49 protein-coding genes and 1 pseudogene (1 of these 50 cut by a window edge) are annotated in these 56,977 nt (G+C 74.1%); 23 read left to right on the forward strand and 27 right to left on the reverse strand.

All coding sequences use genetic code 11. The features are described from left to right. From AB0I16_RS04320 to AB0I16_RS04340, 5 genes are all read right to left on the reverse strand, one after another. The coding region (locus AB0I16_RS04320; protein ID WP_363247789.1) for a hypothetical protein at positions 1-251 on the reverse strand (251 nt) is incomplete at its 3' end. 90 nt (positions 252-341) lie between these two features. Continuing rightward, a complete protein-coding gene (locus tag AB0I16_RS04325; protein WP_363247790.1) occupies positions 342-1,709 on the reverse strand; it encodes a PAS domain-containing protein in 1,368 nt (455 codons plus the stop codon). A 468-nt stretch (positions 1,710-2,177) separates the two neighbouring features. After that, positions 2,178-3,815: a transporter gene (locus AB0I16_RS04330; protein WP_363247791.1), complete on the reverse strand. Its 1,638-nt coding sequence runs from the start codon at positions 3,813-3,815 to the stop codon at positions 2,178-2,180. Then, on the reverse strand, positions 3,812-4,591 hold the full coding sequence (locus AB0I16_RS04335) for an ABC transporter ATP-binding protein (protein ID WP_363247792.1): 780 nt from the start codon (positions 4,589-4,591) through the stop codon (positions 3,812-3,814). Before AB0I16_RS04335 ends, AB0I16_RS04330 begins: the two co-directional genes overlap by 4 nt. 110 nt (positions 4,592-4,701) lie before the next feature. Next, positions 4,702-5,361 (reverse strand): bifunctional DNA primase/polymerase, encoded by a 660-nt coding sequence (locus AB0I16_RS04340; RefSeq protein WP_363247793.1) that lies wholly within the window; start codon positions 5,359-5,361, stop codon positions 4,702-4,704. A 327-nt stretch (positions 5,362-5,688) separates the two neighbouring features. Between AB0I16_RS04340 and AB0I16_RS04345 the strand changes: the two genes are divergently transcribed. Continuing rightward, positions 5,689-7,077, forward strand: a complete 1,389-nt coding sequence (locus tag AB0I16_RS04345) for a transcriptional regulator (RefSeq protein ID WP_363247794.1) — start codon at positions 5,689-5,691, stop codon at positions 7,075-7,077. A gap of 182 nt (positions 7,078-7,259) precedes the next feature. Next, a complete protein-coding gene (locus tag AB0I16_RS04350; RefSeq protein WP_363247795.1) occupies positions 7,260-9,431 on the forward strand; it encodes a hypothetical protein in 2,172 nt (723 codons plus the stop codon). 33 nt (positions 9,432-9,464) lie between these two features. Here the strand turns inward: AB0I16_RS04350 and AB0I16_RS04355 are convergent, their stop codons facing one another. Then, positions 9,465-10,739 carry an ABC transporter substrate-binding protein gene (locus AB0I16_RS04355; RefSeq protein WP_363247796.1) on the reverse strand — a complete coding sequence of 425 codons (1,275 nt, stop codon included), beginning with the start codon at positions 10,737-10,739 and terminating at the stop codon, positions 9,465-9,467. Between the two features lie 118 nt (positions 10,740-10,857). Here AB0I16_RS04355 and AB0I16_RS04360 point away from each other — a divergent pair, with 118 nt between their 5' ends. Together AB0I16_RS04360 and purU are read left to right on the forward strand one after the other, a co-directional pair. Next, on the forward strand, positions 10,858-11,358 hold the full coding sequence (locus AB0I16_RS04360; protein WP_363247797.1) for a hypothetical protein: 501 nt from the start codon (positions 10,858-10,860) through the stop codon (positions 11,356-11,358). A 99-nt stretch (positions 11,359-11,457) separates the two neighbouring features. Further along, positions 11,458-12,339, forward strand: a complete 882-nt coding sequence (gene purU / locus AB0I16_RS04365; RefSeq protein ID WP_363247798.1) for a formyltetrahydrofolate deformylase — start codon at positions 11,458-11,460, stop codon at positions 12,337-12,339. 200 nt (positions 12,340-12,539) lie between these two features. Here purU and AB0I16_RS04370 read toward each other — a convergent pair whose 3' ends face one another. Further along, a complete protein-coding gene (locus AB0I16_RS04370; protein WP_363247799.1) occupies positions 12,540-13,730 on the reverse strand; it encodes a zf-HC2 domain-containing protein in 1,191 nt (396 codons plus the stop codon). Next, positions 13,727-14,317 carry a sigma-70 family RNA polymerase sigma factor gene (locus tag AB0I16_RS04375; protein ID WP_363247800.1) on the reverse strand — a complete coding sequence of 197 codons (591 nt, stop codon included), beginning with the start codon at positions 14,315-14,317 and terminating at the stop codon, positions 13,727-13,729. Before AB0I16_RS04375 ends, AB0I16_RS04370 begins: the two co-directional genes overlap by 4 nt. A 240-nt stretch (positions 14,318-14,557) precedes the next feature. Here AB0I16_RS04375 and AB0I16_RS04380 point away from each other — a divergent pair, with 240 nt between their 5' ends. Continuing rightward, positions 14,558-14,932 carry an STAS domain-containing protein gene (locus AB0I16_RS04380; RefSeq protein WP_363247801.1) on the forward strand — a complete coding sequence of 125 codons (375 nt, stop codon included), beginning with the start codon at positions 14,558-14,560 and terminating at the stop codon, positions 14,930-14,932. 6 nt (positions 14,933-14,938) lie between these two features. On the opposite strand, the gene AB0I16_RS04385 is transcribed toward AB0I16_RS04380, so the two are convergent. Next, positions 14,939-15,106 carry a hypothetical protein gene (locus AB0I16_RS04385; protein WP_363247802.1) on the reverse strand — a complete coding sequence of 56 codons (168 nt, stop codon included), beginning with the start codon at positions 15,104-15,106 and terminating at the stop codon, positions 14,939-14,941. A 348-nt stretch (positions 15,107-15,454) separates the two neighbouring features. Here AB0I16_RS04385 and AB0I16_RS04390 point away from each other — a divergent pair, with 348 nt between their 5' ends. After that, on the forward strand, positions 15,455-15,967 hold the full coding sequence (locus AB0I16_RS04390; RefSeq protein ID WP_363247803.1) for an EF-hand domain-containing protein: 513 nt from the start codon (positions 15,455-15,457) through the stop codon (positions 15,965-15,967). 9 nt (positions 15,968-15,976) lie between these two features. Here AB0I16_RS04390 and AB0I16_RS04395 read toward each other — a convergent pair whose 3' ends face one another. After that, on the reverse strand, positions 15,977-17,584 hold the full coding sequence (locus AB0I16_RS04395; RefSeq protein WP_363247804.1) for an AMP-binding protein: 1,608 nt from the start codon (positions 17,582-17,584) through the stop codon (positions 15,977-15,979). A 159-nt stretch (positions 17,585-17,743) separates the two neighbouring features. Here AB0I16_RS04395 and AB0I16_RS04400 point away from each other — a divergent pair, with 159 nt between their 5' ends. The 4 genes from AB0I16_RS04400 to AB0I16_RS04415 all read left to right on the forward strand — a co-directional run bounded on the left by AB0I16_RS04400 (position 17,744) and on the right by AB0I16_RS04415 (position 21,851). After that, positions 17,744-18,943 (forward strand): amidohydrolase family protein, encoded by a 1,200-nt coding sequence (locus tag AB0I16_RS04400; protein WP_363247805.1) that lies wholly within the window; start codon positions 17,744-17,746, stop codon positions 18,941-18,943. Positions 18,944-18,951: 8 nt separating this feature from the next. Next, the gene (locus AB0I16_RS04405) at positions 18,952-20,112 is read left to right on the forward strand and encodes an acyl-CoA dehydrogenase family protein (protein WP_363247806.1); all 1,161 of its coding nucleotides are present in this window, start codon (positions 18,952-18,954) and stop codon (positions 20,110-20,112) included. A gap of 7 nt (positions 20,113-20,119) precedes the next feature. Beyond that, positions 20,120-20,974, forward strand: coding sequence for an acyl-CoA dehydrogenase family protein (locus tag AB0I16_RS04410; protein WP_363247807.1), 855 nt, complete (start codon positions 20,120-20,122; stop codon positions 20,972-20,974). A 388-nt stretch (positions 20,975-21,362) separates the two neighbouring features. Continuing rightward, a complete protein-coding gene (locus AB0I16_RS04415; protein WP_363247808.1) occupies positions 21,363-21,851 on the forward strand; it encodes an ATP-binding protein in 489 nt (162 codons plus the stop codon). Positions 21,852-22,240: 389 nt separating this feature from the next. Here the strand turns inward: AB0I16_RS04415 and AB0I16_RS04420 are convergent, their stop codons facing one another. Further along, entirely contained in the window at positions 22,241-23,233 is a 993-nt protein-coding gene (locus AB0I16_RS04420; RefSeq protein ID WP_363247809.1) for a cyclase family protein, read from the reverse strand. Between the two features lie 84 nt (positions 23,234-23,317). Between AB0I16_RS04420 and AB0I16_RS04425 the strand changes: the two genes are divergently transcribed. From AB0I16_RS04425 to AB0I16_RS04435, 3 genes are read left to right on the forward strand one after another with little or no spacing between them, the layout of a single operon-like run. Continuing rightward, entirely contained in the window at positions 23,318-24,229 is a 912-nt protein-coding gene (locus AB0I16_RS04425) for an SDR family oxidoreductase (protein ID WP_363247810.1), read from the forward strand. A gap of 8 nt (positions 24,230-24,237) precedes the next feature. Continuing rightward, positions 24,238-25,512 (forward strand): acyl-CoA dehydrogenase family protein, encoded by a 1,275-nt coding sequence (locus AB0I16_RS04430; RefSeq protein ID WP_363247811.1) that lies wholly within the window; start codon positions 24,238-24,240, stop codon positions 25,510-25,512. A 10-nt stretch (positions 25,513-25,522) separates the two neighbouring features. After that, positions 25,523-26,572: an alcohol dehydrogenase catalytic domain-containing protein gene (locus AB0I16_RS04435; protein ID WP_363247812.1), complete on the forward strand. Its 1,050-nt coding sequence runs from the start codon at positions 25,523-25,525 to the stop codon at positions 26,570-26,572. Between the two features lie 477 nt (positions 26,573-27,049). Here AB0I16_RS04435 and AB0I16_RS04440 read toward each other — a convergent pair whose 3' ends face one another. Then, the gene (locus tag AB0I16_RS04440; protein ID WP_363247813.1) at positions 27,050-28,060 is read right to left on the reverse strand and encodes a helix-turn-helix domain-containing protein; all 1,011 of its coding nucleotides are present in this window, start codon (positions 28,058-28,060) and stop codon (positions 27,050-27,052) included. A gap of 71 nt (positions 28,061-28,131) precedes the next feature. Here AB0I16_RS04440 and AB0I16_RS04445 point away from each other — a divergent pair, with 71 nt between their 5' ends. Beyond that, on the forward strand, positions 28,132-29,460 hold the full coding sequence (locus AB0I16_RS04445; RefSeq protein ID WP_363247814.1) for an MFS transporter: 1,329 nt from the start codon (positions 28,132-28,134) through the stop codon (positions 29,458-29,460). Here the strand turns inward: AB0I16_RS04445 and AB0I16_RS04450 are convergent. The 4 genes and pseudogenes from AB0I16_RS04450 to AB0I16_RS04465 form a co-directional block, all read right to left on the reverse strand. Continuing rightward, positions 29,450-30,061: a flavin reductase family protein gene (locus tag AB0I16_RS04450; RefSeq protein ID WP_363247883.1), complete on the reverse strand. Its 612-nt coding sequence runs from the start codon at positions 30,059-30,061 to the stop codon at positions 29,450-29,452. The genes AB0I16_RS04445 and AB0I16_RS04450 overlap by 11 nt on opposite strands. A gap of 64 nt (positions 30,062-30,125) precedes the next feature. Next, complete coding sequence (locus AB0I16_RS04455; RefSeq protein ID WP_363247884.1) at positions 30,126-30,944, reverse strand: enoyl-CoA hydratase-related protein; 819 nt, start codon at positions 30,942-30,944, stop codon at positions 30,126-30,128. A gap of 154 nt (positions 30,945-31,098) precedes the next feature. Continuing rightward, the gene (locus AB0I16_RS04460; protein WP_363247815.1) at positions 31,099-33,324 is read right to left on the reverse strand and encodes an acetate--CoA ligase family protein; all 2,226 of its coding nucleotides are present in this window, start codon (positions 33,322-33,324) and stop codon (positions 31,099-31,101) included. A gap of 874 nt (positions 33,325-34,198) precedes the next feature. Continuing rightward, positions 34,199-35,353, reverse strand: a pseudogene (locus AB0I16_RS04465) (NAD(P)-binding domain-containing protein); the annotation flags it as partial. A 172-nt stretch (positions 35,354-35,525) separates the two neighbouring features. Here AB0I16_RS04465 and AB0I16_RS04470 point away from each other — a divergent pair. The 3 genes from AB0I16_RS04470 (at position 35,526) to AB0I16_RS04480 (ending at position 37,660) form a co-directional block, all read left to right on the forward strand. Next, the gene (locus tag AB0I16_RS04470) at positions 35,526-35,975 is read left to right on the forward strand and encodes a DoxX family protein (RefSeq protein ID WP_363247816.1); all 450 of its coding nucleotides are present in this window, start codon (positions 35,526-35,528) and stop codon (positions 35,973-35,975) included. Then, the gene (locus AB0I16_RS04475; RefSeq protein ID WP_363247817.1) at positions 35,975-36,403 is read left to right on the forward strand and encodes a Zn-ribbon domain-containing OB-fold protein; all 429 of its coding nucleotides are present in this window, start codon (positions 35,975-35,977) and stop codon (positions 36,401-36,403) included. Before AB0I16_RS04470 ends, AB0I16_RS04475 begins: the two co-directional genes overlap by 1 nt. Positions 36,404-36,763: 360 nt before the next feature. Further along, positions 36,764-37,660 carry a GNAT family N-acetyltransferase gene (locus tag AB0I16_RS04480; RefSeq protein WP_363247818.1) on the forward strand — a complete coding sequence of 299 codons (897 nt, stop codon included), beginning with the start codon at positions 36,764-36,766 and terminating at the stop codon, positions 37,658-37,660. 61 nt (positions 37,661-37,721) lie between these two features. Here AB0I16_RS04480 and AB0I16_RS04485 read toward each other — a convergent pair whose 3' ends face one another. Together AB0I16_RS04485 and AB0I16_RS04490 are read right to left on the reverse strand one after the other, a co-directional pair. Next, positions 37,722-38,411, reverse strand: coding sequence for a pyridoxal 5'-phosphate synthase (locus AB0I16_RS04485; RefSeq protein WP_363247819.1), 690 nt, complete (start codon positions 38,409-38,411; stop codon positions 37,722-37,724). Positions 38,412-38,570: 159 nt separating this feature from the next. After that, the gene (locus AB0I16_RS04490) at positions 38,571-39,752 is read right to left on the reverse strand and encodes an acetyl-CoA acetyltransferase (protein WP_363247820.1); all 1,182 of its coding nucleotides are present in this window, start codon (positions 39,750-39,752) and stop codon (positions 38,571-38,573) included. A 141-nt stretch (positions 39,753-39,893) separates the two neighbouring features. Here AB0I16_RS04490 and AB0I16_RS04495 point away from each other — a divergent pair, with 141 nt between their 5' ends. Beyond that, positions 39,894-41,162: an acyl-CoA dehydrogenase family protein gene (locus tag AB0I16_RS04495; RefSeq protein WP_363247821.1), complete on the forward strand. Its 1,269-nt coding sequence runs from the start codon at positions 39,894-39,896 to the stop codon at positions 41,160-41,162. Further along, entirely contained in the window at positions 41,162-41,641 is a 480-nt protein-coding gene (locus AB0I16_RS04500; RefSeq protein WP_363247822.1) for a nitroreductase family deazaflavin-dependent oxidoreductase, read from the forward strand. The genes AB0I16_RS04495 and AB0I16_RS04500 overlap by 1 nt, the downstream gene beginning before the upstream one ends. 174 nt (positions 41,642-41,815) lie before the next feature. Here AB0I16_RS04500 and AB0I16_RS04505 read toward each other — a convergent pair whose 3' ends face one another. After that, positions 41,816-42,463, reverse strand: coding sequence for a TetR family transcriptional regulator (locus AB0I16_RS04505; protein ID WP_363247823.1), 648 nt, complete (start codon positions 42,461-42,463; stop codon positions 41,816-41,818). Positions 42,464-42,620: 157 nt separating this feature from the next. On the opposite strand from AB0I16_RS04505, the gene AB0I16_RS04510 reads away from it, so the two are divergent. Then, the gene (locus AB0I16_RS04510) at positions 42,621-43,451 is read left to right on the forward strand and encodes a VOC family protein (RefSeq protein ID WP_363247824.1); all 831 of its coding nucleotides are present in this window, start codon (positions 42,621-42,623) and stop codon (positions 43,449-43,451) included. A 183-nt stretch (positions 43,452-43,634) separates the two neighbouring features. After that, entirely contained in the window at positions 43,635-46,004 is a 2,370-nt protein-coding gene (locus AB0I16_RS04515) for a serine/threonine-protein kinase (RefSeq protein WP_363247825.1), read from the forward strand. Positions 46,005-46,025: 21 nt separating this feature from the next. Here AB0I16_RS04515 and AB0I16_RS04520 read toward each other — a convergent pair whose 3' ends face one another. From AB0I16_RS04520 to AB0I16_RS04530, 3 genes are read right to left on the reverse strand one after another with little or no spacing between them, the layout of a single operon-like run. Continuing rightward, the gene (locus AB0I16_RS04520; RefSeq protein ID WP_363247826.1) at positions 46,026-46,811 is read right to left on the reverse strand and encodes an enoyl-CoA hydratase/isomerase family protein; all 786 of its coding nucleotides are present in this window, start codon (positions 46,809-46,811) and stop codon (positions 46,026-46,028) included. Then, complete coding sequence (locus AB0I16_RS04525; RefSeq protein WP_363247827.1) at positions 46,808-47,263, reverse strand: OB-fold domain-containing protein; 456 nt, start codon at positions 47,261-47,263, stop codon at positions 46,808-46,810. The genes AB0I16_RS04520 and AB0I16_RS04525 overlap by 4 nt, the downstream gene beginning before the upstream one ends. Before the next feature lie 59 nt (positions 47,264-47,322). Continuing rightward, complete coding sequence (locus AB0I16_RS04530; RefSeq protein WP_363247828.1) at positions 47,323-48,474, reverse strand: lipid-transfer protein; 1,152 nt, start codon at positions 48,472-48,474, stop codon at positions 47,323-47,325. Positions 48,475-48,619: 145 nt separating this feature from the next. Between AB0I16_RS04530 and AB0I16_RS04535 the strand changes: the two genes are divergently transcribed. Continuing rightward, a complete protein-coding gene (locus tag AB0I16_RS04535) occupies positions 48,620-50,221 on the forward strand; it encodes a FadD3 family acyl-CoA ligase (RefSeq protein WP_363247829.1) in 1,602 nt (533 codons plus the stop codon). Between the two features lie 4 nt (positions 50,222-50,225). Here the strand turns inward: AB0I16_RS04535 and AB0I16_RS04540 are convergent, their stop codons facing one another. The 5 genes from AB0I16_RS04540 to AB0I16_RS04560 all read right to left on the reverse strand — a co-directional run bounded on the left by AB0I16_RS04540 (position 50,226) and on the right by AB0I16_RS04560 (position 55,508). Next, positions 50,226-50,621, reverse strand: coding sequence for a VOC family protein (locus tag AB0I16_RS04540; protein ID WP_363247830.1), 396 nt, complete (start codon positions 50,619-50,621; stop codon positions 50,226-50,228). 96 nt (positions 50,622-50,717) lie between these two features. Further along, positions 50,718-51,377, reverse strand: a complete 660-nt coding sequence (locus tag AB0I16_RS04545) for a hypothetical protein (protein ID WP_363247831.1) — start codon at positions 51,375-51,377, stop codon at positions 50,718-50,720. Between the two features lie 349 nt (positions 51,378-51,726). Continuing rightward, positions 51,727-51,960, reverse strand: a complete 234-nt coding sequence (locus AB0I16_RS04550; protein WP_363247832.1) for a hypothetical protein — start codon at positions 51,958-51,960, stop codon at positions 51,727-51,729. 187 nt (positions 51,961-52,147) lie between these two features. Then, complete coding sequence (locus AB0I16_RS04555; protein ID WP_363247834.1) at positions 52,148-52,327, reverse strand: sigma-like protein; 180 nt, start codon at positions 52,325-52,327, stop codon at positions 52,148-52,150. Positions 52,328-52,532: 205 nt separating this feature from the next. Next, entirely contained in the window at positions 52,533-55,508 is a 2,976-nt protein-coding gene (locus tag AB0I16_RS04560) for a BTAD domain-containing putative transcriptional regulator (protein ID WP_363247835.1), read from the reverse strand. A 363-nt stretch (positions 55,509-55,871) separates the two neighbouring features. Between AB0I16_RS04560 and AB0I16_RS04565 the strand changes: the two genes are divergently transcribed. Then, positions 55,872-56,977, forward strand: the 5' portion of a protein-coding gene (locus AB0I16_RS04565) for an amidohydrolase family protein (RefSeq protein ID WP_363247885.1). 133 nt of this gene lie beyond the right edge of the window; the window shows 1,106 of its 1,239 coding nt (coding positions 1-1,106); its start codon is at positions 55,872-55,874; its stop codon lies off the right edge, out of view.

Below are 56,977 nucleotides of genomic sequence, written 5' to 3' on the forward strand. Positions count from 1 at the left end.
GCGGCAGCGAGGCTGATCGTGGCGGTGAGGCGCATCGCGACCGCGGGGCTCATCGCGGCGGCGAGGCGGCCCGCGGCAGCGGGGCCCATCGCGACGGCGAGACGACCCGCGGCGGCGAGGCCCATCGCGGCAGCGAGGCCCATCGCGACGGCGAGGCGGAAGGCGACGGCGAGGCCCATCGCGGCGGCGAGGCCCATCGAGGCGGCGAGGCGCATCGCGGCGGCGAGGCGGAAGGCGATGGTGAGGCCCATCGCGGCAGTGAGGCGCGCCGTGGCGGAGGATTCCGCGCCGACAGTGAAGCGGCCCGCGGCGAGGTGCCCCGTGCGGGCCCAGGGAGACAGCTACGGCGAGGTCGAGCTCGCCAGGTCCAGGGACGCCGCCACCCTGCCCGCCACACTCTCCGCGTACGCCGCGTCGGACAGCCCGAACGCCCCCCGCCCCGCCCCCCGAAGAAACGTCACGACCCCCAGAGTCCGCCCCCGGCTCCGCAGCACCGCACACAACGCGTGCACGGCATCCTCCGGCCACTGCCGGGCAACGGCCCACGCCCGCGCCCGCTCGGCCGAAGCCGCCCCCGCGCTGGCCCGCACCGACCCCTCCCGCTCCACGCACTGCGGCGCGGGATGCCCCTCGGGATACCGCACGGGAATCCCGGCCGTGGCCACGGGAAGACAGGGCCCGGGCGCCCCGCCGGGCGTAGCCGCGACGCGGACGAGACGGACCGGCTCCGCACCGGCCACCAGATCCACCAGCGCGTGATCCGCGAACCCGGCGAGCGCGAAGTCCAGCTGAACGGTCGCCGCCTCCGTGGGGTCCTCGCACTCCCCGGCGGCCCGAGCGGCCCGGTGCAGCTGCTGCGAGCGGAACCGCAGCTGCGACGCCTCCTGAGCGGTCTGCCTGGCCTCCGTGACGTCCAGGAAGAGCCAGCCGACCCCGAGCGGCACGGGCTCCTCGGTCAGCGGCGAGGCGAGCCGCACGAAGCCGCTGCGCCAGCACCGCCGCTCGAAGTCTCCGTCGTCACCGGTCCGCACCGACACCCACAGCTCGGCGGGCGAGGGCGGTGCCCCCTCGGCGAGCACGTGGGTCAGCGCGCTCTCCAGCTCCTCGACGCCCTGCCCGAGGAGGTCCGCGAGGGGCCGCCCCAGGACCGCCGTACGCCCCATTCCCAGCGCACGGGCCGCGTGTTCGTTCACGACGGCGGGCCGCAGGTCCGCGTCGACGATGACGACGCCCCAGGAGGCCGTTTCGAGGAGCGCCTCGCTCAGGGCGATGGAGCGCTCCAGGTCGATCTGGGCGTGGACCTCGCTGAAGGCGCAGTAGACGCCCGCGGCCTTCCCGTCCCCGCCCCGCACGGCGGCGGACTGCATCCGCACGAGGACCCGCCCGCCGTCCTTGGTCACGAGGGCGAACTCGTGCACGTGCCGCCCCGGCGCGTCCATCACGGACAGCAGCCGCCCCTCGACCTCCGCGGCGTCCGCGGCCCGCACGGCCCACCCGGAGAGGCCCCGCTGCCCCACGGCCTCCGCCGCCGACCAGCCGAGGATGCGCTCGGCCTCGCGGTTCCAGTGCGTCACCACGCCGTCCGCGTCGAACGCGCAGAGCGCCGCGTCCATCCCGTCGAGCAGCGCCGCGAGCAGCTCGGAACCGCCCGGCTCCGGCCCTTCGGGACCCAGTTCGTCAGTAGTTCCGCTCCGCCGCGAAGCACTCACCCGGAACCCCCTGCAGGCCGTGTCCTCGTCCTCATGAGCTGCCAGTACCGCACGTCAGATCATTCAACTCGAACGTGACGCACCCCACAGCAGGTTCGCGGAAGTCGTACGGAAAAGCTCCGCCGGAAGACCTCAGGACCGTACCCCGGAAAAACCACTTGAGGTCGCCGGACCCGATTCCTAGGGTGTGGAGCACTCGAGGAAGGAGGTGTTGCTGCAGTGATTTCATTGCGGACGCGAGAGGTGGCTGCGGGCTAGCGGCCCGTCACCACACCCAGTGCGGTGCCGGACCAGCGCGTGAGTCGAGCGTGCGGCCGGCCCAATTCAGAGCAGTCACCCGACCCGCGGGCCGCCGGTACGTCCGGCCGGCTTCCGCCACCCGGCTCCGTCCGGCGCGGCGGGACCATGGCCCGCGGGTCGCCTGCGTGTGTGGGCCCGGGGAAGCGCCGGGCAGGCGCACCCGCACCGTCACCCCTTGCTGACGGCCGACAGGATCTCCGGCAGCCGCCGGGCGACCCGGGGCGCGGCCATCCGGATGCCCAGTTCGGCCACCCCGTATCCGTAGGCCGTCCCCACCGGCAGCAGCACCCAGCTCCAGGCGGCGGTGTCCGCGGCGTGCAGCCAGACCGTGAGGGCGAGGACGGGGGCGCAGACCAGGGCCCCGGCGACCATGCCGCCGAAGATCGAGATCCAGGCGAGGCCCGCCTGCCCGGGGGCCACGTTCTTGTAGCCCTCCTGGGGGATCGAGTAGGGGAAGCGGGCCGACGTCCACGCGCCCGTGGCCAGCATCGCGCCGAGCAGCGCGAAGGAGAGCCCCACGACCTCCGCGAGGACGGGCCAGTCGCCGAGCATCGCCGTGGTGAGGACGCAGACGAGGACGGCGTACGGCACCGTCACGAGCAGGAGGGCGAGGGCCCGGCCGCGCAGTTCCACGTAGGCGTCGCGGGTGGTGGAGATGGTCATCGCCACCATCCAGAACGCGGAGGTGTCCTGCCCGAACTGGTTGTACATCAGGACGCCCAGCATCCCCGCCGCGAAGCACGCCAAGTAGACGGAGCCCGTGCCCTGCAGCGCGTTGAAGACCGGCACGATGAGGCCGATGGCCAGCGAGGTCACCCAGGCGGCCTTGGTCTTCGGATCACGCCGGACGTACCGCAGGCCGCGCTCCATGACGGTGCCGGTGCGCCCGGCGGGCAGGAGCGCGCCGAGGGCGCCGGAGGCGCGGGAGGCGCCCCTCTCCGGTTCCGCGGCCCCGAGGGTCGAGCCGTCCGGTGCCGTCATGAGCCGGGTCAGGCTGCGCCGCCAGAGCGCGAGGAGGCCCACCAGGGCCGCGGCGGACAGGGCGAGCTGGGCCGCCCCGGTCCCGTAAGCGCCCTCGCTCACGGAGTCCACCGCGCCGAGCGCCGCGGCGGGCGGCAGCCAGCGCACCACGTCGGCCGCGGGGTCGAGGGTGCCCAGGCCGGACGAGCCGAGCCGCTGCGCCCCGAAGTTGACGGCCTGCGCCCCGACGGCGATGACGAGGCCGCTGAGGACCGCGAGGTCACGGCCCTTGCGGCTGGTGAGGAGGCGGATGTTGGCGGCGGCGAAGGCCCGCGCGACGGCCACGCAGAGCAGCAGGGTGAGGGCGGTCGCGAGCACGCCCGTCACGGCCCCCGCCACGCCGTGCGCGAGCGCGATCGCCGCGCCCGCGGCCAGGCAGAGCGTGAACAGCGGGCCGATGCCCACGAGTGACGCGACGAGCAGCGCCCGTACGAGCGGGCGTGGCCGCAGCGGCAGCATCACCAGGCGGGTCGGGTCGAGCGTCTCGTCGCCGCTGGGGAAGAACAGCGGCATGACGGCCCAGCCGAGGGCGAGCACGCCGACGAGGAGGACGCAGACGGTCGCGGCGTGGCGGTCGCCGCGCAGCAGGACCAGGCCGAGGAGCTGGAGCGCGGCGAAGAGCAGGGCGACGGCCACCGAGGCGATGTAGGCGGCCCGGCGCCCGGCCGACTGGCGCAGGCCGTTGCGGAGCAGGGACAGCTTCAGCCGTACGAGGACGGGGGTGATCGCGGTGGTGCCGGCGCTGGTGCCGGCGTCACCACTGGCGTCGGAGGGGGCGGCGGTCATCGGCGGGGCCCGCCGCCCAGCCAGTCCAGGTCGGAGCCGGCGTCGCGGCTCCCCGCGCCGACGAGTTCGAGGAACGCCCGCTGCAGCGAGGGCTCCGTGCCGCGCACCTCCGCGAGGGTGCCCTGCGCGCGGATGCGGCCCGCGGCCATGACGGCGACCCAGTCGCAGAGCGACTCGACGAGCTCCATGACGTGCGAGGAGAAGACGACGGTGGCGCCGGAGGCGGTGTAGCGCTCCAGGACGCCGCGGATCGTCTGGGCCGAGACGGGGTCGACGCCCTCGAACGGCTCGTCGAGGAAGAGCACTTCGGGGTTGTGGAGCAGCGCCGCCGCGAGGCCGATCTTCTTGCGCATGCCGGTGGAGTAGTCGACGACGAGCTTGTGCTGGGCGCCCGCGAGGTCGAGCACGTCGAGGAGCTGGGTGGCGCGCTTGTCGACCTCGGCGCCGGGGAGCCCGCGCAACCTGCCGGTGTACGCGAGCAGTTCGCGCCCCGAGAGCCGCTCGAAGAGGCGCAGGCCCTCGGGGAGTACGCCGATGCGGGCCTTGACCCGTACCGGGTCGCGCCAGACGTCGTGGCCGACCACCTCGACGGTGCCCTGGTCCGGTCTGAGCAGGCCGGTGGCCATGGAGAGCGTGGTGGTCTTGCCCGCGCCGTTCGGCCCGACGAGGCCGATGAACCTGCCCGCCGGCAGGACCAGGTCGATCCCTGCCACGGCCACCTGCTCGCCGAAGCGCTTCCAGAGCCCGCTCACGCGTACCGCCGCCGCCTCGGTCACCGTGCCGCCCTTCGCCGATGTCGCCGTTCCAGCACGATACGTCGGCACGCGGTCCCGGCGAGGTCACGGTCGCAGCGAGGCGGCCGTGGTTTCGGCGAGGCGGCCCGGTCTCAGCGGCGCGCCTCGCTGCCGCACGCGTACGCCAGCGGGGAGATGATCTCCTCGCAGTCGGGCAGCCAGCGGTTGGCGGCGGTCGGGCGGCAGGCCCACTGGACCGCGCCGGACGCGCCGCAGCGGGTGGGGGGAGCGGCCACGTAGGAGCCCTCGCCGCGTGTGACCAGGTCGATGGCGGTGGGCATCCAGCCGAGCTTGCGGACGAGGCCGGGGCCCTTGGCCGCGGCGCCGGGGAGCACGAAGAACTGCATGCGCCGGTCGGGCGTGCGGGTCACGGGGCCGAGCGTGAGCCGCATCCGCTCCATACGGGCGAGCGCGAGGAACCCGGCGGTCTCCGGCACGTCGATCGCGTCGAACGTCCGTCCGGTGGGCAGCAGGATCGACGCCTTGGGCTGCTTCTGCCAGAGGCGCCGCGCCACGGTGGCGCTGCCCGTGGCCTGGCTCGCCCAGTCCTCGCGCGCGGGGTGTGCGCCGGGTGCGTCGCAGCCCGCGTCGCCGCACGAGCACCGCTCGACGCCCCCGGCGTACTCCAGCCAGGTGCCGGCGACGACGTCCCAGTGCCGCTCCTCCGCGTACCGCACGGCCGTGTCCTGCAAGGCTTCTCCGCGCTGCTTCGGGATCTGGGCGGCTGAGGTCACTCCGATGGTCTCTTCCACGCAGACCTCAACTCCCCGCACAGGGCCGGGTTACGGGCGCACGCGAGGGCGGGGGAGGAGCATCGATCCTGCGATCGGGCGCATGGGGGCACGGGCGGGGGCGCGCGGGGGAAATGGCTTCCATGCGCGGGTAGTCAGCTGTGGGGAAGTCGGAGAACGCCTCGGAGCGAGCCGGCGATCGACAGATCCATACTTACGGTTCGTATGTCTTCTTATGCCTCTTTCGTGGCGCATCTTCGCCTGGTCCCCAGGGCATTGATCAGCGTGGGTCGGCCGCCCCGGCCGCTCCGTTTCCGCTGGTCCACGGTGCACGTCAGGGGGTACGCCATGGCCGCCAGGCCACTCGTCGCGCGTCAGCCCAACGAAAGGCTGCAGGCGCTCATCCAGGAAGCCGGGTGCTCCAACGCCGGACTCGCCCGCCGGGTCAACATGTGCGGTGCGGAGCACGGCCTCGATCTGCGCTACGACAAGACGTCCGTGGCCCGCTGGCTGCGCGGGCAGCAGCCGCGCGGACGGGCGCCCGGCATCATCGCGGAGGCGCTCGGCCGCAAGCTGGGCCGTACCGTCACCATCGACGAGATCGGCATGGCGAACGGCAAGAACCTCGCCTCCGGCGTCGGCCTGCAGTTCTCGCCCACCGTGCTCGGCGCCATCGAGCAGGTCTGCGAACTGTGGCGCAGCGACGTCGGCCGCAGGGACTTCCTGTCCGGCTCGACCGTGGCCGCCTCCGCGCTCGTGGAGCCGAGCCGCGACTGGCTGATCTCCTCGGCGGACTCCCAGGTCGGCAGGACCGCGGGGCCGCGCGTCGGGATGCCGGACGTGGCCGCGGTCCAGGCGATGACGCAGGCGCTGACCGAGCTGGACCACCGGTTCGGCAGCGGACACGTGCGCCCGGTCGTCGTGCACTACCTCAACTCCGTGGTCTCCGGGCTGCTCGCGGGCTCCTACCGCGAGGCGGTCGGGCGCGAACTGTTCGCCGCCGTCGCGCGGTTGACGGAGCTGGCGGGCTACATGGCCGTCGACACGGGCCAGCCCGGCCTCGCCCAGCGCTACTACATCCAGGCGCTGCGCCTCGCCCAGGCGGCCGGTGACCGGGGGTACGGCGGGTACGTCCTCGCCGCCTCCATGAGCCACCTCGCCGCCCAGCTCGGGAACCCGCGCGAGATCGCGCAGTTGGCGCGGGCCGCACAGGAGGGGACGCGCGGACGGGTCACACCCCGCGCGGAGGCGATGTTCTACGCCGCCGAGGCGCGCGGCCACGCCCTGCTCGGGGACGCGCGCGCGACGCAGTCCGTGGCGGGCCGCGCCGTCGAGGCGATGGACCGGGCGGCGGGCGAGGAGGAGTCCGGTGACGACCCGGTCTGGATCAGCCACTTCGACCACGCGTATCTGGCCGATGAATTGGCGCATTGTCACCGTGACCTCGGCCAGGCGGACGCGGCGGCGCGCAGCGCGCAGGAGTCCCTCGACGGGCACCCGGAGGCGCGGGCCAGGCGGCGCGCGATCGGCCTGGTCCTGCTGGCCACGGCCCAGGTGCAGCGCCGCGAGGTCGAACAGGCATGCCACACGGGACTCAAGGCCGTGGAGCTCCTCGGCACCCTGCGCTCGAACCGCGGCGCCGAGTACCTGGAGGACTTCCAGCAGCGCCTTGAGCCGTACCGCGACGAGCCCGTGGTCAGGGAGTTCGGGTCCCGGGTCGACCTCCAGGCGGCGTGAGTCACGCGCGCGTGGGCGCGGAGAGAACGGCCTCGTGGGCCCCGTAACAGCGCCTGGGCGGGAGGTTTTGTTACTGCCGGCGCCGAGCGGACGGCTCCGCCCTGAGCTGCGTGGCTAAGGGCTGTGGGGACCCGGTAGCGTGAGCCGACGGTTCCGTAGGTCCCCCATACGTAGGAGTCCCGGTGACGCAGCAGAGCGGTCAGGGCGCTGCTTCCTCCGATCCGCGGCAGCCCGCGGCCCGGCAAGCCCACGAGGGCGTCGTGCTGCCCGCGGACGGCAGTGAGCCGCTGCTTCCCGGCACCGCCGGCCGGCACACCACCCCGGCGGGCGGCACCCCGTGGGGCAGCCCCTGGGGGCCCGACGCGCCGGGCGCGCCGCAGCCGCAGCCCGGCCGGGGCGAGGCATGGGGCACCCCGCAGCAGCCCGCTCAGGCCATGCCGCTGCCCCCCGAGGGCGCGACCCCGCCGCCCGGCCAGGGCTACGGCTACCCGCAGCAGTACGCGGCCCAGGACCCGTACGCCGCCCAGCAGGGCCAGGACCAGGGCGGCGGGACGTACGGCGGCGGCCGGCACGGGCGCGGAGCACACGCGGGACCCCCCGCCCAGGGCGCACACGCGGCGCAGCAGGGCCACGGAGCGCACGCCGCCCCGCCCGCCCAGGGCGCACACGCGAGACCCGGCCAGGGCGACGCCGCGTACGGCGACGCCTCGTACGGCGGCCCGCAGGGGTACGGCGGCCCGCAGGGGTACGGGGAGCAGCAGGGCCAGGGCGGACACCTGGGCCAGGGCGCCCACTCGGGCCAGAGCGCCTACCAGGGCCAGGGCGGCCACTCGGGCCAGGACGCGCACCTGGGCCAGAGCGGACACCCGGGTCAGGGCGCCCACCCGGGCCAGAGCGGACACCCGGGCCAGGACGTTCACTCGGGCCAGGGCGGCCACTCGGGCCAGAGCGGACACCCGGGTCAAGGCGCCCACCAGGGCCAGAGCGGATACCCGGGGTACGGCGGGCAGTCGAGCCACGGTGGGCAGAGCATGCCGCTGCCGCCGCTCGACCAGGGCGGCGCGCCCCTGCCCCCGGCCGCCACCGGGCCGGACGCCGACGCCACGCAGTACCTGGCGCCCATACCGGGCGGCGGCCCCATGCCGCCCGCCGGCCTCGCCCCCGGTGGCTCCGCGCCCGGCGGGGCGGGCCCCGTCGACGAGGGCGCCACGCAGTACCTGGCGCCCATACCGGGTGGCGGCCCCATGCCGCCCGCCGGCCTCGCCCCCGGTGGCTCCGCGCCCGGTGGGGCGGGCTCCGTCGACGAGGGCGCCACGCAGTACATCCCCCCGGTGGCCCCCGGCGCCCTGCCGCCCGAGGCGCCCGCCGCCGAGGCCACGCAGTTCCTCGGGCGCACCGCCCCGGCCGCGCCCGCCGCCGCGTCCGACAGCGAGCCCACGCAGTTCATCGCCCCCGTCCCCGGCACCAGCGGCCCCGTCGGGCACGCCGCGCCCCCCGAGCCGGCCGCCGCGCCCTACGGCATCCGCCCCGGCGCCCCCGGCGACCGGCAGCCGCCCGCCGAGTTCGACAGCCTCTTCCGCACCGAGCCGGAGGCCGAGGGCCCCGCGTCCACCCAGCAGATGCCCCGCTTCGACGCGGCGGCGCCCGCGGCCCCCGCGCCGGCCGCCGCGCCCGCCCCCGCACCGCAGCCCGCGCCGGGCGACGGCGGCCGCGGCGGCCGGCGCGGCCGTACCGGCTCGAAGGTCCCGCTCATCGCCGCCGTCGGCGTCGGCATCGCCCTGCTCGGCGTCGGCGCGGGCGCGCTCCTGAGCAACGGCGGCGGCGATGACGACACGGCGGACGAGGGCAAGCCCGTCTCCGCCTCCGCACCCGCCGACGAGCCGTCGCCCACCGCCGACCCCGCCAAGGAGCAGGCCGTCGCCCTGGACAAGCTCCTGGCCGACAGCAACGACAGCCGCGCGACGGTGATCGCCTCCGTACGCGACGTGGGCAAGTGCCGCAACCTCGGCCAGTCGGCGAAGGACCTGCGCGGCGCCGCCAAGCAGCGCAACGACCTGGTCGCCCGGCTCGCCGAGCTGGACGTCGACGAGCTCCCGGCCAACGCCCAGCTCACCTCGTCCCTCAACCGGGCCTGGAAGGCGTCGGCGTCCGCCGACAACCACTACGCCGCGTGGGCGGACCAGGTGGCGGGCAAGCGCGGCTGCCGCAAGGGCCACGCGCGCAGCACCTCGCACCAGGCGGCGGGCAACCGCGCGAGCGGCGAGGCGACCACAGCCAAGGAGCAGGCGGCCAAGTACTGGAACGCGATCGCCGGCAAGTACGGCCTGACCACACGCGAGAAGACCCAGCTCTGAGCCCCGCGGGAGCGGACCGCGCGCCCCTGGGGGTTACGCGGTCTGCTCCAGCGTCCTCTTGACGTCCACGAAGCCCTTGCGCGCGGGCACGAGCCTGCCGTCCCGCACCGTCTGGAACGTGACGCCCGAGTTGATCAGCCGCGGGTACTCGCTGGCCGCGATCAGGTCCTCGAAGCGCCAGCGCAGCGTCGGCGTGAGGCCGCCCGTCTCGACCCGCAGGCCGCCGTCGAGGGCGCGCCGCAGCGAGTGGGCGGTGACCTCGCCGCCGTCGAGGGACTCCACGGCCCGCTTCAGGACGGTGTACGCGATCCACGTGGTCTGCACGCCCGCGTCCGCCGGGTCGACCCGGTTGTCGCCGAACGCCTGCTCGCGGATGACACCGCGCATCTCCGCCCACCTGGCGTCGCCGGACGCCGGGTACCAGCCGGTGACGTAGGCGCCTTCGTAGGGGCCGCTCGCGCCGCCCGTGCGGTCGACCAGCGACTGGTCGACGCTGCCGAGCACCGAGGAGATCCGTACCTTCGGGTACTCCTCCCTGGTGCGCCGGAAGGAGTCGTAGAAGGTGTCGGTGCGCGCCCCGAGCGCGGCGGTCACACAGCCGTCCCCGGCGCCCGCGTGCCGCAGCGCCTGCTCGGCCTGCGGGGTGAGGTCGGTGCCGTCCTCGGGGGCGCGGATGTCGGCGACCGGCTTGTGGTCGCCGTCGGCGAGCCCGGCGTTCAGGAGCTTGGGCAGCTCGTCGCCCGCCAGGGTGTCGGGGCGGACGAGGGAGACGCGGTCGCAGCGGTCGGCGAGCTGCCGGCCGTTGCCCGCGAGGAGGGCCGGTTCGCCGCCGTTGACCGGGTAGGACAGCGGGCTGGAGAACTCGTCGTCGGTGATGCCGTAGCCGCCGATGTACGGGATGCCGGCGACCTCCAGGGGGGCGAGGAAGGAGCGGCCGTGCTGGCTGTACGCGCCGACGACCGCCACCACGTCCTCGTCGACCGCCCTGCGCGCGCACGCGGCGGCGCCGGCCGGATCGTTGTGGTCGTTGCAGGTCAGGACCTTCAGCTCGTGGCCGTCGATGCCGCCGTGGGCGTTGACCCAGCGGGCGTACGCCTCGGCCATGGCGGGGACGCCCGGCTTGTTGGTGGCCTTGGTGTTCTCGGGGGCCCAGGTCATGACGGTGATGGGGTCATCCCCGGAACCCCCCGTGGTGCCAGGGATGACCCCGCATCCGGCGGTCAGGGCGACGCACGCCGCCGCGGCGGCCACGGTGTGCGCGGCGTGTCGGTGGGGGCGGAGGAGGAAGGAGCGTCGCCGACCGGTCATGGCACCGCACACTTCCGGTCACGGGCCAACCGGGGAGTGACTCTCTCTCAACGGACGGTGACATCACCATGAACGGGCGGGGGCCGATTCGGGAGCGTCACGTGGGAACGTACGATCGATGACCGTGCAAGGTTCGGAGAACTCTTCCCGTCGCGGCCGTCGCTCCAGCACCATGGGTGGCATGCCGACCAACGACATGCCGTGGTGGCGCTGGCGCAGCAACGTGCGCTCGGCGCTGCACATGCTCTCCGACCCCGCCTTCCAGCAGGAGTGCTGGCTCGCGGGGCGCGACGAGTACGGGGACGTGACCGACGCCGTGTACCGGCTGGTCGAGGACACGTGGCTGGACAACTGGTCCGCCGAGAAGTACGTCGGCACGATCTTCCGCGACTCCCAGGAGGCGGCGCTCGTCGACACGGCCGTGCTGCGCGTCCTGCGGATCATGCACGAGGTCGGGCCCGACGCGATGGTCTCCGTCTACCTCCAGCACCCGGGCTGGCCCGAGGCCGTGCGGGCGGCGCGCGACGCGCACGTACGCCTCGCCACGAGTGACGGGGAGGACCCCGACGAGCCGCCGCGGACCCTCGAAGTCCTGCGGATACTGACGCGGACCGGCTGAGCCGGCCGAGTCGAAGGAGGCTGGAGTTCCGCTGGTGCGCCCGTCCCGGCTCCCGGGATGATTGCCCGCCGCGCGGCACCCTGTGGGAACCTTGCCTGCATGAACGAGCAGTCCGTGGCCCCCGCCGTCCCCGCCGAGCAGTACGTCCTCACCCTCTCCTGCCCCGACAAGCAGGGCATCGTGCACGCCGTGTCGAGCTACCTCTTCATGACCGGCTGCAACATCGAGGACAGCCAGCAGTTCGGCGACCACGACACCGGTCTGTTCTTCATGCGCGTCCACTTCTCCGCCGAGTCCCCGGTGACCGTCGACAAGCTGCGGGCGAGCTTCGCCGCGGTCGGCGACTCCTTCCACATGGAGTGGCAGATCCACCGGGCCGAGGAGAAGATGCGGGTCGTCCTGCTGGTCTCGAAGTTCGGGCACTGCCTGAACGACCTGCTGTTCCGCTCGCGGATCGGCGCGCTGCCGGTGGAGATCGCCGCCGTCGTCTCCAACCACACGGACTTCGCCGAGCTCGTCGCCTCGTACGACATCCCCTTCCACCACATTCCGGTGACGCGGGAGAACAAGCCGGAGGCCGAGGCGCGGCTCCTCGAACTCGTGCGCTCGCTCGACGTGGAGCTCGTCGTCCTCGCCCGCTACATGCAGGTGCTCTCCGACGACCTCTGCAAGGAGCTGAGCGGGCGGATCATCAACATCCACCACTCGTTCCTGCCGAGCTTCAAGGGCGCCAAGCCCTACCACCAGGCGCACGCGCGCGGCGTGAAGCTGATCGGCGCGACCGCGCACTACGTGACGGCCGACCTCGACGAGGGGCCGATCATCGAGCAGGAGGTCGAGCGGGTCGGCCACGGCGTGACCCCCGACCAGCTCGTGGCGATCGGCCGCGACGTGGAGTGCCAGGCGCTGGCGCGGGCCGTGAAGTGGCACGCGGAGCGCAGAATCCTGCTGAACGGCAGCCGCACGGTCGTCTTCGCCTGACCCGCTCCCCCGCGGGGAGCCCGGCGCGCCTCACGCCCGGGACTGCCTCACGTACGGGCCCGGCTCGCGTCTGGGACCGCCTCGCGTCCGGGCCCGGCTCGCGTCTGGGACCGCCTCGCGTCCGGGCCCGGCTCGCGTCTGGGACCGCCTCGCGTCCGGGCCCGGCTCGCGTCCGGGACCGCCTCACGTCCCGGCCCGGCTCACATCCGGCTCAGCGACGCCGCCGAGGACAGGACGTCGCGGATCGCCTCCCGGTCCCCGTCCTGACCGGCGGCGGCCTCCTCGGGCGGGATGTGCCCCGCGGCCAGGCGGCAGAACTCCACGCCGTCCAGCGCCACGTGCGCCACCTCGCGCTCGGCCGACGCGGCGGCGCCCGGTGAGTCCAGCGGGACGAACCACTCGCCGCCGCCGAGCCCCTCGATCTCCAGGCGCAGGCTCCGGCCGGGCGCGCCCGCCGCGACCAGGTCACGCGGGGGCGCCGCGTGACCGGAGCGGCGGCGGGCCGCCAGGGTGCCGGGGAGCATCCGCGCGGCAAGGTCGATCATGCGGTGGAGGTGCCGGGGCGACGGCGGGTCGTACGGATACGCGACGGCGTCGGCGATGTCGCCCGCGTGAATCCAGCACTCGAAGGCGCGGTCCACCAGCGCGTCCCGCAGCGGCAGCTCGATCCGCCGCCCGGCCCCTTCGGCGCCCTCGGGCACCGTCCCGTACGGCACGGGCATCCGCCCCGAGCCGTCGCCCGCGAAGGAGACCGTGCGCACCAGCTCGTGCGTCTGGTCCCGCCAGGGTCCGCGCACCGCGCGGGTGGGCGGGAAGTACGACGCCTGCCAGTACGCCTCGGTGCGCTCGGCGGGGAGCAGGGGGTCCTTGGCCGTCGGGCCGAGCGGGTCGCCGAGGCCGAGGGCGACCGCGACCAGGCCGTCCACGGCGATGAGGTGCCCGATGACCCCGGCCACGGTGGTCCTGCGGCTGACCTGGCCGCCCTCCTCGAACCAGCGCAGCCGCACCGGGGCATGCCAATCCGCGTCGCCGATGTCCCGGAGCAGGGCGTCGAGGCGGGCGCTCTCCGCGTCGTACGGCACGGCCCACCCGGGGACCGGGATGCGCGGCGGGCGGCGGCCCAGGCAGCTCTCCAGGACGCGGGTGCGCAGGCCGGGATCGAGGTCGAGGCTCTCCTCGGCGTGGAGCAGGCCGACGGCGTCCCGCAGCCGCAGCGCCTCCTCCGCGCACGGACCGCACTCGCCCAGGTGCTCCTCGACGGCGGCGGCCTCCGCCGGGGAGCACGCGGCGAGCGCCCAGGCGCCGAGCAGGGACTTCAGGACGGGGTGGTCGAGGACGAGCGGGGCGGGCGCCCGGCCGGGCTGCGGCTCGGGGAGGCCGGAGCCGGTCACGGTGCCGTCCCGCCGGGTGAGGCGCCGGGGGCGCGGCCGGCGGACGGGCCGCCCGTGTCGTTGGCCGTCGACAGGAGCTGGAGGCCGAGGCGGAGCCTGCGCCGGGCCTCGTCCTCGGTGACGCCGAGGTCGGCGGCCGCCTGGCGGTAGTCACGCCGCTGGAAGTACGCCAGTTCGAGCGCGGCCCGCAGCGGTGTGGGCATGGCCGTCACGATGTAGTCCGCGCGGGCCGCGGCGGAGGCCCTGCGGACCTTGCGCTCCAGCTCCTCCGGCGTGCCCTCGCCCTCGGCGAGCGCGGCCGACTCGGTCCGGCGGAGCCTGCGCACGGCCCGCTCGTGCGTCAGCGTGGCGAGCCAGGAGCGCAGGGGACCCTGCTTCGGGTCGTACGCGTCGGGGTTCTCCCATACGTGGGCGAAGACCTCGCGGGTGATGCGGTCGGCGCCGCTCTCGTCGTCGAGGACGCGGTGTGCGAGGCCGTGCACCAGCGAGGCGAAGCGGTCGTACAGCTCGCCGAGCGCGGCTGCCTCCCCGTGCGCGAGCCGCTGCTGCATCCTGCGGTCCCAGCGCCGCGGCGCGTCCTTCGGCATGCGGCCCCCTCTTGCGCTCGCCGTGTCCGGACTCTCCCCCGAATGTAGTCGGCGCCACTGACGGCGCACCTCTCTTTGCGGCAAAGCGCGTTCCCCGCGAAGGACCGGATGATATTGCCCCGGCGATGCTGGTGTTTCATGGGAGGTGCGGTTGGGCAGCCGAGGCTGAACGAAGCGTAGGGACCGCTTCCGGATCACTTCGGGCCGGAGGGAAGAGCAGGCGAGCGAGAGGCGTGGCGCGTGACGCTCAAGGTGACGGTGGGCGAGCAGAGCGGCTGGGCCGTGCTGCGTGTCTCCGGTGAGATGGACCTGCTGACCTCGCCCGTCCTGCGCCAGCGCGTGCACCAAGCCGTGGCCGACGGCCGTCGCAGCGTCGTACTCGACCTCTCCGACGTGCTGTTCTGCGACTCCAGCGGGGTCGGCGTGCTGATCGCCACCCGCCGCCTGATCCGCTCCTGCCGGGGCCGCCTCCGCCTGATACTCCCGGCCCAGGGCGCCGTCGACGGCTCCCACGTCAACCGGGTCCTGGCGGCCCTCGGCGTCCGCAGGCTCTTCGAGGTCTTCCCCGACGTGGACGAGGCCCTCGACGAGGAGGCGACACCGCTCTCCGCGTGAGCGGGCCTACACGTGCCGCTTGGCCCTCGCCACGAAGTGGTCGACGGCGTCACGCGACACGCGGCGCCGCTCGGCGAGTTCCCCGCGGTCGGCGGACGTGTGCACGGTGGCGACCTGCTCCGGCGTCTCCTCGGCCAGCCGCACCAGCTCCTCGTCGCCGGAGAGCAACTGCACGCGGAAAGCGCCTCCTGCGCCGCGGAGCGCATCTCGTGGGAACGGAAGCGGACTTCCTCCTGCTCCTCGCGCCCCTCCACCCTGCTGAACCAGCGGTCCACCAGAATCCGCCGGTAGTTGACCAGCGCGCCCGCGTACGCGCAGTACGCGTCGATCCGCTCCTGGCGCAGTCTCTCGGAGCGGGCAGCACATCGCCCCTGGGGCACACCCGTCCCGGAATTCAGGCGGTCCTGCCACAAGCCACGCTTTCCCGCCTCCGCGGGCCCCGGGACGACGTACGCTCGCTGCTGCCGGGGTACCCACCCCCTGAACTGCACCCAACCGCGGAAAAGAGGCGGCCCGAAGACCATGGACAGTGCCGAGTACGAGCGTAAGATCGCGGCCCGGTTCGCCACCTTCGACCAGGACGGCAACAACTACATCTCCCGTGAGGACTTCAGCACGGCGGCCGCCGCCCTGTGCAAGGAGTTCGGGACGACGGCGCGGTCCGACAAGGGGCAGGCCCTGTACCTGGGCGCCGAGGCGTTCTGGCAGGGCATGGCCGGGATCGCGGACCGCGACGGGGACCAGCGGATCACGCGGGACGAGTTCGTGGGCGGCGCGGTGAAGCGGCTGCGGGACAACCCGGAGCGGTTCGCCGAGATCGCGCGGCCCTTCCTGCACGCCGTGATCGGCATCGCCGACGGCGACGGCGACGGGGCGGTGGCCCCGGGCGAGATCGAGCGCGCGCTCAAGGCGCTCGGCGTCCCCGAGGACGTCGCGGGCACCGTGGCGGCCGGCCTCGACGCGGACGGCGACGGCCGCGTGGCGGAGCAGGAGATCGTGACGGGCTTCGCCCAGTACTTCACGGTCCCCGAGTGAGCCGGTGGTTCACGGGTCCGCAGTGGGCGGCACGCGCGCGTAGCGCTCTCTCAGCTTGTACTTGAGCACTTTGCGCAGCGTCTCGTTGCGGGGAAGCGCCTCGACGACCTCCAGCTGCTCCGGCAGCTTGTAGGGCGCGAGGCCCTCCCCGCGCAGATACGCGGTCACGGCGGCCAGTGTCAGTCCGCCGCCGCCCGGCCGCCGCTCCACCACCGCGCAGACCCGTTCCCCGCGTTCGGGGTCGGGCAGGCCGACGACCGCCGCGTCGCCGACGGCGGGGTGGCCGTGCAGCAGGTCCTCGATCTCCTTGGCGGAGATGTTCTCCCCCTTGCGGATGATGATGTCCTTCGCGCGTCCGGTGAGCACCAGGTGGCCGCTCTCCGTGAGGTGGCCGAGGTCCCCGGTGACGAGGAACCCGTCGGCGTCGAAGGCGGCCGCGTCCTGCGCCGGGTCCAGATACCCCTGGCAGACGGCCTCGCCGCGCAGCCGCACCTCGCCGTCGACGCCGGGACCGAGCCTCCGGCCGTCGGCGCCGGTGATGCGGATCTCCATGCCGGGCGGCGGACGCCCCTCCGTGGTCGCCAGGTTCTCCGCGGTGTCGCCGGGGGCGCCCATAGTGATCATCGGAACCTCGGTCATGCCGTACCCGTGGGTCAGCGCGCACCCCAATTCGCGTACGACGGCGTGGTAGATCTCCGGCGGCTTCGGCGCCCCGCCGCCCGCCAGGAGCCGCAGCGTGGGGATGACCTTCTCGCCCGGCGGCAACCTGCGCTGCTCGGCGAGGAACATCGAGTAGAAGGCCGTCGACCCGCCCGCCACGGTCACGCCGTGCCGCCGGTAGCCCGCGAGCGCGTCCGGCAGCGCGAAGTGCTCGAACATCACCGCGGGGAAGCCGTAGAGCAGCAGCATCACCGTGTAGTCGGGGCCCGCGATGTGCGCGAAGGGGAACGCCATCGAGCCCACGTCGGTCGCCCTCGGGCGCAGCGCGTGGGCCAGGCAGGAGCCGCCGGCGATGAGGGAGCGGTCGGTGTGCAGGACGCCCTTGGGGTCGGACGTCGTGCCCGAGGTCCAGTAGATCCAGCGCACCCGCGTGCCGTCCGCGGGCGGGGCGGGCAGCACGGACGGATCGGCGTCGGGCAGCTCCTCGTACGCCTCGAAGACGCCCCGCGCGCCGAGCCCGCGCGCCATCTCCGTGTGGTCGAAGCCGCGCCACACGCCGGGCACCGCGAAGTGCTCCGCCTCGGACTCCCGGAGCGCGAAGCCGACTTCCCGGTCGCGGAGGAAGGGGATGAGCGGGGACTGGACGGCTCCCAGGCGGGCGAGCGCGAAGGAGAGCAGGGCCGTCTCGATGCGGGTGGGCAGCTGCCAGGCGACGACCGTGCCGGGGCGCACGCCCCTGGCGTACAGCCCGGCGGCGACGCGCTCGGCGCGGTCCCGCAGCGCGCCGAAGGTGAGCGTGCGGTCGTCGGCCGGGTCGTCGGCGGCCTGGATCAGGACCGGTGCGTCGGGGGTGAGCGCGGCGCGGCGCTCCACCAGCTCCCAGAGCGTGCGGGAGGAGCCCAGCTCGTACGCGGTCTCGTTCCGCTCGTGCGCGGTCCCGTGCTGCGCGGTGCTCATGCCGTCGACCTCCCGGGCGGCTGGGCTGACGGGGCGTCAGATGGTGCCGGAAGCGTAGGGCTGTGCGCCTTGTCGGTCCAGGGGTGCGGGGCTAGCCTGGTTTCTGACGGGCCATCAGATTGCCCCGGAGTGCCCGGACGGATGACCGGAGGAGACACCATGGCCGAGCTTCCTCGGATCGTCAGCGTCGACGACCACGTGATCGAGCCCGCGCACCTCTTCGAGACCTGGCTGCCCGCCCGGTACCGCGACCGCGGCCCCAAGCCACTGACGGCCGGCATCGGGGAGCTGGCCTACGTGGGGGGCAAGTACCAGATCACCATGGACCCGGACGGGCCGCCGACCGACTGGTGGATCTACGAGGACCTCAGGTTCCCGTACAAGCGCAACATCGCCGCCGTGGGCTTCGACCGCGACGACATGACCCTTGAGGGCATCACCCGCGCGGAGATGCGGCGCGGCTGCTGGGACCCGGCCGCCCGCCTGAAGGACATGGACCTCAACCACGTGGAGGCATCCCTGTGCTTCCCGACCTTCCCCCGCTTCTGCGGCCAGACCTTCGCCGAGGCCGACGACAAGGAGGTCGCCCTCGCCTGCGTGCGCGCCTACAACGACTGGATGGTCGAGGAGTGGTGCGGCGACAGCGGCGGCCGCCTCGTCCCGCTCTGCCTCATCCCGCTGTGGGACATCGACCTCGCCGTCGCCGAGGTCGCGCGCAACGCCGCCCGCGGCGTCCGGGCCGTCACCTTCTCCGAGATCCCGACGCACCTGGGCCTTCCGTCCATCCACAGCGGCCACTGGGACCCGTTCTTCGCCGTCTGCCAGGACACCGGCACGGTCGTCAACATGCACATCGGCTCGTCGTCGCAGATGCCCGCCGCGTCCCCCGACGCCCCGCCCGCCGTCCAGGCCGCGCTGTCCTTCAACAACGCCATGGCGTCGATGATGGACTTCCTTTTCAGCGGCGTCCTCGTGCGGTTCCCGCGGCTCACGCTCGCCTACTCCGAGGGGCAGATGGGCTGGATTCCGTACGCCCTGGAGCGCGCCGACGACGTGTGGGAGGAGCACCGCGCGTGGGGCGGCGTGAAGGACCTCGTCCCCGAGCCCCCCTCGACGTACTACTACCGGCAGATGTTCTGCTGCTTCTTCCGCGACAAGCACGGGGTGGCCTCGCTCGACGTCGTCGGGCGCGACAACGCGACCTTCGAGACCGACTACCCGCACGTGGACTCGACCTTCCCGCACACCAAGGAGGTCGCCCTCGACCACGTCAAGGGCCTCGACGACGAGACGGTCCACAAGCTCATGCGCGGCAACGCGATCCGGATGCTGGGGCTCGACCTGGACCGGGACAGGTAGGCGGGCCCGTGGACCTCACGTACACCGACGAGGAGGAGTTCCGCGCGCACCTGGCGGAGTGGCTCGCGCGCACCCTCCCGGGCCTGCCGCCGCGCCCCGACCCGCTCGACTGGCCCGGCAGGCGGGCGTACGACACGGGGTGGCAGCGCAGGCTGTACGACGCCGGGTACGCGGGCCTGCACTGGCCCGTCGACGCGGGCGGCCGGGGCGCCACGCCCACCCAGCACCTGATCTACCTGGAGGAGACCGAGAAGGCCGGCGCCCCCTACGTGGGGGCCAACTTCGTCGGCCTCCTGCACGCGGGCCCCACCATCGCCTCCGAGGGCACGCCCGAACAGCGGGCGCGCTGGCTGCCGCCCGTCCTGCGGGGCGATGAGGTGTGGTGCCAGGGCTTCAGCGAACCCGGCGCGGGCAGCGACCTCGCGTCGCTGCGCACGCGCGCGTGGCGCGACGGCGACCACTACGTGGTGAGCGGGTCCAAGGTCTGGACCTCGCACGCCGAGGTCGCCGACTGGTGCGAGCTGCTCGTGCGCACGCGGCCGGTGAGCGAGGCCGTGCCCAAGCACCGTGGCATCACCTGGCTCGCCATGCCGATGGACGCCCCCGGGGTCACCGTGCGTCCGCTGCGCACCCTCGCCGGGTCCACGGAGTTCGCCGAGGTGTTCCTCGACGAGGTCCGGGTGCCGGTACCGAACCGCGTCGGCGCGGAGGACGACGGCTGGCGCGTGACCATGGTGACCCTCTCCCACGAGCGCGGCGCCGCCTTCGCCGGCGAGGTCGTGGCCTGCCGCCGCGTCCTCGGCGATCTCGCCCGCGAGGCGCGCGCGAACGGCCGCTGGGACGACCCGGTGCTGCGGCGCAGGATCGGCCGCCTGAGCGCGGAGTTCACGGCCCTGTGGCGGCTCACGCAGTGGAACGTGAGCGAGGCCCGGCGCTCGGGCGGGGTGCCGGGAGCGGGCGGCTCGGTCTTCAAGCTGCGGTACTCCCACGCACGCCAGGAGCTGTACGACGCCGCCGCGGACGTCCTCGGCGCGGGCGCGCTCGACCTGGGGCACGAGTGGACCACGGACCGGCTCTCCTCGCTGTCGTACACGATCGCCGCGGGCACCTCGCAGATCCAGCGGAACATCGTGGCCGAGCGCGTCCTCGGCCTCCCGAAGGGCGGGTGAGGCAGCCGTGGACTTCCGGCTCACGGATGACCAGGAGGCGCTGCGGAAGGGAACGCGGGCCATCCTCGCGGGGCGGTTCTCCCCGCGGGACGCCGTGGCCGCCCCCGGCCGCCTCGACAGGGGCCTGTGGCGCGCGCTCGGCGAGGCGGGGTTCTTCGCCCTGGCGCTCGGCGAGGCCGCGGGCGGCGTCGGCCTCGGCCTCCCGGAGGCCGCCCTCGCCTTCGAGGAGGCGGGGCGGGCCCTGCTGCCGGGCCCGGCCGTGGCGACGTTCCTCGCGGCGGGGGAGGTGCCGGGCGCCGCGGAGGGGACGGTGGCGGTGACCGCGGTCGACGGGGTGCTCGTCCCGTGGCTGGAGGAGGCCGACACCGTACGGGGGGACGTCACCGGAGCCGTGCCGCTGCGGTCCGTCGACCCGCTCACGCCCCTGCACCGGGTGCCCGGCACGGGGACGCGGGCGCCCGTGCCGGCGGTGCTCCTGACCGCCGCCGAACAGCTGGGCAGTGCCGGACGGACCTGCGAGATGGCGGTCGAGCATGCCCGCGGACGCGAACAGTTCGGGCGTCCCATCGGATCGTTCCAGGCCGTGAAACACCTCTGCGCGCAGATGTTCGTACGCACCGAGACCGCCCGCGCCGCCGTGTACGCGGCGGCCGTGACCGGCGACGAGACCGAGATTGTGGGCGCCAAGCTCCTCGCCGACGACGCGGCCACGCGCAACGCGAGGGACTGCCTCCAGGTGCACGGCGGCATGGGCTTCACCTGGGAGGCGGAGGTGCATCTGCACCTCAAGAGGGCCTGGGTGCGCGCGGAACTCGGACGCGCCGCGGCCGACATCGAGGAAGCGCTTGCGGAAGCTCTCTGACCACGCACGGTGACGCTACGGAGCGTTGATACCGGGTTGTGTCCTACGTGTGACTCGTCACGGCATGGAGTCGGTGTCCGGCTCGGGTACCTTGTGTCAGATGCGAGTGGTTCTGAGTCTGAGCCATCCCGGTGCTGCCCCTGTGGCGGCTCCGGACCCGGCGATGCGCGCCGCTCGCCGCACGGGGCGGGGTTTTCTGCCCGCCTGTTCGACCCCCCGGGGCGCGCGTCGCACAGTATGCAGCACGCGTACTCCTTCGCGCTGGAATATGCCTGAAGCGCTTGTTGGGGTGACAGAACGTCAATCATGCTGTCTCCGATGGGGATCACGTTCCGTGACCCCGTGGAGTCGCGAGGCGATGTGTCCGCCGGTTCGGATGGTGTGAGCGGTGCAGGTGCTTCATGTTCAGCTGGAGGTCGGGGCTGACCCCGCGGAGGTGGGACGGGCCAGGCGCTGGGCCCGCTCACGGCTCGCGGGTTCGGGGATAGAAGCCGACGAGCCGGTGGCCGAGACGCTGATCCTGCTGATCTCGGAGCTGGTCACCAACGCGGTCGTGCACACGGGCTGCCCGGCGGTCCTGCGCATGCTGCTCCCCGGCGTCCCCGAGGACGCGCCGCGGACGGTCCGCGTCGAGGTGGCCGACACCAGCGCCAGACCTCCCAGACAGCGGCACGCCGACGGCGACGACACCAACGGCCGCGGCCTTGAGCTGGTGAGCGGCCTCGCCGACCGCTGGGGCTGGCAGCCCGAGGGCGCGGGCAAGAGCATCTGGTGCGAGGTGGACCGCTGCGATCCCGACGCGCGGGCCGTCGCCTTCGACGGGGTGTCCTACGGGGACGCCGACGCCGACGTGGACACGGCGTACGAGGCCGTCTGAACCCTGCGTCATCGCATGCGCGCGGCGTCCCGGAGGCCAGAAGTCCGGAAGTCCGGGGAGTCCGGAGCGGTGCGGGTCCTGCGCCGTGTGCGCCGTCGCGTGACGCGGTGCGCGCGCCCGTGCGCGGGTGGGGCAAACCGGGCATAATTCCCGTCTCGCCCGGCGGGTATTGACGCATCGTGTCCGATTGATCACGCTTGTGGGCAGCGATTCGCCGCGAGGGGACGACGAGGGCGCCGGGCACGGCAGTCCTCGCCGAGACGCGGGTCGCGCAGTCGGCGTCGGCCCCCTCGCGCACGCGGGGGTGAGTGCCAAGCGCCGAGCCGGAAGGCGGCGTGCGGCACCGCACTCGGGGGGCGGAGTCCGCGCGCCGCCGTTCCCCGGCGTCCCTACAGCACGGCCACCGGGGCGACGGGCGTGCCCGTGCCGCCGACGAACGGTTCGGGCATCGCGGAGAGCAGGAACGCGTACCGTGAAAGTTCTGCACAGGCTGTGGACAACTTTTCGAGATCCCAGTTCTGGCCCTGGATCATCCCCATCTCCACCAGGTCGAGCGCGTGCACGGGCAGCCACAGGTCCTCGATCTCGGGCGGGAAGATCTCGAACGTGAGGGTGTCGTTGGCGACCGCCGCCACGTCGCGCGCGTGGAACCACTCGGGCGTGCGCACCGAGAGGCCGGGCGACGGATGGCCGTACGCGTGCTTGTCGCCCGCGAGGCAGACCTGGATCTGCCCCGTCCGTACGAGGACGATGTCCCCCGCGCGGACCTCGACACGCCCGAACTCCGATGCCTCGTCGAGGTCTTGGGGCGTCACCGCGTGGCCGCCGGGCAGCCGGTCGAGGCCCTTGGCGCGCGCCACGTCCAGCAGGACGCCGCGCGAGACGACGTGCGGGATCTTCTCTATGCCGCTGAACCGGGCGCGGGTGTGTGCCGTGATGGTGTCCGCGGGGCGGCCGTTGTAGATCTTCCCGGAGTGCGAGGCGTGGGTGAGCGCGTCCCAGTGGGTGGCCGCCTGGAGCCCCATCGTCACCGCGTCGTCGCTGGTGGCGACCGTGCCGGGACCGAAGAGCTCCTGGTTGATCTGCACCATCGTGTGGAGGGGGTTCACGCGGCCCGGGATCAGGCCCGTCTGGACGCCGTCCGCCGCGAGGGGCAGGGCGAGCGGGACGCGGCGGCCCGTGCGGACCTCGGCGGCGGCCGCGCGGACGACCTCGTCGGTGATGAGGTTGAGCGTGCCGATCTCGTCGCCGCGCCCCCAGCGCCCCCAGTTGTTCACGCGTTCGGCCAGGTCGTGGAATTCGGCGGGCAGGGCGGACGGGGCGAGTGGGGTCTTGGGGGTGGTGGAGGCCGAGACGGGAAGGGTGGCGTCCGTGTCTGACATGGGTACTCCCCGGGGCTTGTCTTTCCGTGTCCGACGGGCCATAAAATCTAACGGTCCGTCAGAAACCGCGGGAAGGGGCCGGGCGTGGGGAACTTCTTGGCAGGCAAGGTGGTCGCCGTGACCGGCGCGGGGCGCGGCATCGGCAGGGCCGTCGCGCTCGCCGCCGCGGCCGAGGGCGCCCGGGTGGTCGTCAACGACTACGGCGTCTCCATGGCGGGCGGTGATCCGGCGAGCGAGGTGGCCGACGCCGTGGTCAAGGAGGTCAGGGCCGCGGGCGGCGAGGCCGTCGCCGTCGCCGACGACATCTCGTCCATGGCGGGCGGACAGCGCGTCGTCGACGTGGCGCTCGCCGAGTACGGACGGGTCGACGGCGTGGTGTGCGTGGCCGGCATCCTGCGCGAGCGGATGCTGTTCAACATGTCCGAGGAGGAGTGGGACCCGGTGGTCGCCACCCATCTGAAGGGCACGTTCACGGTCTTCAGGGCGGCCTCCGCGGTCATGCGGAAGCAGGGCTCGGGAACACTGATCGGCTTCACCAGCGGCAACCACCAGGGCTCCGTCGCCCAGGCCAACTACAGCGCGGCCAAAGGGGGGATCATCTCCCTGGTCCGCAGCGCGGCACTGGGGCTCAGCAAGTACGGGGTGACCGCCAACGCCGTGGCCCCCGTGGCCCGTACGCGCATGTCGGCGAACGTACCCATGGAGCTCAAGGAGATCGGCGAGCCGGAGGACGTCGCCGCGCTCGTCACCTATCTGCTCAGCGACCGGGCCCGCGCCGAGAGGATCACCGGTCAGGTCTACACGGTCGCCGGACCCAAGATCGCCGTATGGGCGCAGCCGCGTGAGCTGCGCGCCGCGTACGCGGACGGCCCCTGGACCCCGGAGAAGATCGCGGACTTCCTGCCGGGGACGGTCGGCACCGATCCGATGCCGCTGCTGGCCCGGGTGGAGGCCATGGCCGAGGCGGCAGCCGCCCAGCGGCGGCCCAACGCCTAGGCCCGGCCGTGGACTTCGGGTTCGGCCCCGAGGACGAGCGGTTCCGGGCGGAGGCGCGGGCCTGGCTCGCCGAGCACCTCACCGGTGACCGCGCCCGGGCGCTCGGCAGCGGTGGCCCCGGCCGCGAGGACGAGGCCGGTGCGGTGCGGCGGGCCTGGGAGCGGGAGGTGGGCCGGGGCGGGTGGATCGGCCTCGGCTGGGACACCGGCGCGTACGGCAACCGGCGGGCCACGCTGACCCAGCAGGTCGTCTGGGCCGAGGAGTACGCACGCGCGCGTGCGCCGGGGCGGTGCGGGCACATCGGCGAGAACCTGCTCGCGCCGACGCTGCTGGCCCACGGCGGCCAGGAGCTGTGCGACGAGTTCCTGCCCGGGATCGCCCGGGGCGAGGTGCTGTGGTGCCAGGGATACAGCGAGCCCGAGGCCGGGTCCGACCTGGCGGGGGTGCGGACCCGTGCCGTACGGGAGCCCGGCGGGGGCGGCTACGCCGTCACGGGGCAGAAGATCTGGACCTCGCTCGCGCGGGAGGCCGACTGGTGTTTCGTGCTCGCGCGTACGGAGGCGGGGTCGTCGGGGCACCGGGGCCTCTCGCTGCTCCTGGTGCCGATGGACCAGCCGGGGCGGATCGAGGTGCGGCCCATCCGGCAGCTGACCGGGTCCAGCGAGTTCAACGAGGTCTTCTTCGACGGTGCGCGGGCGCGGGCCTCGCACGTCGTGGGCGGGGAGGGCCGGGGGTGGCCCGTCGCCATGGGGCTCCTCGGCTTCGAACGCGGGGTCTCCACGCTGGCCCAGCAGATCGGCTTCGCGGAGGAACTGGCGGGGGTGGTGCGCGACGCCGTGGCCTCGGGGGCGGTGGGGGATGCCGTGGTGCGGGAGCGGTTGGTGCGGCAGTGGGCGGAGCTGCGGGTGATGCGGTGGAACGCGTTGCGGACGTTGGGGGGCGGTGGGGGCGGATCTGGTGGGGGTGGCGGATCTGGTGGGGGTGACGGGTCCGGTGGGGGGGTTGGGGCGGGTTCCGTGGGTGGGGCGCCGAGTGTCGCCAAGCTGTTGTGGGGGCGGTGGCACCGGCGGTTGGGGGAGCTGGCCGTGGAGGTGCGGGGGGCCGTGGGGGCGGTCGGGCCCCGTGACTGGTCCGAAGGCTCTCCGTACGGGCTCGACGCCGCGCAGCGGCTCTTCCTGTTCTCCCGCGCCGACACCATCTACGGCGGCTCCGACGAGGTCCAGCGCAACATCATCGCCGAGCGGGTGCTCGGTCTGCCGAGAGAGGCCAGGGGGCCTCGGTGAGGGGTGCGTGGTGAGGGGTGTCCTCTTTGACGGTCAGCGCGTCGAGGTCGTGGACGACCTGGAGGTACGGGGTCCCGGGCCGGGCGAGGTCCAGGTCGCCGTGGCCGCGGCGGGGCTCTGCCACAGCGACCTCTCCGTGATCGACGGGACCATTCCGTTTCCGTCGCCGGTGGTGCTCGGGCACGAGGGGGCCGGGGTGGTCTCGGCGGTGGGCGCGGGGGTCACGCATGTCGCCCCCGGTGACCATGTGGCGCTCTCCACCATCGCGAACTGCGGCACCTGCGGTGAGTGCGGGCGGGGGCGGCCGACCATGTGCCGTGCGGCGATCGGGCGGCCCGGTCGGCCGTTCTCGCGGGGCGGGCGGGCGGTGTACCAGTTCGCGGCCAACTCCGCCTTCGCCGAGCGCACAGTCGTCAGGGCCGTGCAGGCGGTGCGGGTTCCCGACGACATTCCGCTGACGTCGGCGGCGCTGATCGGGTGTGCGGTGGTCACGGGGGTGGGGGCCGTGTTGAACCGGGCGCGGGTCGGGCGGGGGGACTCGGTGGTCGTCATCGGGGCCGGGGGGATCGGGCTGAACGTGGTGCAGGGGGCGCGGATCGCGGGGGCGTCGACGATCGTGGCGGTGGACACCGATGCCGGGAAGGAGCCGGTGGCGCGGCGGTTCGGGGCCACGGACTTCTGTTCCTCGACGGCGTCGGTCCGGGAGGTGCTGCCCGGTGGGGCGGACCACGTCTTCGAGTGTGTGGGGCGGGTTTCGCTGGTGCGGGAGGCGGTCGAACTCCTTGACCGGCATGGGCAGGCGGTCCTTCTCGGCATGCCGGCGGCCACGGCGGAGGCGTCCTTCGTGGTCTCGTCGCTGTTCCTGGACAAGTCGATCCTGGGCTGCCGTTACGGGAGTGCGCGACCGCAGCGGGACTTCGCGCTGTACGCGTCGCTGTATCGGGAGGGGCGGCTGCTGCTCGACGAGCTGGTTTCGTCGACGTATCCGGTGGAGGACTTCGCGAAGGCGGCGGAGGACGCGGGGGCGGGGCGGGTGGCTCGGGCGGTTCTCACGTTCTGAGCGGCACGACCTGAGTGGCACGTTCTGAGCGGCGGCCGGGGTCCGGTTGGTTCTTCGCCGGTGTGGATCGGCACGTCGGGTTCTTGGGGCGGGGCCGCGCCGGTATGTCCGTCCTCGCTATCGCCTGCGTGGCCGCCGGGGCGCTTCGGGTCTCCGCAGCCGTGCGTACCGTGCTCCGGGCGGACATACCGGCACGTCCCCTCCGGTCGCGGTCCGGCTGCGGGCCGTCGCCGGAACGGGCAACGCCTTCGCCGCCGGGGGAGGGGCGCTGCGGACCCAGAGCATGGTGCTGATGTTCGCCGTGTCGGTGTGCCTGGCCGCCGTCGCCGTGCTGCCGGGGGCCTGCTGAGCGGCGTCCCGCCGTCCACGGCCATCCTGGCGGGGGTGGGCCTGGGGGTGGCCCTCACCGTGGTCGGCGTGCTGGGCGAGGCCAGGCCCTGCGCGCGGGACGTGGAGGGCGCGGGCGGCAGAGACGCCTTACCCCGCGGTGACGTCGCGGAACGTGCGGCGGTATGCCGTGGGGGTGACGCCGAGCGCGGCCTGTAGGTGCTGGCGCATCGACTGCGCCGTGCCGAAGCCGGCGTCCCGCGCCACCTGGTCCACGGAGAGGTCGCTGGATTCGAGCAGGTGCCGTGCCCGCTCCACCCGCTGCTGCGTCAGCCACTGCCCCGGGCTCATCCCGACCTCCTCGCGGAACCGGCGCGTGAACGTGCGCACCGACATCGCCTCCCGCTCGGCCAGGTCCCGCAGTTGCAGCGGCTGGTCGAGGCGGCCCAGCGCCCAGGCGCGCGCCGCCCGGGTGGTCGCGAGCTGCGGCTCCGGCACCGGACGCCGGATGTACTGGGCCTGGCCGCCGTCCCGGTGGGGCGGCACGACCGTGCGGCGGGCCACGTCGTTGGCCACCGCGCTGCCGTGGTCGCGGCGCACCAGGTGGAGGCAGAGGTCGACCCCCGCCGCCACGCCCGCCGACGTCAGGACGTCGCCGTCGTCGATGAACAGCACATCGGCATCCACCTCGACCTGCGGGAAGAGTGCCTGGAAGCGGTCCGCCGACGACCAGTGCGTGGTCGCGGGGCGGCCGTCGAGGAAGCCGGCGGCGGCCAGGACGTAGCCGCCCGTGCAGATGGCGACCAGGCGTGCGGCCGGGGCGAGACGGGCGAAGGCGGCGGCCAGTTCGTCGGTCAGCCGGCCTTCCTCGTACACGGGGCCCAGTTCGTAGGAGGCGGGGACCACGAGCGTGTCCGCCGTGGCGAGCGCCTCGGGGCCGTGGGTGACCATGATGTCGAAGTCGGCGTCGGTGCGGACCGCTCCCGGGCCGCGCACGCCGCAGGTCACGACCTCGTACAGGTTCCCGCCCTCGGGGGCACGCGCGCGGCCGAAGATCCGCTGCGGGATGCCGAGTTCGAAGGGGATCACGCCGTCCAGGGCGAGGACGACGACACGGTGGCGGCGGGGTGCCGCAGTGCTGTGTGCTTCCCGGGCGGTCATGGCCCGATCCTAGCGAATGCTGTCCTTCCGGCCACTCGAACCGGAACGTCCGTGGCCGGAAGCTTTCTGACGTGACCCAGACAACCGAGCCGCCCGCGCGGTCCGCATCGCCGAGCGGCGCGGACCGCGGGCCCCGCCGTCCCCGTATCCACCGCGCCTGGTTCGTCGCCGCCGTCACGTTCGTGACGATCATCGGCGCCGCCGCGTTCCGCTCGCTGCCGGGCCTGCTCATCGACCCGCTGCACGAGGAGTTCGACTGGTCGCGCGGCACCATCGGCCTCGCGGTCTCCGTCAACCTCGCGCTCTACGGCCTGACCGCCCCCTTCGCCGCCGCGCTGATGGACCGCTTCGGCATCCGCAAGGTCGTCGCGGCGGCCCTGGTCGTCATCTCCCTCGGCTCCGGCCTCACCGTGTGGATGGACTCCGCCTGGCAGCTGCTCCTGTGCTGGGGGCTGCTCGTGGGGCTCGGCTCGGGCTCCATGGCGCTCGCCTTCGCCGCCACCGTCACCAACCGCTGGTTCACCGCGCGGCGCGGCCTGGTCACCGGCATCCTCACGGCCGCGTCCGCCTCCGGGCAACTGATCTTCCTTCCCGTCCTCTCCTGGGTGGTGGAAGAGCACGACTGGCGTCCGGCCGCCGTGACGGTCGCGCTCGCGGCTCTGGCCGTCGTCCCCTTCGTATGGCTGCTGCTGCGGGACCATCCGGCGGATGTCGGGCTGACGCCGTATGGGGCCGACGCGTTCGTGCCGAAGCCGCCGCCCGTCCCGGGAGCCGCCCGGCGCACGCTGCACGTCCTCCGCGACGCGGCCCGCACCGGCCCCTTCTGGCTGCTCGCCGGGAGCTTCGCGATCTGTGGCGCCTCGACGAACGGCCTGGTCCAGACCCACTTCGTGCCCGCCGCGCACGACGCCCACATGCCCGTGCAGGCCGCGGCGTCGCTCCTCGCCGTGATCGGCGTCTTCGACGTCGTCGGCACGATCGCCTCCGGCTGGTTCACCGACCGCTTCGACGCGCGGCGCCTCCTCGCCGTCTACTACGCGCTGCGCGGCGTCTCGCTGCTCTTCCTGCCCGTCCTGCTCGCGCCGACCGTCCACCCGCCGATGCTGCTCTTCATCGTCTTCTACGGCCTCGACTGGGTCGCCACCGTCCCGCCCACGCTCGCCCTCTGCCGCGAGCAGTACGGCGACGACAGCGCGATCGTCTTCGGCTGGGTCCTCGCCTCGCACCAGATCGGCGCCGCCCTCGTCGCCTTCCTCGGCGGCGTCGCGCGCGACACCTTCGGCTCGTACGACGTGATGTGGTACGCCTCCGGGGCGCTGTGCGCGGCGGCCGCCCTCATGGCTCTGGTGATCCGGCGGCGCGAACCCGGCGGCACCGTCCCCGCCTCCGTCAGCGGGTGAGGCGGCCGAACGCTCCCCGGTGGAAGAGGAGCGGCTCCGCCTCTCCGTCGACGGCGCCGAGCGCGTCCACCCTGCCGACCACGATGAGGTGGTCGCCGCCGGTGTGCACGGCCTGGATCGTGCAGTCGATCCACGCCGTCGCCCCGGCCAGGCGCGGCGACCCGGACACGGGCGCCGCGTCGTACGCCACCCCGGCGAACTTGTCGGCGCCGCTCACCGCGAAGCCGCGGCAGAGGTCCGCCTGGCCGGCACCGAGGACGTTCACGCAGAAGGCGCCCGCGCGCGCGATGCGCGGCCATGACGTCGACGTACGCGCCACCATGAACGAGACGAGGGGCGGGTCGAGGGAGAGCGAGGCGAAGGACTGGCAGGCGAAGCCCGCGGGGCCGTCCTCCGGCGGCATCGCGGTGATCACCGTGATGCCCGTGGCGAAGTTCCCCAGCACTCGCCGGAACTCCGCCGGATCGACCGGCGCCCGCTCGTCGTCCCCGACCGCCCGCAGCCGCGGATACCTCCCGGCCGCGACCGGCGGCTCCGCGGCGGCCGTCCCGCCGGCGGAGGCCCCGGCCGACCGGAGGTAACGGACGGCGGTGGCCGCCATCCCCGCATGTCCCATCACGTCGTCCATTAGAGCTGACGGGGCGTCAGATGGGAAGGGGGCGCCGCTACCGGCCCCGGTACGAAGGGGCGCGGCGCTCGACGAACGAGGCCACGCCCTCGTTCGCGTCCGCCGTGGTCATGTTGATCTCCTGGGCGGCCGCCTCCGCCGCGAAGGCCGTCGCCCTGTCCGACTCCAGGGAGGCGTTGACCAGCTGCTTCGTCAGCGCCAGGGCCCGCGTCGGCCCCGCGGCCAGGCGCTCCGCCCACTCCCTCGCCGCCTCCGCCAGCGCGTCGTCCGGTACGACGCGGTTGACGAGGCCCATCCGGTGCGCCTCCGCGGCGGACACCGAGTCGCCGAGGAACATCAGCTCCTTGGCCCGCTGCGGCCCCACCAGACGCGGCAGCAGATAGGCGCCGCCGCCGTCCGGCACGAGGCCGCGGCGGACGAACACCTCGATGAACCGGGCGCTCTCGGCGGCCAGCACCAGGTCGCAGGCGAACGCCAGGTGCGCCCCGATGCCGGCCGCGGTGCCGTTCACCGCGGCGATCACCGGCTTCTCGCAGTCGAGGACCGCCGAGATCAGCCGCTGGGCGCCCCGGCGGATCGTGCGCGCCACGTCGCCGGGCACCCGTTCGGTCGCCGCGGGCGCGCCCCGCAGGTCGGCGCCCGCGCAGAAGCCCCGGCCCGTCGCGGTGACCACCACGGCCCGCACCGCGGGATCACCGGACGCCTCGTCGAGCAGCGCGACCAGGCGTTCGCGCTGGTCCCGGGTGACGGCGTTCAGCACGTCCGGACGGTTGAGCGTGATCCACGAGACGCCGTTGTCAGTGGTGTGGAGTACCAATGAGTCAGCAGGGGGATCACCGGATTCGGGTGCGGAGATGGGCCCAGGTCCAGGTCCAGGCTCAGGTTCAGGTCCAGGTGTGGATTCAGCTGCGGATTCAGCTGCGGGGCGGGCGTCGGGGGAGGCTGTCATGTGGGGGTGGCTCCGTTTCGTACGGGACGGGGTGCGGGGCCGCCGAGGCGCGCGCCGCGCCTCAGCGGCAGACGGCGAGGGCGTCGAGCGCCACGGCGCCCTGTCCGCGGGGCAGCACCATCAGCGGGTTGATGTCCAGCTCGGAGAGTTCGCCGCCCAGTTCGAGGGCCATGCGCTGCACCCGCTGCACGACCTCGACCAGCGCGTCGACGTCGGCCGGCGGCCCGCCCCTGACCCCGTCGAGCAGGGCTCGGCCCCGCAGCTCGGACAGCATCGCCCGCGCCTGGTCGTCGCCGAACGGCGGCACCCGCACGGCCGTGTCCCGCAGGACCTCGACGAGCACACCGCCGAGACCGACCGTCACGGTCGGGCCGAACAGCGCGTCGTGCGTGACGCCGACGACCATCTCGACGCCCCGCTCGACCATCTGGCAGACGAGGACGCCGTCCAGCTCGGCACCCTCGTGGCGGGCGATGTCCGTCAGCTCCCGGTAGGCGTCGCGTATCTGGCTGGCGGAGGTCAGCCCCACCTTCACCAGGCCCAGCTCGGTCTTGTGCGCGAGCTGGGCCCCGGATGCCTTCATGACGACCGGATAGCCGACGAGCCCGGCCGCGCGCACCGCCGCCGCGGCACTGGTCACCAACTGCTCCCGGGGTACGCGTATGCCGTACGCGCGCAGCAGCTGCTTCGCCGCGTGCTCGCTGAGCTGCTGGCCCGGCCGCATCAGCGCCTGCGCCTTGCGGAAGGACGGGGAGGGCGTGCGCGGCGCCTCGTCGAAGGGGGAGCGGTAGCGGGCGGTGAAGCGGTGGTGGTCCAGATGCGCGCGCACCGCCGTGATGCAGTTGGCGAAGGTGCGGAAGGTCGCGACGCGCGCGGAGCCGAGCAGGGTCTTGCGGTAGGCGTCCTCGGTGCCGACGGGCGACCCCCACACCACGCAGACCAGCTTGTCCGTCCGCTCCGCCGCGTCCACCAGGTCCTGCGCGAGCTGGTCGCTCATCGGGGGGAAGGGGCCGGTGATGGGGCAGATGAGCACCCCCACCTGCGGGTCGTCGAGGATGGCGTCGATGATCTTCCGCCCGCGCCAGTCGCCGACGGGGTGCCCGCCGCTGTCCACGGGGTTGGCGACGCCGAGGTACTCCGGTATCCACTGGTGCAGCTCCGCCTGCTTGGCCTCGCCGAGCGCGGGCAGCGGCAGGCCCGCCTCCGCCGCCAGGTCGGCGAAGTGCGCGCCCGTGCCGCCCGAGATCGAATAGACGACGACGCCCTCGGCCCGCGGCGGGCGGGCCCTGGCGAGCAGCGCCGCGGTGTCCTGAAGCTCGTCGAGGCCGTCGACGCGGACCACGCCGAACTGCCGCATCGCCGCGTCCACCACCGCGTCGGCACCGGTCAGCTTGCCGGTGTGTGAGGCGGCCGTGCGGGCGCCGGTCTCGGTGCGGCCCACCTTGACGGCGACCACGGGCACCCCGCGCCGGGCCGCCCGGTCGGCGGCGAGCAGGAAGGCCCGCCCGTCCTTGAGACCCTCGACGTACGCCGCGATGGCGCCGACCTCGGGCCGTTCGGCGAAGTAGGAGAGGAAGTCGGAGGTCTCCAGGTCGGCCTCGTTGCCGGTGGGCGCCCAGTGCGAGAGGCGGACGCCGAGCTCCTGGAGGGCGAAGACGGGCCGGCCCTGGTGACCTGACTGGGTGATGAGCGCGATGGCGGGGCCTTCGAGGTCCTCGCGGAAGTGCTCGAAGGCGTTGAGGTTGGTGTTCGGGCCGAGCAGCCGCATGCCCGAGCGCCGGACGGCGGCGGCGAGCCTGGCCTGGGCGCGGGCGCCCTCCTCGCCGGTCTCGGCGAACCCGGAGGCGAAGGCCACGGCGAACCGCACCTTCTCCTCGGCGAGCTGCTCGACGACGGGCAGCGGATCGGCGACCAGGAGGACGGCGAGATCGACCTGCTCGGGCAGGTCGGCGACGGAGGGGAAGCAGGTGATGCCGAAGACGGACGTACGAGTGGGGTGCACGGGGTGCAGGCGCGCGCCGACGCGTTCGGCCCAGGCGATGAGCTGCCGGGTGATGCCGGTGTTGGGGCGCCCCTCGGTGTCCGAGGCGCCGATGACGGCGACGGACTCGGGACGGAAGAAGCGGTCCAGGTCGGGCACGTCGGCGTGCAGCGGCCGGCCGCTGACGTCCAGGTCGTCCGCCGTGGCGGTCGTGCCGTGGACGGCGTGACGGGGGAGTTCGCCGCAGGCCGCAACATGTGCGCGGCGGGGGTCGGTGGTGAAGGTGCCGTGAGTCGATCCAAGCATCGGTCCGCCCGCTCCTGTGTGACGGCAAGTAACTGACGCCTAGTCAGGTTACTGACCTGACGCTTCGTCAGGAATGGTGCTGCGTGCAAAGACTCGCGGGCCCGGGCCCGCGCCTGGGCTGCGGGCCTCGGTTCAGGACTGCGGGCCGGCGGGGCCGGGGAGGGGCGGGGCGGGTGGGGTGTGCGTGCCCTGCTTCCACGGAAGCGCAGAAATCGCGCGACGCCAAGGTCGCGATTCGGCCCCTGGGGGGTGGGGTGACCCCTGGGGGCGGGGTGGCCTCGGGGGCGGGCCGCCTCGGGGGGGGGCGTGGGGTCCCCAGGGTGTGGGATGGCCTCGGAGGGCGTGGGGTGCCTGGGGTGCGGGATGGCCTCGGGGGTGCGTGGTGGCGCCTGGGGGGCGGTGGCCTCAGGGTGCGTGGTGGCGCTCGGCGGCGGTGGCCCCTGGGGCGTGGGCGGGCCTGGTCGGCTGCGAGGGGGCCTGTTTGGATACTCGGCGGTGGGGGTGGGCCTGCTCGGCTTTTCCACCGTGGGCGGGCTTGCTCGGCCGTGGGTGGGTCTGCTCGGCTATTCCGCCGCTGGCGGGCCTACTCGGCCGTGGTGGTGGCTTTGGCTGCCGCCTTGCCTTCGGGCTCGGCTGCCGGTTCGCGCCGGGCGCTGGACGGCGCCTCGCGCCTCGCCTGGGGTGGTGTCTCGCGTCCCGCCTCGGGCGGTGTGTCGGCCGTGGCCTCGGGCGGTGTGTCGGCCTCGGTCGGAGTCTCCGCCCCGGCCGGGGACTGGCGCTCGGTCCCGGCTGCGGCACGGCCCTCGGCCGAAACGCGACCCGCGGCCTTCGTGCCGGCCGCCGATCCGGCCTTCGCCTCGGCCCTGGCGAGGGTTCTGGTGATCGACTTCGCGATCTTCTCCGCGTCGAGGGCGAGTTCGCGGAGCATGCCGCTGATGGGGTTGGTGAAGCCGGTGAAGTACAGGCCGGGTGCCTGCCGGGAGGTGCGGCGGCCGTGGACGGCCGGGCGTCCGCGCTCGTCGAGGGGGACGAGGTGGCCGACCAGGTCTTCGAGGGCGCGGCGGTACCCGGTGGCCGCGATGACGACGTCCGGGGTGATCACGCTGCCGTCCGCGAGGGTGACCTCGCCGCCCGCGAAGGACCGTACGGCGGCGACCGGCTCGACGCGCCCCGCGCGCACGGCGTCGATCAGGCCGACGTCCTGCACCGGTATCGCGCCCTGCCTGGCCCGCGAGTAGAGGCCGGTGCGGGGCCGCGGCAGCCCGTACCGGGACAGGTCGGGGACGCTGAGCCGCGCGACCGGCACGGCGAGCCGGTCGACGAGGGCGGCCGGCAGCCTGCGGCACATGATGCCCGTGAGCTGCGCGGGCCACCCGGCGGTGGAGCGGCGCACGATGTGCGGGGCGGTGCGCACGGCGACGCGGACCCGGGCGGCGCCGCCCTCGGCGAGGTCGACGGCTATCTCGGCGCCGGTGTTGCCGACGCCGACGACCAGGACGTCCTTGCCGGTGAAGGGGGTGGCGTTGCGGTAGTCGCGGGCGTGCAGGAGGTCGCCGGAGTACGTGTCGCGGCCCGGCCAGTCGGGGACGCGGGGCGTGTGGTTGTAGCCGGTGGCGACCACCACCGCGTCGGCGGTCAGCTCCCGGCCGCCGGTCGCGCGCAGCAGCCAGCCGGTGCCGTCCGCGGTGCGTTCGAGCCCGGTCGCCTCGACTCCGGTGACGACGTCGATGCGGTGGTGCTCGGCGTACTTCTCCAGGTAGCGGATGACGTTGTCGCGGGAGACCCACCGGCCGAACGCGCGCGGGATCGGCAGTCCCGGCAGCGCGGAGAGCCGCCGCGTGGTGTGCAGGTGCAGACGGTCGTAGTGGCCGCGCCAGGAGGCGCCGACGCGCTCGCCCTTCTCCAGGACGACCACGCGCACGCCCCGGGCGCCCAGGGCCGCCGCCGTGGCGAGACCTCCTGGCCCGGCGCCGATGACGTACACCGGGCGGTCCTGACGGGCGGCTGGCGGGTATGTCGAGTCGGCCATGACTGGAGAGTAACCGCGCGCCTACTTGATGGGTATCGGTCAAGTCCGGAACCGGTTGCGAATCGATCACGAGTGCGCCGGCCGTACGCCCCTTGCGTACCCGCCGCCGGTTGCGCTGAACTGACGTACCGTCAGAAAGCGTGTGACCACGCCCAGTGGGAGAGGCAGCCGCATGGACTCGATCTGGCTCACCGGTGCCGAATGGCTCGCCGTCCTCCGCGTCGGCCTCGGCCTGTGGTGGCTGGAGAGCTGGCGCCACAAGGACAAGAAAGGCTGGTTCGAGCGGGGTACGGGGATCGCGTGGGCGTCGGACGTGGCAGCGAAGCACCGGTGGGCGGCGGTCCGCGGCGGCTTCGACACGGTCGTCGCACCGCGCCCCAGGGTCATGGCGTACGTCGTCGTCTACGCGGAACTCGCCCTCGGCCTCGGCCTGATCGCCGGATTCCTGACCCCGGTCGCCCTGGTCGGCGGGCTGCTCCTCAACGTCATGTACCTCGTCCTCATGATCCACGACTGGGCCGAGCAGGGGCAGAACGCCATGATGGCGCTGATCTCGCTCGTCGCCCTCTTCGCGATGTCCTGGCAGACCTGGTCCCTCGACCACGCGCTCGGGCTCTTCTGATGGCCGGGGACCCGCGCGCGACGCCGCGCTTCGACCTCCCGGAGCCCGACGCCGCCACCCGCCCCTACTGGGACGCGGCGGCCACGGGCACGCTGCTGATCCGCCGCTGCGGGGCGTGCGGGGCGGCGCATCACTACCCGCGCGAGTTCTGTCCCCGCTGCTGGAGCGACGACGTCACCTGGGAGCGGGCGAGCGGCCTGGCCACGCTCTACACCTGGTCGGTGGTGCACCGCAACGATCTGCCTCCCTTCGGCGACCGCGTCCCCTACACCGCCGCCGTCGTCGACCTCGCCGAGGGCCCGCGCATGATGACGGAGGTCGTCGGCTGCGAGGAGGGCGCGCTGCGGATCGGGATGCCGCTGGAGGTGACGTTCCGGGAGGCGGCGGAAGGCGTGGCGGTCGCGGTGTTCCGGCCGGCGGCGGACTGACCCCACGGCTCGGGGCCGCCCGCCGCTGGCCCCGGCGCCGTGCGGGGAAATTCGCGGGCGCCGGTGCGCGCGCGAAGGAGATCATGGCGCATGGACCCCACCACCGAACCCTCCCCGAGCCCCGTCCCCTCCCCGAGCCCAGGGCTCGTCACGAGCCCTGACCCGTTCCCGAGCCCTGGCCCCGCCCCCAGTCCCGGGCTCGTCGCGAACCCTGACCCCGCCCTGGACCCTGACCCCGCCCTGGACCCTGGACCGGCCCTGGACCCTGGACCGGCCCTGAACCCGGCACCGACCGCGAACCCCGAGCTGCCCCCGACGGCCGGCCCCCGCACGCGGACCCCTGGCCCCCGCACCCGCCCCGTGACGACCGACCCGCGCGCCCCCGCCGCCTGGCGTCTGACCGGTGATCTCGGCGTCTTCCTCGCCGACGCGGGCGCGTTCCTGCGCTCCGAACCCGCCCTGCACACCGCCCTGCTGAGCGTGACCGACACCCTTCGCGTGCGCGGGCTCCGGGTGTACGGGGACGGGGCACCCCTCTTCGGTACGTACGCCGGGGCCGACGGCACCGTCCGGGGAGCCTTCGTGCGGACCCCGCCCCACCGGGTGCTCCTCGGTCCGCTGGACGCCCTCGGCCCCGAGGCGCCCGAGGCCGCCCTCGCCCTGGCCGGGCAGCTCGCCGAGGCCGGCCCCGGTCTGCCCGGCGTCGCCGCCGACCACGCCACGGCGGAGATCTTCGCCAGGGCCTGGGAGAAGCGGACCGGAACCGGCGCGAGCGTCGTCGTGCGGCAGCGCCTGTACCGGCTCGGCACGCTCACCCCGCCCGAGCCCGCCCCGCCCGGGGCCGCGCGTGTCGCCACCGGTGCCGACCGGGCCCTGCTCGCGCGCTGGCACGACGAGTTCGCCGAGGCGGTCGGCGAGCGCCCCGCCATGGCCGCCGAGGAGTGGGCGGAGTCCCGTATCGCCTATGGGGGCGTGACCCTCTGGGAGGCCCCCGACGGCACCCCGGTCGCCATGGCCGGCGTCACCCGCCGCACCGCGGGCCAGGTCCGTGTCGCCCCCGTCTACACCCCGGCCGACCTGCGCGGCCGTGGCTACGGGGGCGCCGTGACGGCCGCGGTGTCCCGCGCCGCCCTCGACGCGGGCGCGGCGGAGGTCCTGCTCTTCACCGACCTCGCCAACCCCACGAGCAACGGCCTCTACCAGCGGCTCGGCTACCGGCCCGTACGGGACTTCGTCCAGCTCGACTTCGCCCGCTGAGCGAGCGGGTGCCGGTGGCGGTGCCGGTGCCGCTGCCGGCGCGGGCGGCGGCACGGGCCCGTCACGGCCAGAGCAGCTCCCGGGTCCAGGCCCCGCCCGCCGCGGGCCTGCGGTACCGGAGCCGGACGTGCCTGCGGCGGGCGTCACCCTGGAAGAACTCGGCCTCCACGGGGTCGAGGACGTACGGCGTCCAAGTCGGCGAGTCGGCGCCGGGCTCGGCCCGCGCACGCTCCCAGGCCGCGTCCGACGAGCGCTCCAACTCCGCGTACGAGTCGAGTACGTCGCTCTGGCGGCCGACGAGCGCCGCGGCGAGTGCGCCCGTCGACCGGGCGTGCAGATCGGCCAGGCCCTCGGCGTGCGGGGCGGTCGTGACGCGGCCCCTGATCCGGATCTGCCGGCCCTGCGCGGGCCAGTAGAAGTGCAGGGCGGCCTCCGGGCGGACGGCGAGCTGGCGGCCCTTGGCGCTGCTCGCGTGCGAGGCGAAGTGCCAGCCGCGGCCGTCGGCGTCGTGCAGCATCACGGTCCGCACGTCGGGGCCGCCGTCCTCGGCCACGGTCGCCAGAGCCATGGTGTGCGGCTCGGTCTGCCCGGCGGCCACCGCCTCGGCGAACCACTGGTGGAAGAGGGGCAGCGGGGCGGCGGGAGCCCCGGCCGGATCGAAGGCCGGCAGGTCGACGTCCCAGACCCGCTGGGCCCTCAGCAGCTTCTGGAACGCGGTGGGGGCGGCGCGGCCCGGCTCGGAAGTCGTCATGCGCCGATTGTGTCCCGCCGGGCCTCGGCGGACCGCACGCCCCGACACCACCGCCCGCCCGACAGCCGTGCCCCCCAGCAGCCATGCCATGCCCCGCGGCAGCCATGCCTGACACCCCCCCCGGCCTCCCAGGCCCCCCGCACCGCCCGAGGCCCACACTCAGCCCCGTCCCAGCACCACCGTCCCCGACGAGCAGAACCATCCGCCCGTGCCCGAGGCCACGGCCAGTTCCGGCAGGGTGCCGTCCGGGCGGTGGACCTGCCGTGGGCCCGCCTGGCCGCGCAGTTGCCGTACCGCCTCCACCAGCAGGAACAGGCCCCGCATCCCGGGATGCTGGGCCGAGAGGCCGCCGCCGTCGGTGTTGGTCGGGAGCGCGCCGTCCCGCAGCAGCCGGCCCCTCTCGACGTAGGCGCCGCCCTCGCCCTTGCCGCAGAAGCCGAGGTCTTCGAGCGTCACCAGCGTCATGTAGGTGAAGGCGTCGTAGATCTCCGCGAGGTCGATGTCGGCGGGCCGCACCCCCGCCCGTTCGAAGGCGAGACGCCCGCTGACCGCCGCGGGGGAGACCGTGAAGTCGTCCCACTCCGACATCGCCGCGTGCGAGACGTGCTCGCCCGCGCCGAGGACCCAGACCGGCCGCGACGCGCAGTCGGCCACGTACTCCTCGGCGGCGAGGAGGACCGCGCAGCCGCCGTCGGAACGTATGCAGCAGTGCAGTCTGGTGAAGGGGTCCGCGATCATCGGGCCCGCGAGTACGTCGTCCACCGTGACCGGCGCGCGGTACATCGCGTCGGGGTTGGCCGCCGCGTTGGCCCGGGCCTGGACGGCGACGGAGGCGAGCTGTTCGAGGGTCGTGCCGTACTCGTGCATGTGGCGGCGCGCGGCCATCGCGTACTTGGCGATCAGCGAGTGCCCGTAGGGAGCCTCGAACTGGAGCGGTCCGCGCGCGCCGTAGGAGAGGTTCGAGGTGCGCCGCCCCGCCCTGATGTCCGCGCGCGCGGTCGACCCGTACACGAGCAGGACCGCGTCGGCCCGCCCCGCCGCTATCGCCTCCGCCGCGTGCGCGGCCATGACCTCCCAGGTGGCGCCGCCGACCGAGGTGGAGTCCACCCAGCGGGGCCTGAGCCCGAGGTACTCGGCGACCTCGACCGGGGCCAGCGTGCCGAGGCCCGCCGAGGCGATGCCGTCGATCACGTCCCTGCCGAGCCCGGAGTCGGCGAGCGCGCGGCGGGCCGCCTGGGCGTGCAGGGCGTAGGGCGTGGCCGCGTCGACCCGGCCGCAGTCCGCGAGGGCGACCCCGACCGCGGCGACCTTGCGGGGCGTGGAGCGGGTGGCGGGAGACATGGATCTGACGGTACATCAGATCCGGGGGTGCGGGCAGGCCCCGCCCCGCGTCACCGCCCTGTGCATATGGCGGGGGCGGGCCTACCATGACGCCCCGTCAGATCCGGTCCCGTCCACGGGTCCGGGGGGAGGAGTCTGCCGATGGACGCCGCCTTCAGCGCGGAACAGGACGAGATCCGCCGCACCCTTCGCGAACTGCTCGCCAAACGCTGCGGCCCCGACGACGTCAAGGCCGCGGTGCGCACCCCCGCGGGTCACGACCCCGCCCTGTGGTCCGCCCTCGCCGCACGGCTGGGCCTGCCGGGGCTCGCGCTCCCCGAGGCGTACGGGGGCGTCGGCTGCACCGCCACGGAGCTGGCGCTCGGCTGTGAGGAGCTGGGCCGCGCCCTCGCCCCCTCCCCGCTCCTCGCCACCGCCGTCCTCGCCGCCCCGCTGGTCCTCGCGCTCGGCACCGAGGAGCAGCGCGCCGAGATCCTGCCGCGCGTCGCGGCCGGCGGGCTGACCGCGGCCCTGGCCGTCCCGGGGGCCGGGCTCGCCACGGCGCTCGGCCTCGTCGGGGACGGCGGCGGCGACTGGGCGGGCGGCGGACGCGCGGGCGGCGTCCAGGCGAGGCCCGACAGCGGGACCGGGACCGGTACCGGGACCGGGGCGTGGCGGCTGTACGGGCAGGCCGGGCAGGTGCTCGACGGGCACAGCGCGGACCTCCTGGTGGTGGCCGCGCACACCGGCGGCTTCGCCCGTTCCCGTACGCTCCTCTTCCTCGTACGGCAGGGGGCGCGCGGCATGGTGCGGACGCGGCAGACGGCGCTCGACGAGACCCGCGCCCCCGCGAGGGTCGAACTGCGGGACGTGGCGGCGGAACTGCTCGGCCCGGACGACGCCTCCCGTGTGCCCGCCGCGCTCGCGGACGTCGGGGACGTGGCCGCCACCGTCCTCGCCGCGGAGGCCGTGGGGGCCGCGGACCGTGCCCTGGAGCGGACCCTGGAGCACGTGCGGCGGCGTGAGCAGTTCGGCCGGCCGATCGGGTCCTTCCAGGCGGTCAAGCACCGCCTGGCCGACGTGTACGTACAGGTGCAGGCGGCCCGCTCGGCCGCCTACTACGCGGCCTGGGCCGCCGGCGCCGAGGCCGCGGGGAGCGGCGCGGGGGCGGCCGAGCGGTCCGGCGGCCTCGCCCTCGCGCAGGGGCTCGAAGCGCTGCGGGCCGCCGCGTCCGAGGCCGTGCAGCTGCACGGCGGGACCGGCTTCACCTGGGAGCACGACGCGCACCTGTACTTCAAGCGGGCCGCCGGGGACGAACTCCTCTTCGGCCCCGTGCACCGGCTGCGGGCCCGTGCGGCCGAGCGGGCCGGGCTCTTCGCGGGGGCGGCGGCCGGTCCTGGAGGCGCCCCCGCGGCGGGGGAGGTCCGCTGATGCCGCCGGGGGTCCGTCTGGTGCGGAAGGTGTCGTCGACCCGGGCCTTCGCGAGGGTCGCGCCCCGCTTCGTCCCCGCGCTCGACCGCGCCGTGCACCGCCTCACGCGCGGGAAAGTGCTGCTCAGCGCCCAGATGCTGCCCGGCGTGATCCTGACCGCGCGCGGCGCGAGAAGCGGACTGCCGAGGCGTACGCCGCTGGCCTGCATGCCCGACGAGGCGTCCGGCGGCTGGGTCCTCGTCGGGTCCAACTTCGGGCGCCCCCGCCACCCCGCGTGGACGGCGAACCTCCTGGCCCACCCGGACGCGGAGATCAACTGGCGCGGCGAGGACATCGCGGTGCGCGCGCGGCTGCTGGCGGGGGAGGAGCGGGCCGCGGCCTGGGAGGCCGCGCTGGCGTTCTGGCCGCCCTACGCGGCGTACCAGGCGCGGGTGGACCGGGAGATCCGGCTGTTCCGCCTGGAGCGGCGCGCCCGCTGAACCGCGGCCCGGGGGCGGGGAGGCGCGGAAACCACGACGGCGGATCACCTGGGTGATCCGCCGCCGGGATGACAGGAAGGGAGGGGTGGGCGCGGGCGAGGGGTGCGGGCCGGGCCCGCGAGGGCCGGTCATGAGCAGGCCGGGCAGGTCCGGCGTGCCGAGGCGCGTGCCGGGCTACTTGGTCGGCTTCTTCCCCGTCACGCCCAGATGCACGAGCGTCGCGAGGTTCGGCTTGAGCTCCGCCTGCTTGACGCCCCAGGTCTGGAAGCCGCGCTGGTGCGAGGCGACGGCGGCGAGCATCGCGACGATGGAGCCCGCCATGGCGGCGGGGCTGATGTCCTTGTCGACCTTGCCCTTGGCCTGGAGCTCCTTGACGGTGTCCGTAAGGGAGTTGTTGACCGAGTTGAGGATCTTCATCCGGATCTTGTAGAAGCGCTTGTCGCCCTCGGCGGCGCCCAGGTCGACGACCCGGAGGATCGCGTCGTTCTTGCGCCAGAACTCCATGAAGCCGTCGACCAGCTCCTGGGAGGTCTGCCAGCCCGCCTTGCCGACCCACGACCTGCCTTCGAGCAGCCGGGTCAATTCGGCGCCCTCCGCGGCCATTTGCTCCGCGATCTCCAGTACGGCGCCCTCGACGTCCGGGAAGTACTGGTAGAAGGTCGCGGGTGAAGTCCCCGCCTTCCGGGCGACGTCGATGACTTTGACGTCCCGGTAGGGCGAGGAGCTGAGCATGTCGCCGAGGCAGTCGAGCAGCTTCTGGCGCGTCGCCTGACCGCGCCGACCGGCCACGCGGCCGTCGACGGTCCGTACCTGTCCTGTCATGCCGTCAGCTTACCGAGGGGTGATCGGAGCGCGATTCGGCCGAGTGCAAATGGGGTTGGGGCGCGTGAGCGGGGCGCGGGGCGGGTCCCGTAGGAATTGGGCAGATGTTCGAATTGCTGTGCTGCGCGTTCGCCGGACCGCCGCTAGCTTGGCCGACATGGACTACGCGGAGCGTGACACGGGGGACGAGTACGGGGAGGGCGTGCCCTGCTGGGCCGACGCGATGCTCCCCGACGTCGAGGGCGGCAAGCGGTTCTACGGAGAGCTGTTCGGGTGGACCTTCGACGAGGGCGCGGGGCCGGAGTACGGCCACTACGCCCAGGCGTCCCTCGGCGGACGGGCCGTCGCCGCCCTCGCGCCCAAGGCCGACGGCCGCATGCCCACCGTATGGACGGTCTACCTCGCCACCCCCGACGCCGCCGCGCTCGCCGGGCGGATCAAGGCGGCGGGCGGCTCCATGGTCACGGAGGCCATGACCGTGGGGCCCTTCGGGACGATGGGGCTCGCCGCCGACCCCGAGGGCGCCGTCTTCGGGCTCTGGCAGGCCGGCACGCACCGCGGCTTCGGCCTGACACAGGCGCCGGGCGCGTTCTGCTGGACCGAGGTGTACTCCCGCGACAAGGACCGGGTCGACCCCTTCTACGAGGGCGTCTTCGGCTACCGGGGCCACGACCTCGACCTGGACGGCGTCGCCTTCCGCACCTGGTCGCCCGCCGGGGCCGAGCCGGGCCCCGACACGGCCGTCGGCGGGCGCCAGCTCTTCCCCGCCGCCGACGCCGTCGGCGCACGGTCCGCCGACGGCTACAGCACCCCCGAGATGCCTCCGCACTTCCTCGTCTACTTCACCGTCGCCGACGCCGACGCCACGACCGCGACGGCCACCCGGCTCGGCGGTCGCGCGCTCATGCCGCCCACCGACATCCCGTACGGTCGCATGGCGGTGATCAGGGACAACCAGGGGGCGGTCTTCGCGGTCCTCCAGGACTGACCGCGCCCGCCCGGGGCGGCCCCCGGCATGGTTTGTCCCGAGACACCCCGATCGCGCCCCGGGTTCGCCACGGCCGCCTCGGACAGGAAGAATCAGGGTGCGTGCCGCCGGAGAGGCTCGGTGGTGAGACGCTGCACGGGGCTGCCCGCTTCGGCGGCCGCGTACGGGGAGGTGGCAGGGCAAGTGGTGGATCAGCTGACGCAGCACGATCCGAGGCGGATCGGCCCGTTCGAGGTCCTCGGCAGGCTGGGCGCCGGTGGCATGGGCCTGGTCTATCTGGCGCGCTCCGCGTCGGGCCGACGCGTGGCGATCAAGACGGTGCGGACCGAGCTCGCCGAGGACCAGCTGTTCCGCGTCCGCTTCACGCGCGAGGTCGAGGCCGCGCGCGCGGTGTCCGGTTTCTACACGGCCGCCGTCGTGGACGCCGATCCGCGCGCCGCCGTGCCCTGGCTCGCCACGGCGTACGTGCCCGCGCCCTCGCTCGAAGAGATAGTGAATGAACACGGGCCGCTGCCCACCCAGGCGGTGCGGTGGCTCGCGGCGGGCGTGGCCGAGGCCCTGGAGTCCATCCACGGGGCCGGACTCGTCCACCGCGACCTCAAGCCGTCCAACGTCCTCGTCGTCGAGGACGGGCCGCGCGTCATCGACTTCGGCATCGCGTCCGGCGTCTCCAACACCCGCCTGACCATGACCAACGTCGCCGTCGGCACGCCCGCGTACATGTCGCCCGAGCAGGCCAAGGACTCCCGCAGCGTCACCGGGGCCAGCGACGTCTTCTCGCTCGGCTCGACCCTCGTCTTCGCCGCGACCGGCCACGCGCCCTTCCACGGCGCCAACCCCGTCGAGACGGTCTTCATGCTCCTCCGTGAGGGCCCCGACCTGGAAGGACTCCCGGACGACCTCCGTCCGCTGATCGAGTCCTGCATGCAGATGGACGCCACGAGGCGGCCGTCACCCGCCGACCTCCAGGCGCAGCTCGCCCCGCACCTCTTCGCCTCCGAGAGCGCGGGCAACGACGACAGCGGCACCGCGTCCGCCTGGCTGCCCGAGCGGGCCGTCGAGCTGATCGAGGCCCGCAGGGGCGGCAGGCCGCCCGCCAGGGTCCCGGCCGCCGCGGGACGCAGCGCCGCACCCCACGCCTCCGTCATCGCGCCGCCGCCCCCGCAGCAGCCGCCGCCCGCGCCGGCCCGGCCGCCGGCCGCGCCCTCGCCGGACGGCGGCCCCGTGCGGCTCCCCGGCGCAAGGGTGCCGATCGGCCCCGGGCCGCGGGTCGCCTCCCGCTCCTCCATCGGACCGGGTGACTCCGGGCTCGCCGCCTCCTGGACGCGGACCTCGGGGGCCAAGGCGGCGGCGAACGGCGTCGCGCCCGCCGTGCCCGCACCCGCCCCCGCGCCCGACGCGGCGGGCACGTCGTGGCGGCCGTGGCGCTTCCGCATGTCCAACGACGTCTGGGGCACGCCCGCCGTCGCGGGGAACCTCGTCTACGTCACCTCCTTCGAGGTGCACGCCCTCGACGTCGGCACGGGCCGCCGCAGCTTCAAGACGCGGGACGTCGCCTGGTCCATGGCGGTCGCCGACGGCCGCATCCACGCCTCCGACGGCCCCACGCTCTACGCCCTCGACGGCACCGAGGGCTCCGACCTGTGGCGGCTGCCGACCGACGCCTGGGTGTACTCGCTCCAGGCCGCCCGCGGCACCGTCGTCACCGGCACCCGGGGCGGCGGCGTCCAGGCATGGGAGGCCGCCAACGGCGAGAAGCTCTGGGAGATCACCGGCGCCCAGACCGACTTCGAGACGCCGGAGGCCGGGCCCGCCGTCTTCGACGGCACGGTGTACGTCTGGAAGGACGCCAGGTTGCGCGCCCTGGAGGCCAGGACCGGCGAGGAGCGCTGGTCCTACCCCGTGGGCGACGCCGCGTCCTGCGGCGGTGTGCCGGTCCGCGTCACCCAGGCGCAGGACGGCTACGTGTACGTGTCCGCCGGCACCCGGGTCCTCGCCATCGACGTGGCCGCCGGGCACGTGCGCTGGCACTTCGAGGCGCCCGCGGCCTTCCTCTGCCCGCCCGCCTTCGCCCCCGGGCCCGCCGTCACCGGCGGCGGCGTCTACCTCGCCGACTACCTCGGCACGGTGTACGCCCTCGACGCCACCGACGGACGCGACCGGTGGCGCATCGCCACGGAGGCCCGCTCCTCCGTCGAGCCGGTCCTCGTCGCCGACGGCCACGTGCACGTGGGCAGCGGCAAGGGGCTCTACACCCTGGACGCGGTGACCGGCACCCCGAAGTGGCGCTTCCAGGCGGGCGGCGAAGTCGTCGGCGCCCCCGTGGTCGCCGACCGCCGCATCCACTTCGGCTCCACCGACCACCTCCTCTACACCCTGAAGGCCGACGACGGCCGCCTCCGCTGGAAGCTGGCCACGGGCGGCGAGATCACGGGTGCGCCCCTCGTCAGGGACGGCGTGGTGTACGCGTGCAGCAAGGACCGCTGTGTCTACGCGCTGGACGCGGAGCGGGGCACGGGGACGGCGGCCGGCGGGGGCGCCGGGCGGTCCTGACGTGCCCCGCGGGCGGGCAGCTCACCGCACCCGGTGGTCCCCGCCCGGCCGCCGTCCCGCGAACAGCTCCGCCTGCCGCTCCGGTGGCGCGTTGCCCAGGGTGACCAGGTGCGGTGCCTGGGCGAGCGAGGCGGCCAGGGAGGACTCCCTCGTCGTCCACAGCGACCGGACCGTGCCCTGCACCGCCTCCGTGGGGCAGGAGGCGATGGTCTCGGCGGCGCGCACGGCCGCCGCGAGCGCTCCCCCCGGCGGGGTGACCTCCGAGACGAGACCCACCTCGTACGCCCGCCGCGCCGAGATCCGCTCGGCGGTCCCCATCAGCGCCATCCGCGCGGCCTCCCCGTACGGCACGCGCCGCGCCATGTACATCGACTCGTACGCGCTGACCATGCCGTACGTGGTGTGCGGGTCGAAGAACGTCGCGTCCTCGGAGGCGACCAGGAACTCCGCCTCGCCCAGGAGGTAGAACGCGCCGCCGCACGCCATGCCGTTGACCGCGGCGATCACCGGCTTCCAGAGGTCGTTCGCCTTCGGGCCGATCGCGGCGAGCGGATCGTCCACCGTGTACGGGGAGGCGGGCTGCGGCACCTCCACCGAGCGGTCGATCCCCGTGCAGAAGGCCCGGTCGCCCGCGCCGGTCACCACCACCGCCCGCACGGAGTCGTCGGAGCGGAACGTCCGCCACGCGTGCGTGAGCTGTTCCGCCGTCTCCAGGTCGATCGCGTTGTGCCGCTCCGGGCGGTCGAGGGTCAGCACGGCCACCCCCGTCCCGGCGTCCACGCCGATGTGCAGCGCGCCCCCCGTCACGGCCGCTCCAGCGTCCAGCGCGGCACCGTGATCCCGTCCACGTCGGCGAAGACGACCTGCACCTTCACGCCGACGCGCAGCCGCTCGGGGGCGACGGAGTTCAGCGGGGCGTCGGCGGCGGCGACGAGGTTGCCGGCCAGGCGGACGCGGGGAGCCTCGGCCAGCTCGACGAGGACCGCGTTGTACGGGGCCTGCGCGGCGTAGGCGGGGAGCAGGGGAGGGTGCGGGAAGACGTACGACCAGATGCGGCCGCGGCCGCTCATCCTCCGCCACGCGGTGTCGAAGGACCGGCAGTGGGGACAGCAGGGCCTGGGCGGCCAGCGGAGCTCGGCGCAGGCCGCGCAGGCCTGGACGCGGAGTTCGCCCCGGGCGGCGTAGTCCCAGAACGGGGCGCCGTCCTCGTCGATCGTGGGGCGCAGCAGGGGCTCTGGTGGCGGTGTCTCGTCTGCCATGTTCTCGCCTCTCCCGGGTGCGGGTTTGATTGCGTTGCTCGCGCCGTTCCCCGAGCCCCTTACGGGGCCCGTAGCAGCAGGGCTGACGTGGGGACCCCCTCCCCTGCCGTCACCAGGCACGTGGATGCCCCGGGGACCTGGGCGGTGCTCGTGCCGCGCAGTTGCCGCACCCCCTCGGTGATGAGGTTGAAGCCGTGGACGTAGGCCTCGCTGAGGCCGCCGCCGCTCGTGTTGAGGGGGAGGCGGCCACCGCTCTCCAGGGCGCCGCCCTCGGTGAAGGCGCCGCCCTCGCCGCGGCCGCAGAAGCCGTAGCCTTCGAGGGAGAGCGGGACGAGCGGGGTGAACGCGTCGTAGATCTGGGCGACGTCCACGTCCTGCGGGCCGAAGTCCGCCTGCTTCCAGAGCTGGCGGGCGGCCGTCCAGGCGGGCCCGGAGAGCGGGTCGTCGTTCCAGTAGTTGACCATTCCGTGGTGCTGCGCGGGCAGGCCCTGTGCGGCCGAGTGGACGTACACGGGCCTGGTGCGGCAGTCGCGCGCCCGCTCGGCGGAGACGACGACGCAGGCCAGCGCCCCGTCGGTCTCCAGGCAGTTGTCGAAGAGGCAGAGCGGTTCGCTGATCCACCGCGAGTTCATGTACATGTCGCGGGTCAGCGGGCGCTCGTACATCGTCGCTGCCGGGTTCTGGTTGGCCCGGTTGCGGCAGGCGAGGGCGACGTTGAAGAGGTGGTCGCGGGTCACGCCGTACTCGTGCATGTAGCGGCGCGTCAGCATCGCGATCTCGTCGGCGGGGCGCAGCAGGCCGAAGGGCCGCGTCCACTGGGCGGGGGTCGGGAGCTGGACGGCGGTGTTCGTCCAGGGGCGGGGGCCGCTGCCGCGCTTGCGGGAACGCCACGCCACGCCGACGCTCGCCTGGCCGGTGGCGATCGCGGCGGCGAGGTGGGCGACGGTCGCGCAGGAACCGCCGCCGCCGTAGCCGACCTTGCTGAAGAAGGTGACGTCACCCGCGCCGATGGCCTTGGCGACCTCGACCTCGTCGGTCTCCTCCATCGTGTACGAGGCGAAGCCGTCGACCTCGGAGGGGGCGATGCCCGCGTCGTCGAGCGCGGCGAGGATCGCGCGGCAGGCCAGCGTCTTCTCGGGTTCCGCCAGGCGTTTGGCGAAGGGGGTCCGGCCGATCCCCGCTATCGCTGCGGCGTCCTTGAGTGAGGCCATGGGCGGCGGCACCTCCGCGAGATCCGTCCCGTCTGCTGACAGTGCGTCAGGCTAGCGCTAATCTGACGGGTAGTCAGTAACGGTGCGTTCCTCGCTCGGAAGTGCTCGGAAGCGCGCGGGAGCTCGGGGGACAGGGAGGCTTGCGATGCGCGGCGACCTGGAGTGGGGCAGCGTCCCGGGCCTTGTACGGGCCGCCGCCGAGCGGCACGGCGACCGGGAGGCGGTCGTCGAGGGCCGCACCCGCGTCTCGTACGGCGAGCTGGGCGCCCGCGTGGAACGGGCCGCGGCGGCCTGCCTCGCGAACGGCGTCGAGCCCGGCGACCGCGTCGCCGTCTGGGCCCCGAACACCCTCGACTGGATCGTCTCCGCGCTCGGCGCGGTCTCGGCGGGCGGCGTCCTCGTACCGCTCAACACCCGCTTCAAGGGCGCCGAGGCCGCCTACGTCCTGGCCCGCAGCCGAGCGAAGCTCCTCTTCGTCACCGGCACCTTCCTCGGTACGTCGTACGTGGCGTCCCTGCGCCGCGCGGCGGCAGAGGGGCCGGGAGCGGGACCCCTGCCCGGCCTGCCCCACCTGGAGCAGGCGGTGGTGCTCTCGGACGACGCCCCGGAGGGCTTCCGCGCCTGGAAGGAGTTCCTGGCGAGCGGCGACCCGGTGGCCGCGTCCGCCGTCCGCGCCCGAGCGGAGTCGGTCGACGGCTCGGCGCCCTCGGACATCATCTTCACCTCCGGCACGACGGGGCGCCCCAAGGGCGCCGTCATCACCCACGCCCAGACCCTGCGCTGCTACGACGTCTGGAGCGAGCTGGCCGGCCTCCGCGCGGACGACCGCTACCTGATCGTGAACCCCTTCTTCCACACCTTCGGCTACAAGGCCGGCGTCATCGCCTGCCTCACGCGCGGCGCGACGATGATCCCGCAGCCGGTCTTCGGCGTGGACACCGTCCTCGCCAACATCGCCGCCGAACGCGTCTCCGTCCTGCCGGGCCCCCCCACCCTGCACCAGTCGATCCTCGACCACCCGGCACGCGACCGGCACGACCTCTCCGCGCTGCGGCTCGTGGTGACGGGCGCGGCGGTCGTGCCGCTCCGGCTCGTCGAACGGCTCCGCGGCGAGCTGCGGGTGGGCACGGTCCTCACCGCGTACGGGCTCTCCGAGGCGAGCGGCATCGTGACGATGTGCCGCCGCGGCGACCCGGCCGACATCATCGCGCGGACCTCGGGCCGGGCCATCCCCGGCACGGAGGTACGGGTGGTCTCCGCCCGGGGCGAGCCGCTTCCGCCCGGCCGCCCCGGGGAGGTCCTTGTCCGCGGCCACCACGTCATGCGCGGCTACTTCGAGGACCCCGCGGAGACCGCCCGCGCCCTCACCCCGGACGGCTGGCTGCGCACCGGCGACGTGGGCGTCCTCGACGCGGAGGGCAACCTCCGCATCACCGACCGGATCAAGGACATGTTCGTCGTCGGCGGCTTCAACGCCTACCCCGCCGAGATAGAGCAGATGCTCGGCCTCCACCCCGACGTGGCGGACGTCGCCGTGATCGGCGTGCCCGACGCGAGGCTCGGCGAGGTCGGCAGGGCGTACGTCGTGCGGCGCCCCGGCGCGGTGGTGACGGCGGACGACCTGATCGCCTGGTCGCGGCGGGAGATGGCGAACTACAAGGTGCCGAGGAGCGTCGAGTTCGTCGCCGAACTCCCGAGGAACGCGAGCGGCAAGGTGGTGAAGGGAGAGCTGCGGGCGGACCGCTGAGGTGTCAGGCGCCCGCGGCCTCGGTGATGGCCTTGCGCTCGGCGGCACTGCACTCCACGCAGAACTCGTTGCCCTCCGGGTCGGTGAGGGTGACCCAGCCGCGGCCGTCGGGCCGCCGCTGGTCGTCGTGGATCTCGGCCCCGAGCGCGAGCAACCGCTCCACCTCCTCGTCGCGGGTGCGGTCCTGCGGCTGGAGGTCGACGTGCACGCGGTTCTTGACGGTCTTGGCGTCCGGCACGGCCACGAAGAGCAGCGCGATCCCCTCCGCCTCGACCAGTGCTTCGGGGGCGCCGGGGCGGTCCTCGTCGGTGATCGAACCGCCGAGCACCTCGGCCCAGAAGGTGCCCTGGCGGTAGGCGTCGTGGCAGTCGAACGTGAGGTGGCGCACGAGAGAGGTCATGGGCGGCACTATTGGTCGCCGGGGCGGTGGTTGTCCACGGAGATTCGGGCCGTCCGGGGGCGGGCGGTGTCTCCGGCGAGGGTGCGGCACGGGCTCTCAGTGGCCGGTGAGGGGTTCCATGCAGCCGGACTCCGGGAACCGGCCGCCCGCCCTGGCCTCGAAGTTCGCCTCCTGGACGAAGCCGGTGACGCACGCGCTGTCCCCCACGTAGAGGCCGATGAGGGCGCCCTCCGGGGTCACGTACCGCTTCTCCTCGTACCGCCCGTACATCTCCCGCACCTCCAGCGTGCCGCCGAGGACCTTGCCCGAGCCGTTCTGCTCGCGCACCTCGTGGCCGAGCCGGCCGGTGAGGGCTTCACGCACGCTGTCGGGGTCCCACTTCTTCCGCTCCCAGAGCCACTTCAGGACGGGCCGCATCCGGGCGGCCTCGCCCTCGGCGGCCTTCTGGTCGGCGGCGGACACCTCGCCGGGGCGGCGGTAGGCGTTGTTCTCGCCGTGGTGCGGGGCTCCGTCGACGACCCCGGGCTCCACGTAGGGGGAGGCGCCGGGAGCGGCACTGGCGGGGGCGCCGGGGGAGGCCCCGGGGGAGGCCGCGGCGCTGGACGGCTTGCTGGGCGGCACGTCGTCGCTGGTGCCGACGGCCGAACCGGGACGCCCTTCGTCACCGCAGCCGGTGAGGGGCAGGAGGAGGGCGCCGAGAAGGAGGGCGCAGGCGGCGGCATGACGTGGGTGCCGGTCGCGTGGTGAGGTGACCATGCGGACGACTCTGCCACGGAGAACGGCGGCCACGGCGGCAACCGCTTGTCCGACTCCGCAACGGTCGCGCGATGTCACCCGAACCACCGCGTCCCGACCCGCTGGGCGGGCGGGCCGGGGGAGCCGCCGGGGCCCTGGCGGTCGGCGGGGCGCGGGACGCCGATCCGCACCCGCCGGAGCCGCCGCCGGACGCCGTCGCCTCGTACGCGGAGGGGGCGTGGGGTGGATCTGGTGCGGATGTGCTCCGAATGCTCGACGGGTGGGGGTGGTACGCCCTCGCCCGGAGAAGGGCGGAGGGGCGCGGCGAGTACGTGTGGTGCGAGCCGGCGGCGGCGTGGGCGGAGAGCCGTCAGTCCTGCGGGGGCGCGGGGATGTGGCTGTCGCCGAGCGGGGTGGGCGCGGGGATGTGGCTGTCGCCCAGCGGGGCGGGGCCGGGGATGTGGCTGTCGAGCGGTGCGGTCGCCAGGCCGTCGCGCGGGGGCGACGGGATGTGGCTGTCGACGGCGAGCGCGGGGGACGCCGCGGCGCCCGTGGCGGCGGCCGTGACGGCGAGCGTCACGAGTATCTTCTTGGTGCGGGTCATGGCAACTCCTTGTGGCCGGGGGGCACTTGCTGCCCGTGAGCCTAACGACGCCTCGGCTGAATGTTCGATTCCGCCGCCTGCTCGGGCGTGGCACCCCGGAAACCGGGGGGCCGGGCCCGGACATGCGTCGGCCGCGACGGCTCCCCCTCCGCGCCGTCGCGGCCGACCCCCGTCGGGAATGAAGTTCTCAGGCGTCCTTGGGCGGGGCCGGCATGTGGCTGTCGCCCTGGGTGGTGGCCTGGCCGTCCTTGGGCGGGACCGGCATGTGGCTGTCGCCCTGGGTGGTGATCTGGCCGTCCTTGGGCGGGGCCGGCATGTGGCTGTCGCCCATGGTGGTGATGTCCTGGTTGATCTTGGCGTCGCTCATCGTGGTACCCCCGTTGTTGTCGGCATTTCGGCTGGGGCGAACGCTCGCTCGGCAACTCCCCCGAGGGTCGCCGAGCGGGCGTTCCAGGGCCGCTCACTCTATGCGCGGGACCCAGTGCGACCCGTCTGTCCCCCGACGCGGCGGATCGATACATGAAGAGTGGCAGCTGCCCATAAACGTTCGATGAACGCCCTGAGCCGCCTCGTCATGCGGCGGCGACGGGGTGCAGGAGCTTGCGGACCTCGTCGGCTTCGGGGGCCTTCGCCCTCTCGTGCAGAGTGAGGGCCTCCCGCCAGCACGCCCGCGCGCGGTCGAGCTGGCTCAGGGCGTCGAGCGACCTGCCCAGAACGGTCAGGATGTTGGCCCGCATCCAGTCACCGCCGATGAATCCGGTGGTGAGCGCCTGCTCCGCGTGCTGTGCCCCCCGGGCGGGCCGCCCGGCCGCCAGGTGGACCTGCGCGATCCGGTAATGGGTCGTACCCTCCCACAGACGCTGCCGGTTCTCCACGAACATCTGCAGGGCCCCGGTGAGCTGGTGCATGGCCTCCGAGTGGTGGCCGGCATGGCTGAGGGCGATCCCGAGGGCGTACCGGGCGTTGGCGAGGCGGAAGGTGAGGCCGAGGTCGTCGTAGATCGCGATGCCCTGGCGCACGAGATCGATCGCGGCGGAGGTGCGCCCCACCGCGACGAGGACGCGGGAGAGATTGCACAGGGCGCTGGCCTCGCCCGGCCGGTTGCCGTCCTTCCGGAAGGCGTCGACGGCTTGCAGGAGGTGGACCTCGCTCGCCTCGGGGCGGTTGAGGCAGTTCGCGGTGATGCCCAGTTCGTTGGGCGCGTTGCTGCCGGTCCACGGATCGTCGGCCAGCCGGTTCAGGGAGGTGGCGGTCTCGGCCTCCAGGCGCGCGGCCTCGAAGCGGCCCGCGTTGTTGTGCACCTGCGCCAGCGTCACCCGGGCCCGTCCCTCCGCATGTGCGTCGTCCAGGGCCGCCGCCGCGTCCCGGGCGGCGGACGTGGCCAGTTCGTAGCGGAGGGAGCTCGCGCCGGACTCCGCCAGGTCCTTGGAGGCGAGGAGGAGGTCGACCGCCCGGCGCAGGGTCTGCGGGCCCAGGGACTGCTGGACGCAGGCCAGGATGCAGGCCGCCTCCGAGTGCAGCCAGTCCAGGGCCTTCGTGTCGTCGCTGAAGTCCTGGCCCGCGTGGCGCGTGGGCTCCAGGTGGTCGACCGTGCGGTCGCCGGGGCGCTCTATGGCGTAGACCCGGGCCGCCGAGGCCAGGTAGAAGTCGAGGAGGCGGGACATCGCCGCCTCGCGTTCGCTCGGGGGCTGTTCGTCGCGTTCGGCGCACGCACGCGCGTAGAGGCGGACGAGGTCGTGGTAGCGGTAGCGGCCGGGAGCGGCGGATTCGATGAGGGAGGTGTCGACCAGGGCCTCCAGGAGGTCCTCCGCTTCGTCGGGCGGGAGGTCGAGGATGGCCGCGGCCGCCGCCAGGGACAGGTCGGGGCCGTCCGCGAGGCCCAGCAGGCGGAAGGCGCGGGCCTGGGCGGGCTCCAGCTGGCCGTAGCCGAGTTCGAAGGTGGCCTTGACGGCGAGGTCACCGGCCTGGAGTTCGTCGAGGCGGCGGCGCTCGTCCGCCAGCTTCGCGGCCAGGGTCGAGACCGTCCAGGTGCGGCGGGCCGCCAGGCGGGAGGCCGCGATACGGATGGCCAGGGGCAGGAAGCCGCAGGCCGCGACGGTGTCGAGGGCGGCCTTGCGCTCGGAGGTGACCCGCTCCTCGCCGACGATGCGGGTGAACAGGAGCAGGGCCTCCTCGGGGGACATCACGTCCAGGTCGACGAGGTGCGCGCCGGCCAGGTCGACCATGCGGACGCGGCTCGTCACCAGGGCCGCGCAGCCCTCCATGCCGGGCAGGAGGGGGCGTACCTGGGCCGCGTCGCGGGCGTTGTCCAGGAGGACGAGGACCCGTCTGCCGTCGAGGACCGAGCGGTACAGGGCCGCGCGCTCCTCCAGGGAGTCGGGGACGGCCGAGTCCGGGGTGCCGAGGGCGCGCAGGAAGGCGCCGAGGACCGTCTCCGGTTCCGCCGCCCGTGCGCCCGCGCCCTGGAGGTCCACGTAGAGCTGGCCGTCGGGGAAGTGCGTGCGCGCCACGTGCGCGACGTGCACGGCGAGCGTCGTCTTGCCGACGCCGCCGATGCCCGCCAGGGCCGAGACCGCCATGACCCGCCCCTCGGCGGAGGAGAGGATGTCGCTCAGCTCGTCGACGAAGCAGGCCCGGCCGGTGAAGTCCGGGACGGTCGCGGGGAGCTGGGCGGGGCGGACGACGGCCCCGGCGGGTTCGGCGGCGGGCGCGGACGGTTCCGCCAGGGCCGGGTCGGCCTGGAGGATGCGCTGCTGGAGCTCCTTGAGGCCCGGCCGCGGGTCCACGCCGAGTTCGTCGGCGAGGAGGCGGCGCGTGTCCGCGTAGACGGCGAGGGCCTCGGCCTGCCTGCCGCTGCGGTAGAGGGCCAGCATCAGCAGCTCGCGCAGGCGCTCGCGCAGCGGGTGGGCGGCCGTGAGGGCCGTCAGTTCCGATACGGCCTCCGCGTGGCAGCCCTGCTCCAGGTCCATGTCGAGGCGGGTCTCGACCAGTTGCAGTCGCCACTCCACCAGGCGGGTGCGCTGCGTGTCGGCGTAGGGCCCCGGCACACCGGCCAGGGGTTCACCGTGCCACAGGGCGAGCGCCTGGTTGACCAGGGCCCGGGCCTGGCAGAGGTCGCCCGCGCCGCGGAACTTCTCCGCCGCCGCCCAGAGGTCCTCCGCCGCGGCGAGGTCGAGGGCGCCGTCAGCGACCTGGACGGAGTAGCCCCCGGATTCGCTGACGAGAACGCCGGGGGGCAGCACCTTGCGGAGCCGCGAGGCATACGTACGCACCGCCGCCAGCGCCTGCGAGGGCGGGTCCTCGCCCCAGAGGGCGTCGATCAGCTCCGAGGCCGTGGCCGTGCGGCCCTCCCTGAGCAGCAGGGCCGCGAGGAGGGCCCGTTGCTGCGGAGAACCGGTCGGAAGCTGTTCCTCGCCGTGCCATGCGCGCACCGGTCCGAGCACGCTGAAGCGTGACGCCTGGACCTCGGGGTGCCCCTCGGCCCGCTCCTCGGGGGCGTCCCCCGAGGCCGGACGCCACTGCTCCGGTACTCGCGGTACATCGACCATCGCTCCCCCTGCCGCCCTGCCGTTCCCAGTCCTGCCGGTCGCGGGCTGCCCGTCCCGCGGTCTTGCCGTTGTCGGTCACCTCGGCCGTGCCAAGGCGGCGCGCCGGGCACGCCTCATCCGTACCTCGGTTTCTGCATCCGCCAGTTTGCCTTGTCCATGGCGGATGCGTCAGCCGTGGGAGACGGCTCTCACAGGGTCCTCGCACGGAGTCGTCCGCCGTGACGCCGGTTACGCGCCGTTTCCGGCGGGGATTCCGGTAGCGGTTCCGGTACGGGGCTCCGGCCCGCGAACGGGTGACCGCCGGGCCGCTGCCCACTTGCTGACGGGCCGTCAGATGCGCGCTACCTTGGACGTATGGAGACCATGGAGAGCTCGGAGACCTTCCCGAAGATCATCTCGGTGGACGACCACACGGTCGAACCTCCGCATGTCTGGCGGGACCGGCTCCCGTCGAAGTACCGCGACACCGGCCCCCGAGTCGTCCGCGCGCCCCTGAAAGAAATGACGTTCCTCGGCGGGAAGTTCGCTCCGGTCATGGGGGAGAAAGGGGACGAAGGCCCTATCGGGGACTGGTGGGTGTACGAGGACCTGCGCCGCCCGCTGACCCGGCTCGACACGGCGGTCGGATACGACAGGGACGAGATCAAGCTGGAGGTCATCACCTACGAGCAGATGCGGCCGGGATCGTTCAGCGTGCCCGAACGCCTCGCCGACATGGACGTCAACCACGTCCAGTCCGCCCTCTGCTTCCCCACCTTCCCGCGCTTCTGCGGCCAGACCTTCACCGAGGCCAAGGACCGCGAGCTGGGGCTGCTGGGGGTACGCGCGTACAACGACTGGATGGTCGAGGAATGGTGCGGCCCCGAGGCGCGGGGCCGCCTCGTCCCGCTGACCCTCATCCCCCTCTGGGACGCCGAGCTGGCCGCCGCCGAGGTGCGGCGCAACGCCGCGCGCGGGGTGCGGGCGGTCGCCTTCTCCGAGATTCCCCCGCACCTGGGGCTGCCGTCCGTCCACACCGACGCGTGGGACCCCTTCCTCGCGGCGTGCGACGAGACGGGGACGGTCATCGCCATGCACATCGGCTCGTCCAGCAGGATGCCGTCCACCTCGGCGGACGCGCCGCCGGCGGTCGGCTCCACGATCACCTTCGCGAACTGCTGCTTCTCGATGGTGGACTGGCTGATGAGCGGCAAGTTCGAGCGGTTCCCGGGGCTGCGGATCATGTACGCCGAGGGGCAGATCGGCTGGATTCCCTACATCCTGGAGCGGGCGGACGTGGTGTGGGAGGAGAACCGGGGCTGGGGCGGGGTGGCGGACAAGGTCCACCGGCCGCCGTCGGAGCTGTTCGCCTCGCATGTCTACGGGTGCTTCTTCGACGACGCCTTCGGGCTGCGGAACCTCGATTCCATCGGGGCGGGGAACGTGTTGTACGAGACGGACTATCCGCACTCGGACTCCACGTGGCCGAA

The sequence above is a fragment of the Streptomyces sp. NPDC050703 genome (assembly GCF_040654435.1).
Lineage (GTDB): Bacteria > Actinomycetota > Actinomycetes > Streptomycetales > Streptomycetaceae > Streptomyces.

Coding starts and splice junctions, on each gene's coding strand:
- AB0I16_RS04330 (WP_363247791.1), bottom strand. CDS start 3,815: ATGACCGCCGCCCCCTCCGACGCCAGTGGTGACGCCGGCACCAGCGCC.
- AB0I16_RS04345 (WP_363247794.1), top strand. CDS start 5,689: ATGGCCGCCAGGCCACTCGTCGCGCGTCAGCCCAACGAAAGGCTGCAG.
- AB0I16_RS04355 (WP_363247796.1), bottom strand. CDS start 10,739: ATGACCGGTCGGCGACGCTCCTTCCTCCTCCGCCCCCACCGACACGCC.
- AB0I16_RS04360 (WP_363247797.1), top strand. CDS start 10,858: ATGACCGTGCAAGGTTCGGAGAACTCTTCCCGTCGCGGCCGTCGCTCC.
- purU (WP_363247798.1), top strand. CDS start 11,458: ATGAACGAGCAGTCCGTGGCCCCCGCCGTCCCCGCCGAGCAGTACGTC.
- AB0I16_RS04375 (WP_363247800.1), bottom strand. CDS start 14,317: ATGCCGAAGGACGCGCCGCGGCGCTGGGACCGCAGGATGCAGCAGCGG.
- AB0I16_RS04390 (WP_363247803.1), top strand. CDS start 15,455: ATGGACAGTGCCGAGTACGAGCGTAAGATCGCGGCCCGGTTCGCCACC.
- AB0I16_RS04395 (WP_363247804.1), bottom strand. CDS start 17,584: ATGAGCACCGCGCAGCACGGGACCGCGCACGAGCGGAACGAGACCGCG.
- AB0I16_RS04400 (WP_363247805.1), top strand. CDS start 17,744: ATGGCCGAGCTTCCTCGGATCGTCAGCGTCGACGACCACGTGATCGAG.
- AB0I16_RS04420 (WP_363247809.1), bottom strand. CDS start 23,233: ATGTCAGACACGGACGCCACCCTTCCCGTCTCGGCCTCCACCACCCCC.
- AB0I16_RS04440 (WP_363247813.1), bottom strand. CDS start 28,060: ATGACCGCCCGGGAAGCACACAGCACTGCGGCACCCCGCCGCCACCGT.
- AB0I16_RS04450 (WP_363247883.1), bottom strand. CDS start 30,061: ATGGCGGCCACCGCCGTCCGTTACCTCCGGTCGGCCGGGGCCTCCGCC.
- AB0I16_RS04460 (WP_363247815.1), bottom strand. CDS start 33,324: ATGCTTGGATCGACTCACGGCACCTTCACCACCGACCCCCGCCGCGCA.
- AB0I16_RS04470 (WP_363247816.1), top strand. CDS start 35,526: ATGGACTCGATCTGGCTCACCGGTGCCGAATGGCTCGCCGTCCTCCGC.
- AB0I16_RS04475 (WP_363247817.1), top strand. CDS start 35,975: ATGGCCGGGGACCCGCGCGCGACGCCGCGCTTCGACCTCCCGGAGCCC.
- AB0I16_RS04485 (WP_363247819.1), bottom strand. CDS start 38,411: ATGACGACTTCCGAGCCGGGCCGCGCCGCCCCCACCGCGTTCCAGAAG.
- AB0I16_RS04490 (WP_363247820.1), bottom strand. CDS start 39,752: ATGTCTCCCGCCACCCGCTCCACGCCCCGCAAGGTCGCCGCGGTCGGG.
- AB0I16_RS04495 (WP_363247821.1), top strand. CDS start 39,894: ATGGACGCCGCCTTCAGCGCGGAACAGGACGAGATCCGCCGCACCCTT.
- AB0I16_RS04500 (WP_363247822.1), top strand. CDS start 41,162: ATGCCGCCGGGGGTCCGTCTGGTGCGGAAGGTGTCGTCGACCCGGGCC.
- AB0I16_RS04505 (WP_363247823.1), bottom strand. CDS start 42,463: ATGACAGGACAGGTACGGACCGTCGACGGCCGCGTGGCCGGTCGGCGC.
- AB0I16_RS04510 (WP_363247824.1), top strand. CDS start 42,621: ATGGACTACGCGGAGCGTGACACGGGGGACGAGTACGGGGAGGGCGTG.
- AB0I16_RS04525 (WP_363247827.1), bottom strand. CDS start 47,263: ATGGCAGACGAGACACCGCCACCAGAGCCCCTGCTGCGCCCCACGATC.
- AB0I16_RS04530 (WP_363247828.1), bottom strand. CDS start 48,474: ATGGCCTCACTCAAGGACGCCGCAGCGATAGCGGGGATCGGCCGGACC.
- AB0I16_RS04535 (WP_363247829.1), top strand. CDS start 48,620: ATGCGCGGCGACCTGGAGTGGGGCAGCGTCCCGGGCCTTGTACGGGCC.
- AB0I16_RS04540 (WP_363247830.1), bottom strand. CDS start 50,621: ATGACCTCTCTCGTGCGCCACCTCACGTTCGACTGCCACGACGCCTAC.
- AB0I16_RS04545 (WP_363247831.1), bottom strand. CDS start 51,377: ATGGTCACCTCACCACGCGACCGGCACCCACGTCATGCCGCCGCCTGC.
- AB0I16_RS04550 (WP_363247832.1), bottom strand. CDS start 51,960: ATGACCCGCACCAAGAAGATACTCGTGACGCTCGCCGTCACGGCCGCC.
- AB0I16_RS04555 (WP_363247834.1), bottom strand. CDS start 52,327: ATGAGCGACGCCAAGATCAACCAGGACATCACCACCATGGGCGACAGC.
- AB0I16_RS04560 (WP_363247835.1), bottom strand. CDS start 55,508: ATGGTCGATGTACCGCGAGTACCGGAGCAGTGGCGTCCGGCCTCGGGG.